We start from the raw sequence: 57,671 nt of genomic DNA on the forward strand, positions 1-57,671 counted from the left end.
CACAAGACAACTTTCAGGCGATTTAATTCTTAATTGGCACAAAAGATACAGCCGCTTAGATGAATTGACTAAAAATACCAATACCACCGTCAAGTGCGGCGTCATACCCATACCACAAACAGCCAAACCTAATTCTTTAATAAAAGACTTTCACTTGAAAGCCGACCTTCAACCAATAAACTCGAGAAAACATCAACAAGAGACCCAGGCCAACCCACAATTCAACCAAACACTAGTGGAGGCTGTCAGCAACTTTCAGCTCCTCAATGAAACCAAGCTTGTAGAACCTCACAAAAAAAACAAAGAGCTAGCAGCCATTTCGCAAGCCTTGACGACTAACAACAAAAATAAAACCACATTCGAAATGCAGCTCGAATCCTACATAGACTCATTTTTTTGGAATTCAAATATAAAATTCTGCGATAAATACGATTTACCTACCGAGTCTTTCGAACCAAAAGAAATCCTCACCCAATCGACCATCCGATACTTGGTAGAAAACGAACAAATAGAGCGCCAACACAATCCCGAAATCCTTATCGAGACTTACCAAGCGATGAATGCCGAGCTCGCTCAAGCATGCATGAAGCTGATTGAGTCGCAGACTTAATTACATGCGGTCCAGGGTGGCGATGCCCAGCAGTCCGAGCCCCAGTCTGAGGGTGTCGGCCGTCAAACGGCAGAGGGCGAGGCGGGATGCCAGCGCTTCAGGATCGGCCTTGAGCACCGGCACCTGGTCGTAGAAACGGTTGAACACCTGGCTGAGCTCGAACAGATAGCTGCACAAGCGGTTGGGCAGCAGCTCCTCCTCCACCTCAGCAATCACGGCATCGAACTTGAGCAGCTCCCGCACCAGGGCCCACTCCTGGGGCTCGCTGAACTGCAGTTGGGCATTGGTGGCCGCAAGGTCGCCCCCCTTGCGGGCGATACCGGCGATGCGCACCACGGCATAGAGGAGATAGGGCGCCGTGTTGCCCTGCAGCGCCAGCATCCGATCGAAGGAGAACTGGTAATTGGTGATCCGGTTCTGGCTGAGGTCGGCGTATTTCACCGCCGCCAAACCCACGGTGCCCGCCACATGCTGGATGAACTCCTCCGACTCGCTGCGCTCCTCCTCCTTCAGGCGTGAACGCAGATCGGTTTCGGCACGCTCGACGGCTTCATCGAGCAGATCCCGCAGACGCACGGTGTCTCCCGCACGGGTTTTGAGCTTCTTGCCGTCTTCCCCCTGCACGAGGCCAAAGGGCACATGCTCGAGGCGCGCACCGTCCGGGATCCAGCCGGCCCGTTTGGCCACCTGGAACACCCCGGCGAAATGGTTCGCCTGGCCGGCATCGGTGACATACACCACCCGGCGGGCACCATCCCCCTCAGGAGCCGCTCCAAAGCGGTAGCGGATCGCCGCCAGATCAGTGGTGGCGTAGTTGAAGCCGCCGTCGCTCTTCTGCACGATCACCGGCAGGGGCTTGCCGTCCTTGCCCTGCACGCCCTCAAGGAACACACACTGGGCACCGTCATCGGTGACCAGCAGCTCAGCGGCCTTCAGGCCATCAATCACCGCTGGCAGGAAGGGGTTGTAGAACGATTCCCCGCGTTCGCTGAGGCGGATGTCGAGCCGGTCGTAGATCTTCTGAAACTCGCGCCGCGACTGGTCGCAGAGGAGGCCCCAGGCCTTGAGCGACACCGGATCGCCCCCCTGCAGCTTCACCACCTCCTCGCGGGAGGTGGACTGGAAGGCTTCATCATCATCGAAGCGCTTCTTGGCCTCGCGGTAGAAAGCCACCAGGTCTCCCAGATCCACCGCATCGGCGGTGTCCAGGGCTTCCGGCGCCACCTGCTTGAGGTGGGTGATGAGCATGCCGAACTGGGTGCCCCAGTCGCCCACATGATTGAGGCGCAGCACCGGATGGCCGCGGAACTCGAGCACCCGCGCCAGGGAGTCGCCAATGATCGTGGAGCGCAGATGCCCCACATGCATCTCCTTAGCGATGTTGGGGCTGGAAAAATCCACCACCACCGGCGCCGGGTTCTCCACCGCCGGCACGCCGAGACGCTCGTCCCCCAGCCGTGCCGACACCTCCGCCGCCAGCCGCTCCGGGCGGATCGTGAGGTTGATGAAGCCCGGCCCGGCGATCTGCGGCTCCAGGCAGAGGTCGGTGAAGGCAGGATCAGCCTGCAGCTGCTCCACGATCGCCGTGGCGATCTGCCGAGGAGCCTGCTTCAAGGGCTTGGCCAGGGGCAGCGCGCCATTGGCCTGGAAGTCGCCGAATTCCGGCTTGCTGGCAGGGGCCAGTTGGGGGTCCAGCCCCGCATCGACCTCCGGGAAGGCCCGTTGCATCGCCGCCCGCAGCTGGGCATCCAGGGACTGGGACAGGCTGAGCATGGGCAGTGCGTGGCCGGGGGAATCCGGCTCTGATCATCCCTCTTCAGGTGAAACGCATGCTCAAGTCGAGCCAGCGGCTGCGGGTGACCGGCGCGCTGGTGGAGATCAGATCAATGCCGGTGGCGGCGTAGGCCTGCAACTGCTCGGGCTGAATGCCGGAGGCCTCCAGCACCACCACCCCGGTGCTGCAGTCCCGCAGGCGCGGTACCAGCTGCATGAGCTGCTCAGGGCTGAATTCATCCAGCAGCACCCCATTGGCACCCGCCTGCACCGCCTCCAATGCCTGGGCCTCCGTCTCCGCTTCCACAATCACGGCCGCGGGCCAGGGGGCCTGCTCACGCACAGCCGTGATGGCCGCTGTGATGCCCCCCGCCCAGGCGATGTGGTTCTCCTTGAGCATGGCCGCGTCGTCCAGCCCCATGCGGTGGTTGATGCCGCCGCCGCAACGCACCGCGTATTTCTCCAGCAGACGAAGCCCAGGGGTGGTCTTGCGGGTGTCGGCCAGACGCACGCCGGTGCCCTCAAGCTGGGCCACCAATCCAGCGGTGGCGGTGGCAATGCCCGAAAGGCGCATGGCCAGGTTCAAGGCGGTGCGTTCCCCCGCCACCAAGGCCGCTGCGGGCCCCTGCAGCTCCAGCAGGCAGTCCCCGGCCTCGACGGCGTCACCGTCCTGCCGCAGCAGGCGAAGGCTCACCCCGGGATCCAGATGCTGAAACAAGCGCTGCACCAACGGCCCACCGCAGAACCGTCCCGGCTGTTTGGCGACCCAATGGGCCTGACCCTGCTGACCCTGCAAGGCAGCCGCCGTCAGATCACCGCGGCCGATGTCTTCCGCCAGCCAGGCCTCCAATGCAGCGGTGAGTGCCGGGGATTGCCAGTCCAAACCGTTTGAGACATCCGCTGAACCTATTTTCCGATGCAGAAGCGCGAAAACACCCGATCCAGCACCGCTTCGGTGAGCTCTTCTCCGGTGATCTCCCCCAGCGCGCGGATCGCCTCCCGCAGATCGATGGTCCAGAAGTCCCATGGGAGCTGCTGGGCCGCCACCTCCTGGCTGCGTGCCAGGGCCTCGGCCGCCCGGGCCGCCAGATCGCGTTGGCGTTGGTTGAGCGCCACCAACATGCCGTCGGTCCCCGCTGCCCCGCAACGCTCCAGCAGGGCCTGCACCAGGTCGGCCTCCCCCGTGCCCTCCAAGGCCGACAAATGAACATCCACCGGCTGGGGGAAGGTCCCCGCTGGAAGGTCCGCCTTGTTGGCCACCAGGATCCTGGGGATCTGCTTGGGGATGCGCGCCAGCAAGGCTGCGTCTTCGGCGGTCCAGCCCGCATGGCCGTCGAGCACCAACAGCACCACATCCGCCGTGGCCAGCGCTTCCTCGCTGCGGGCAATCCCCAGCTGCTCCACCGCGTCATCAGTGCTGCGGATGCCGGCGGTGTCGAGCAGGGTGATCGGCACCCCCTCCAACACGATCTCGCTCTCCAGCAGATCTCTGGTGGTGCCCGGCAGATCGGTCACGATCGCCCGCTCGCGGCGGCTGAGCCGATTGAGCAGGGAACTTTTTCCCACGTTGGGGCGACCCACCAGGGCGACCCGCAGGCCCTGGCGCAGGGCATCGCCCCGCTCGCCATCGCGCACCAGCTGTTGCAGCTCCAGACGCACGGCTTGCAGTTGCTGCAGCAGGGCCTCGCCATCGAGGGGCGGCAGGTCCTCCTCGAAATCCACCCGAGCCTCCAGTTCGGTGAGCTGATCGAGCAGCCGTTCCCGCAGCGCCGTGATCTGGGCCTGAATGCCGCCATCAAGGCCCGCCATCGCCAACTCGGCCGCCCGGCGGCTGCGGGCCGCCACCAGCTCACTCACCGCCTCGGCACGGGTGAGATCGAGCCTGCCGTTGAGCACGGCCCGCTGGCTGAACTCACCCGGCTGGGCCCGCCGCACTCCCGGCTGCCGCAGCACCTGTTCGAGCACCCGCTGCACGGCGATCACCCCGCCATGGCAGTGGATCTCCACCACGTCCTCACCGGTGAAGCTGCGGGGCCCGCGCATCAGCAACAGCAGCACCTCATCGAGACGGCGGCCCTCGCCATCAATCACATGGCCATACACCACCCGGTGCGATCCCCACTCCTGTCGGCCCGGGCAGTGCACCACGCTGCGCCCCGTCGCTTCCGCAGCCGGCCCGGAGAGACGAATCACGGCGATGCCGCCCTGCCCTGGGGCCACGGCGGTGGCCACGGCCGCAATCGTGTCGGTGTTGGGCACAGCAGTCGCCGCTGGTGATCCATACCTAGGATCCGGCCGATTTCTGCTGGGTTCATGCGCCGGTTGCTGCGCCTCAGTCGCATCCGGATGCGCCGCGGGGTCCTCTGGTTGTGGAGACAGGAAGGCACCCCAGGCCAACGGGCCCGTGGACTGGCCGCTGGCGTGTTCTGCGGCTGCTACCCCTTCTTCGGGCTGCAGATCTTCCTCAGTGTGGGTGTGGCCAGCGTGGTGCGTGGCAACCACCTGCTCGCCGCCGCAGGAACCCTGGTGAGCAATCCCCTCACCTATCTGCCCCTTTACTGGTTCAACTATCTGGTGGGCTGCCGGCTGCTGGGCCCAGGCCAAGGCGGGATCAACCTTTCGGAGCTCAATCGCAGCAGCCTGTGGGCCCAGGGGTGGGAGTTCAGCCAGCGCATCCTGCTGGGCTCCACCGTTGTGGGGATGGTGTTGGCCATCGCCAGCGGCTGGATGGCCTACCGCCTGTTTCTGCAGCGTGAAGCCCGTGCCGTCGTGAGCCGAGGCAGCTAGCTCGTGCCCACCCGGGCAATCCCGATCACATCCGCCATTGAGCGGATCTGGTCCATTGTGCGGCTGAGCTGATCGGCACCCTCCAGCTCAACCCTCAGATCAATGCGGGCCGGCTTGCCAGCGGCAGTGGTCACCCGGGCATCACTGACGTTGATGGCCCCATCGGAGAGACGCAGCAGGATGTCTTTGAGGATGCCGACGCGATCGATCACCTCGATCCGCAACTGCACCGGGAAGCGCTGTTTCTCTTGTTCGGCATGGGCGGTGTTCCAGCGCACGGGGAGCCGCCGTTCCCGCGGGATGGCCTCCACGTTGGAGCAGTCCTGCCGGTGAATGGTGATGCCGTGATTGCCGAGGGCCACCGTGCCCACGATCAACTCACCCGGCAGCGGACTGCAGCAGCCACCGAGGCGGTAGTCCAAGCCCTCCAGCCCAAGAATCGCCCCTTCTCCTCCGGAACGATCCGACGCCAAATCCCTCGATGGCAGCAGTGCCGCGGCCACGTCTTCGTTGCTGGGTGGGGCCTGCTGCTGTTCCGCCAGCAGACGCATCTCCTCCCGCAAACGGTTGAGCGCCTGCTGCAGCGTGACGTCTCCAAATCCCAGTGAGGCCAGGAGGTCTTCGGTGGTGGGCACATTGCAGCGCTGGGCCACCCGCTGCATCGCTTCACTGTTGAGCAGGGCATCGAAGCCATCACGGCCCAGCTCCCGCTCCAGCAGATCCTTGCCCCGTTCAATCGTTTCGTCACGGTGGCTGCGCTTGTACCACTGGCGAATGCGGTTGCGTGCCGTCGGCGTGGCGACGAAATTCAGCCAATCGAGGCTGGGATGAGCCGTTTTGCTGGTGAGCACCTGAACGAAATCACCGTTCTGCAGCGGCGTTGCCAACGGACACAGCCGATCGTTGATGCGAACGCCATGGCAGTGGTTGCCCACCTCGGAGTGGATGCGGTAAGCGAAGTCGACTGCGGTTGCCCCCTTGCGCAAACCGAGCACATCACCCTTCGGGGTGAACACAAACACCTCTTCGTCGAAGAGGTCTTCCTTGATCGAGGACAGGTAATCGTTGTGGTCGTCGTTGCCGCCTTCCTGCTGCCAATCCACCAGCTGCCGCAGCCAGTTGAACCGCTCCGCATCACTGCTGCTGCTGGCCGGTGAGCCGCCTTCCTTGTATTTCCAGTGGGCCGCAATCCCGAATTCGGCCACATGGTGCATCTCCAGCGTGCGGATCTGCACTTCGATCGGGCGATGCCGACCGATCACCGCCGTGTGCAGGGATTGATAGCCGTTGGGTTTCGGCAACCCGATGTAGTCCTTGAAGCGGCCGGGAATCGGGCGGAAGGTGTCGTGAACCACCGCGAGGGCCCGGTAGCAGCTCTCGACATTGGGGGTGAGGATCCGCAACGCCGCCACGTCGTAGATCTCGTGGAACTCCTTCTGCTGGCGCTGCATCTTGCTCCAGATGCCAAACAGATGTTTGGGGCGACCACTCACCTCGCAGTGCTCTAGGCCGGCCCGTTCCAGCCGCTCGTTCAGCAGCCCTACCGTGACGCCTAGCCGTTGCTCCCGCTCGCTGCGCTTGGTGGCCACCTCCTCCTGAATCTCCCGGAAGGCCTCCGGTTCCAGCAATTTGAAGGCCAGATCCTCAAGCTCCCACTTGAAGCGGCCGATCCCGAGGCGGTTGGCCAGGGGGGCATAGATCTCGCGGGTTTCGCGGGCGATCCGCTGGCGTTTCTCCTCCTTCAACGCACCCAGGGTGCGCATGTTGTGCAAGCGGTCGGCCAACTTCACCAACACCACTCGGATGTCGCTGGCCATCGCCAGGAACATCCGGCGCAGATTCTCCGCCTGAGCTTCCGTGCGGTCGTTGAAGTGGATGCCGCCGAGCTTGGTGACCCCCTCCACCAGTTCACGCACCTCGCAACCGAAGTGCAGTTCGATCTGATCGGGGGTGACGTCGGTGTCTTCGACCACGTCGTGGAGGAAGCCCGCGGCGATCACCGGAGCGCTGGCGCCGATATCCCGCAACAGATCAGCCACCGCCACCGGATGGACGATGTAGGGGTCTCCACTGGCGCGGAACTGGCCTTCATGGAGCTGAAAGCCGAAATCAAAGGCCGACACCAGCAGGGCCTCGGCATCGGTGGGGCAGCTCTGGCCAATGCCGGGCGGCACATTGTCGATGCACTCCCGCAACCAATCGGGGAGAGCGATGCCGTAATCGTCCGGATGACGAATCGGATGGCGCCGGACTTCGGGCAACGCGCAGCCCACCGAGGCCGAACCCGTGCTGGTTCGGGGCTCTTTGGGTGTGGAGGCAGCGTTGAGCATCCGACCCATCGGGTCAATCCATGGTATTCAGTGCAGGACCCCCTGTCGCTCCCGCAGCACTGTTCATGGGCCGGCCTGTTCTGGAACTCGAACAGCTGCGGTTGCGCTATCCCGGCAGCGACTCCTGGACGCTGGATGGGCTGAATCTGAGCCTCGAGCCGGGAGAGACCCTGGCCTTGGTGGGATCTTCGGGCTGCGGCAAAAGCACCGTGGCACGGGCTGTGATGCAGCTGCTGCCCCAGGGAACGCTCTGTGAAGGACGGCTGGCCTTAACCGGCCAGGATCCACGCCAGCTCAGGCGACAGCAATTGAGGCAGCTGCGTGGTGAAGCCGTGGGACTGGTTTTCCAGGACCCAATGACGCGGATGAATCCACTGATGAGCGTGGGCGGCCATCTGATCGACACCCTCAAAGCCCACCGACCTCAAACCAGTGCCGCGGCCCACCGAGAACGGGCCCGCGAACTGCTGGAGCGGGTGGGCATCGGGGCCAACCGCTTCCGCGCCTACCCCCATGAGCTCAGCGGTGGCATGCGACAGCGCCTGGCCATTGCCTTGGCGATTGCCCTGGAACCACCGCTGCTCATCGCCGACGAACCCACCACCAGCCTCGATGTGGCGATAGCAGGGCAGGTGATGGCGGAGCTCAGCGGCCTCTGCCAGGAACTGGGCAGTGCCTTGTTGCTGATCAGCCACGACATGGCCATGGCCGCCCGCTGGTGCGACCGCATGGCGATGCTCGATGGCGGACGCAAAGTGGAAGACGGCCCCAGCCATCAGCTGCTCACACGGCCGCAGTCGCCGGTGGGGCAACGGCTGGTGACCTCCGCCCAAGCCCGGGAAGGCGGACGGTCGCCGGCCCGGCCCGACAACAGCAGCGTGCTGCGGGTGGAAGAGATGCGCTGCTGGCATGCCCTGGGGGGAATGCCATGGTCTCCCCTTTGGCTGAAGGCGGTGGATGGTGTGAGCTTCGAGCTCCGGGCCGGGGAAAGCCTCGGGGTGGTGGGGGCTTCCGGCTGCGGGAAAAGCACCCTCTGCAGGGCCCTAATGGGGCTCAATTCCATCCGCGGCGGCCGGGTCAACCTGCTGGGTGAAGACCTGCTGAGCCTGCGTGGAGAAGCGCTTCGGACAGCCCGACGGTCCCTCCAAATGGTGTTTCAGGACCCTCTGGCCTGCCTGAATCCGGCCCTGCAGGTGGCTGATGCCATCGCCGATCCCTTGCTGATCCATGGTCTCTGCTCCAAAGCGGCAGCCCGTGAGCAAGCCCGACGGCTGCTGGAACAGGTCGGCCTCACTCCGGCCGAGCAGTTTCAACATCGCCTGCCGAAGCAACTTTCCGGCGGACAGCAGCAGAGGGTGGCGATCGCCCGTGCATTGGCCTTGAAGCCCAAGGTGCTGATCTGCGATGAGAGCGTCAGCATGCTCGATGCGGAAGTGCAGGCCGATGTGCTCGCGCTGCTGCGGAATCTGCAGCAGGAGCTGGGGCTGGCGATCGTGTTCATCACCCACGACCTCTCGGTGGCCAGTGGTTTCTGCCACCGGGTGATGGTGCTGGACCAAGGGAAAGTGGTGGAAGAGGGGCCAGGGGATCGAATCTTCAGCGCACCTCAGGCGCCGATTAGCAAGACCCTCGTGGAGGCTTGTCCAAGGCTGCCCCGTTGAGCTCAGGCGGCTTTCGGCAGATCAACCACGATCAGGTGCCGGCGCAGGGAGGGAGGAAGCACCTCACGGCGCACGGAACGGATTAGCGAAGAAACCCAAGTTCTGCGGCAACACACCCGGATGACCATCGATGGGGCTGTGAATTTTTCGCCATCAAAAGGCGTATTCAGGGCTTGTCCAGTGCGCCCAAAACCCTTGGTCAACATTCACTGAGCCCATAAGTGAATCGGCCCTAGCCCGACCCGGAACGCCGTCGCAACACCCCCAGCAACTTCTCCATCACCGGAGGCAAGGGGGCTTCGAACACCATTCGCTCGCGGGTAATCGGATGGTCGAGCCCCAGCTGAACGGCATGCAAGGCCTGGCCAGGTAGCTCGATCGGCAGCTTGCGACAGCGGCTGTAGGTGGGGTCACCCACCACAGGGTGGTTCATGTGGGCGCAATGGACGCGGATCTGATGGGTCCGTCCGGTGTCGAGCTTGAAACGCAGCAGAGAGTAGTCGCCGAGACGCTCCACCAGGGTCCAGTGGGTGCAGGCGTAACGGCCGTTTTCGCTGCTCACCACCGCGTACTTCTTGCGATCCGCCGGATGACGGCCAATGGCGCCGACGATCGTGCCGGAATCGCCGGCGGGCACGCCATGGACGACGGCGAAATATTCGCGGGACGCGATCCGTTTCTGGATCTGCACCTGCAACCGCACCAGGGCCTCCTGGCTCTTGGCAATCACGATGCAGCCGGTGGTGTCCTTATCAAGACGGTGCACGATCCCGGGCCGCAGCTTGCCGCTGATGCCGGGCAGGTCCGGGCAGTGGTGCAACAGGCCGTTCACCAGGGTGCCGTCCTTGTTGCCCGGCGCCGGATGCACCGTCAGCCCGGCCGGCTTGTTGAGCACGATCAGATGGTCGTCCTCAAACAACACATCCAGATCCATCGGCTCCGGCTTTAGGTATGGCAGCGGTTCCGGTGGCGGCATCCACAGCTGCACCTCATCACCCTGGCGCAGGGGTGTTTTGGCTTTGCCGGTCTTGCCGTTGACGCGCACATAGCCCGCATCGATGAACTTCTGAATCCGGGCGCGGCTCTGCTCCGTTCGCTGGCTCACCAGCCAGCGGTCCAGCCGCATCGGCAACGGCTTGGGATAGGCCAGCGTCAGCAGCTCGCCCTCCCCTTCGCCAAAGCGATCCGTGAAGGTCTCCTCCGGCAGCGGAGGACGTTTCCACTGCGGACTCATGCCGGCAGCTCCAGGGCGATGCTGCCGAGGGCGGATTTGCGGAAATCATCCAGCAACCGCTGGGCCATGCGCGCTGTCTCACCGGAGGTGTGGCGGGCCGCTGCGGCATCCAACCAAAGGGCGGGGTCGGCTGTTTCACCGCTCAAGGGAATGCCATAACGCTCCTTCAGCAGCGGAATCGTCACCCCAGCCGCAGCCTGGGATTCCACATCCAGCAGCAACTGCAAAAAGGCCTGAGCCACCAGCTCACCGTCGTAGGCGGCCTGGCCGATGTCGTCGCAAAGGGCGAGCCGCAGGGCCGCCTGCTGATCATCGAGCCGAGGGGGCAGCACGCCAGGGGCATCCAAAAGATCAAGGTCTTGCCCCAGACGCACCCAGCGCAGGGTTCGCGTCACCCCGGCCCGCCGTGCGCTGGCCACCACCTTCTGCCGCACCAGACGGTTGATCAACGCCGACTTGCCCACGTTGGGGAACCCCAAGGTGAGAGCCCGCACCGGCCTGGGCCGCATGCCCCGGTTGCGGCGGCGTTCATTGAGCTGGTCGCCGGCACGGATCGCGGCCTGCTGCACCTGCTTCACGCCGGTGCCGGCCTTGGCATCACACCAAACCGTCCGCTGCCCCTGGGCCTTGAACCAGGCCTCCCAGGCCTCCTTGGCCGCCGCAGTGACCATGTCGCGACGGTTGATCACCAACAGATGCTGTTTGCCCTTCAACCAGCGGTTGAGGTGGGGGTGGCCCGTGGCCAGAGGAATGCGGGCATCACGCACCTCGATCACCAGATCCACCTTGTCGAGATGGCGTTTGAGCTGCTGCTCCGCCTTGGCGATGTGGCCGGGGTACCACTGGATCGTTGGGGTGCTCACGAACGCAAACGCACAGAACAGACGGCCAGCCGGAACAAATTCACTTTGAACGCGCTGGCGCTATCGCCATTCACACGGGTTAATCTCACCCCGTTTTCTTACCGCACGACACAACCCTATGGCGAAGCGTTCCCTGGCCAGCCTCAACGCCGGCGACCTGAGCGGCAAACGCGTTCTCGTGCGGGTTGACTTCAACGTGCCCCTGAACGATGCCGGTGCGATCACCGACGACACCCGCATCCGCGCCGCCCTGCCCACGATCAACGACCTGATCAGCAAGGGCGCCAAGGTGATCCTTTCCGCTCACTTCGGCCGTCCTAAGGGCCAGGTGAATGACGCCATGCGCCTCACCCCCGTGGCCGCTCGCCTGAGCGAACTGCTGGGCAAGCCCGTGGCCAAGACCGACAGCTGCATCGGCCCCGATGCCGAAGCCAAGGTGGGCGCCATGGCCAATGGCGATGTGGTGCTGCTGGAGAACGTCCGCTTCTTCGCTGAAGAAGAAAAGAACGAAGCCGGTTTTGCTGAGAAGCTCGCAGGCCTGGCTGAGGTTTACGTGAACGACGCCTTCGGCGCCGCCCACCGCGCCCACGCCTCCACCGAAGGCGTGACCAAGTTCCTCAAGCCCTCCGTCGCTGGCTTCCTGATGGAGAAGGAGCTTCAGTACCTGCAGGGTGCTGTGGATGAGCCCAAGCGTCCCCTCGCTGCCATCGTCGGCGGCTCCAAGGTGAGCTCCAAGATCGGCGTGCTCGACACCCTGATCGACAAGTGCGACAAGGTGCTGATCGGCGGCGGCATGATCTTTACCTTCTACAAGGCACGCGGCCTCTCGGTGGGCAAGAGCCTGGTGGAAGAGGACAAGCTGGAACTGGCCAAGGAGCTGGAAGCCAAGGCCAAGGCCAAGGGCGTGCAGCTGCTGCTGCCCACCGACGTGGTACTGGCCGACAACTTCGCCCCCGACGCCAACAGCCAGACGGCTGACATCAACGCCATCCCCGACGGCTGGATGGGCCTCGACATTGGCCCCGACTCGATCAAGGTGTTCCAGCAGGCCCTGGCCGACTGTCAAACCGTGATCTGGAACGGCCCCATGGGCGTGTTCGAGTTCGACAAGTTCGCTGCCGGCACCAACGCCATTGCCACCACCCTGGCCGACCTGAGCGGCAAGGGCTGCTGCACGATCATCGGTGGCGGTGACTCTGTGGCAGCCGTGGAGAAGGCTGGCCTGGCCGAGAAGATGTCGCACATCTCCACCGGCGGCGGTGCCAGCCTCGAACTGCTGGAAGGCAAGGTGCTGCCCGGTGTGGCTGCCCTCGACGCCGCCTGATCAGCGGCTTAGGCCTGGAGCTTCCGGCCTTTGGCATCGTGCTTTTTACCGGTGCGCGCCGGAAGCCCCAACTGATTCCGAACCTTGTTCATGTAAGCCCGGTAGTCCTTTTTGAGGGACTTCCGGGCTTTTTTCATCTCCCGACGGCACGCCTTCAGCGCATCTGCAGATGCTGCCGTGTCGATGCAGCGCTGCTGTCTCTGCAGGAGATCCAAACGACGCTGGTAGTTGTCCTTGGCCCAGGTCTTGCGGGCTTGGAACAAAACCTGACTTTGCTCAGGGGAGAGATCCCCGCCCGCCGCTGCCAAGGGGGCCATGGTGATCACCGGTGCCGCCAATACAGCAGCCAGGGCAAGAGGAGCGGTGGAGGTGCGCATGGATGAAGCCTTCGTGATGGATTCATGGTGGCAACATCCAACGGTCAGGATCTAAGTGGAGTGCCATAAGTCATGACCAGATGTGACTTGAGCCTCGGCTTCGTGGGGCTGGGGGCGCTTGGCTTACCCATGGCGGTCAACCTTCAGCGCGCAGGCGTTTCGCTACGGGTGCACACCCGAAGCCGTGGAGCCGAAACCGACCCACAGCTCGCGGGCGCCAGACCCTGCGACAACCCAGCCACAACAGCGGAGAACGTTGACGTTCTGCTGCTTTGCGTCAGTGATGACAACGCTGTGCACGACGTGCTGTTTGGCCGAGACGGTGCCGCTGAGCAGCTCCAACCCGGCAGCATCGTGATCGACTGCTCCACCATCAGCCCCAAGGGAGCACAACAGGCCGCTGCCCAGCTGAAACAGAACGGAGTGCATTACCTCGATGCCCCCGTCACCGGCGGCACCGAAGGAGCACGCGCGGGCAGCCTCACCGTGTTGGTTGGCGGCGATGCCGCCGTGCTGGAGAAAGTACGCCCACTGCTGGAGGTGATCGGCGGTTCGATTCACCACATCGGTCCGGTTGGGCGAGGCCAGCAAGCCAAAGCGGTGAACCAAGTGCTAGTGGCCGGCAGCTACGCGGCGGTGGCTGAAGCGATCGCGCTGGGGCAACGGCTGGAGCTGCCCATGCCACAGGTGATCGACGCCCTCAAAAGCGGCGCGGCCGGCTCCTGGGCCCTCAACCATCGCAGCGAGGCCATGCTCCAGGGTCACTATCCCCTTGGCTTCAAGCTGAGCCTCCACCACAAGGATCTCTGCATTGCCCTTGAGACAGCGAACAGCGTCGAACTCGACATGCCCATCACCGCTCTGGTGGAACAGCTGGAAACAGACCTCATCCAGCAGGGATATGGCGATGACGACGTCTCAGCGCTGCATCGCTGGAACGCAGCGATGGAAGAGGCCTAAAGGCTGCTCACCACCCGAACCCGCTTGGTTGCCGTCACCACACCATCAGGGTGCACCAACATCAAGGCCCAGGTTTGCGAACCGGGAGTCTGCGGAGCTTGCACGCTCTTGAACAAGCCACCCCCGCCCATCGGTGCCAAGGGCAAGTTGGGCCGCAGCTGATCCTCAACTTGCTGCTGGGTGAGATCAATCAAGCCTGCAGCCACCAAGGCCTGATCCAAGGGCTCGTCGACAATCAAATCAATGTCGTAACGGCTGCCGGTGAGAACGATGTCAGGGATGCCCAGAGTGATCGCCAAGGGGCGCTGACCACTCCGCAGCAACGATTCATGGGAGACCAACTCCTGGTCCACGATGCGGCCATCGCTCAGGCGAATCGCAATCCGTTCCTTTGCTTCCAGCTGGTAGCGCAGCCCCTCCGACTCAGCCTCACCATCGACCTGCAACAACAAGGTTTGGCGTCCATCGTCCTGGGGAGCGGCTGGTTCAACACTCCAGGTGACCCCAGGAAAATCCTTGCGGAAGCGTTGATAACGCTGAACGAGCACAGGCTGCAGCTCGGAGATCGCAACGGCGTCGAACGCTGATGCAGCATCGGCGTTCAAAACGGTTTCCAAACGTTGGCTGAAGGCCTCCAGCTCGGAATGTCTGCGCTCTACTTCTGCCAGAGCGTGGAAAGGTGAACCCAACAAGGCCAGGGCAGACACGAGCGTGACGCCAAGGAGAGAACGCACGGGCCGGACCGCAGTAGTCCAATTAAGTTAAGTCGAGTCATCGGAGACGTCCGCGGCCATGACTCGGCTCCTGATCGCCGCCAGCGGAACCGGTGGTCATCTCTTCCCGGCCCTCGCCGTTGCAGAAGTGGTCGAAGCGAGTGGCCCCGTGCGCTGGTTGGGGGTGCCTGACCGGCTGGAAACGAGCCTGGTGCCTGAACGCTTCGGTTTGATCACGGTGAAGGCGGGTGGCCTTCAGGGCCGTGGACTCAAAAAACTCATGCAGCTGTTCCGACTGGTTTTGGCCAGCATCAGCGTGCGACGGGTGATCCAGCGCGAATCGATCGAAGCGGTGTTCACCACAGGGGGCTACATCGCTGCCCCCGCCATCCTGGCGGCACGCTGGTGCGGCATTCCCGTGGTGCTGCACGAGTCGAATGCCATTCCCGGCCGCGTCACGCGCCTGCTGGGCCGCCTCTGCAGTGCCGTTGCCATTGGCCTACCCGCTGCCGCCCAAAGCATCCCCGGCAGCCAGCCGATCGTCACCGGCACCCCAGTGCGCGCCGCTTTTCTCACACCACAACCGCTCCCGGCATGGGTGCCCCGGGGCGACGGGCCACTCCTGGTGGTGATGGGCGGAAGTCAGGGCGCTGTTGGGCTCAACAAGATGGTGCGCTCGATTTTGCCCAAGCTTCTCAACCAGGGATGCCGGGTGGTGCATCTCACTGGGGGAAATGATCCTGAGATCAACCAGCTGCAGCATCCCAACTTGGCCGAACGCCGCTTCAGCGACGACATCCCTGGGTTGTTGCAACATGCCGACCTGGCCATCAGCCGAGCTGGCGCCGGAAGCCTCAGCGAACTCGCCGTCTGCGGAACTCCCAGCGTGCTCGTGCCTTTCCCCCAGGCCGCCGATCGCCATCAGGATGCCAATGCCGCCTGTGCAGCGTCATTTGGCGCGGCTGTGATCGTGCATCAACACGATCCTGATCAACCCGTCCTCGCCACGACCATCCAACGGCTACTTGGAGCGCGCTTAGGCCAGCCCGACGCCGATCCCCAACTGCTCCCGCAGATGCAACAGGGCATGGCAGAACTGGCTGAACGCGACGCCGATCAGCAGCTAGCCAACTTGATTCAGCAACTCAAGCGCTGAAGCTGCTTAAGCGCCCGAACAATGCGGCGGTTGTTGCGAGGCGATTGCAAGCCAATGCGCAACCACGCCTCGCCAAGCCCGGCAAAGGATCGACAATCCCTAAGCAGGATTCGATGATCCTGCTCCAAAGCTTCCCGCAGCGGCACCAAAGAGCGGCGTCCTGAAATCAGCAGAAAATTGGCCGCCGAGGGCATCGGCGTGATTTCTGGAACACGCGCCAATTCACCTTGCATCCATGCGCCTTCCGTCGCCGTCCAACGTTGGACACGAGCGCACCAACGTTCGTAGCGCCCAGGCCTCCCCAGCCACTGTTCCGTCAGTGCCGCAGCGATGCCATTCACCGGCCAGGGGTCCCGCCACGCCTTCCAACGCTTCAGGCGATCAGGCTGCGCAATGGCATAACCAACGCGCAACCCTGCCACTCCAAACAACTTGGTGAGGCTGCGGATCACAACGAGATTCGAGTATTGAGCCACCAAGGCGATCATCGATTGCTGCTCTGCCTCCGGCACCAAGGGGAGAAAGGCTTCATCGCAGATCACCAAGGCATGGCGATCGAGCATCGCTTCAAGAGAGGCACGGCTCCAGAGCTGCCCGGTGGGGTTGTGGGGATTGCAAATCCACACCACAGAACCCTCAAGCCGAGGGTGGTGGAGCGGGCCAGCGTGCTCCCAAGAGAGCACCAATGGCGTCTCCAGCCAGGACGCATCCCAACACTGCAGGGCCCGCCGGTAATCAGCAAAACCGGGGGCAAGCAATCCACTTACCCCAACAGCGGCGGCATCACGCGCTGCCCAGGTGAACAGCTCGGCAGCACCATTGCCCGGCAGCACCCAATCAGGAGACAGCCCGTGGATTGCAGCGATGGCCTGCCGCAGGGACGCCTGGTCTCGATCGGGGTAATCACGAAGGGAAGCCACCGTCAAACGGGGGCAACGGGGCGTCCAAGGAGCCAGTGAGGCACTGGCATCAAGCAACTGCGATGGCCGACAGCCCAGCACATCCGCGACCGCTTGCCGGTTGCCGCCATGGCGCAGGTCGACGCCCATCCCGACTCCCGTTACAACGCAATGACATCACCAGCGTGACCCACGGCCAATGCCAGTCCCACTGTTGCTGCTGACAGTGCTGCTCGGAGCCCCGGTCTCCGCCCGCGCGGACGATTTGATCATGTTGCTAGAGGCACGGGCATGCCCGAACTGCACGCTGGCCGATGCCGATCTGGTGCATGCGGACCTGCGCGATGCAAACCTCAAAGCAGCTGATCTGCGACGGGCCAATCTCAGCAGAGCCCGCTTGGATGGGGCGGATCTCCGCGATGCAGATCTTCGCTTCAGCAGCCTGAAAGGGGCATCGCTGCGGGGCAGCGACCTCCGGGGCGCACGGCTGGATGGCACGGATCTACGACAGGCAGATCTCAGTAGAGCCTTGATCAAGCCTGGTGCCCTCGACCGCAGCCACTGGCTGGGCGCCATGGGCATCATCCAAGGCCAACGCAGCCCTGCGTCCCTGCACAACGCAGGTGTGGATGAAGCCAACGCCGGTCGCTGGCCGCAGGCCGAACGTCTGTTTGGGAAAGCCATTCAGGCGGACCCAGAGCAAGCCATGAGCTGGATTGCAAGGGGACTCAGCCGCGGCCAGCAAGGCAATGAAGTCAAGGCGGCTCAGGATTTGCTGCATGCAGCGGATCTGCTCGATCGCCAAGGCGCCCCGGAACAGAGCGAACAAATACGCCAAGCCGTCGCCAAGCCAAGCTCAATGCTGTGAGTTGAGGCAGCTCACCAAGAGCAGGCAGTGGCACACAACGCTTCCCACTGTCTTGATGCTATCGACGATGAGCCGCTTGAATCACTCCCTCTCAGAGACATTTAAGGGTGGAACATTGAGCAGGAGAGATGGCTTTAGAGCAACAGATTCAGTCCTGCCAGGGCAAGCCACTTCCTGAAGCCTCAGCGATGTTGCGCAGGCCATGGCGGTCCAACTGCTGCAGCAGTCCGTCCAGAATCCGCGGCACCAGATCCGGGCCCTGAAAGATCCAGCCGGTGTAGAGCTGCACCAGAGAAGCCCCTGCGGTAATGCGCTCCCAGGCGACTTGCGGAGCATCAATCCCGCCGACACCAATCAACGGCAGCGCTGGGCCAGCACTGGCCCGCAAGCGGCGGATCACCTCCTGGGCCCGCTGACGCAAGGGGGCACCACTGAGGCCACCGGCTTCCTCCGCCAGAGTGCGTCCGGTCTGCGGCAACCGCCGTTGCTCCAGGCCCAGCCGATTGAGACTGGTGTTGACCGCGATCACACCGGCCAGACCCTCTTCAAAGGCCAATCGGGCCACCGCATCAATCGATTCATCGTCCAAATCCGGCGCGATCTTGACCAACAAAGGCGGGCAAGCCGGCAGCCGTCGCAGCCGCTCCACCAGCCGCCGCAACTGGGCTGTGTCCTGCAGATCCCGTAGCCCAGGGGTGTTGGGGGAACTCACGTTGATCACCGCATAGTCCGCCAAAGGAGACAACAACTCCAGGGAAGCCGCGTAGTCGTCCGGGGCCTGCTCCAGGGCCGTGATCTTGGATTTGCCCACATTGATCCCCAGCACCGCTGGCCGCCGGCCGGGCGGATCCAGACGTTGACGCTCCAGCGTTTTCAACAGAGCCTTGGCCCCATCGTTGTTGAATCCCATCCGGTTCAATGCGGCCTGCTCCTCCGCCAAACGGAACAGGCGTGGTTTGGGGTTGCCCGGCTGGCCATGCCAGGTGACCGTGCCCACTTCGGCGAAGCCAAAGCCGAAGCGATCCCAGATACCAGCCGCCACACCGTTCTTGTCGAACCCCGCCGCTAAACCCACCGGGTTGGGGAAGCGACAGCCAAACAACACTTGTTCGAGGCGCAGATCACGCCGTTGCAGGTCCGCCGCAACACCATCCAGCACCGTGGAGACCCCGGGCCAACGGCGCCGCAGGCTGGCCTGACCCAGGACCGTGAGGGCAGTGCGCGACAGCTGTTCCGCATCCAGGCCGTCGTCCCGCGACAGCACCGGGCCAAGCCAACGCTGATAAAAGGCACCGCTGCTGAGCGGTCCGGCCGAAGAGGACGGCGACATGCTCTGGCTCAGGACTGTTCTGATCCTGCCTCGCGACGCTCCAGGATCCAGCGCCCCTCCGCCTGGGGCTCGACGGTCCAATCCCTCCAGATCCAACTCTCCCGCTTGGTTTCCAGCTGTTTGAGCGGCTTTTCCACCAATTGCGCCAGCTCCAGCAGCGAGAGGCTGTAGCCACCCTGTGCCAAGCGATCGGCCAGCTCCAAGCGCGACAACAGCTGCAGCAGAGGCTTGGGGGCCACCTCAGATGGGGCTTCTGGTGCGGTCTTGGAGGAGGGCAGCCCCGTCGATCCCTGCTTGAGAGCCAAGTTGGGCTGGGCGTTGTGGGAGAACGCCACGGCGATGCGATCCACCCGTTCGTTGTCTGGATCACCGCTGTGGCCTTTGACATAGCGCAGGGGGACATCGTCCAGCCGGGCGGCATCCAAGGCCTTCCAGAGGTCCTGGTTGAGCACGGGCTTGCCCGCAGCCGTTTTCCAGCCTTTGCGCTTCCAGCCTTTGATCCAGGAGCCCAGGCCATCAATCAGATATTTGCTATCGGTGCGCAGGGTGAGATCCGGATGACGGGGCAGCTGCTCAAGCCGTTGCAACACCTCCAACGCCGCCTGCAGTTCCATGCGGTTGTTGGTGGTGTCGGGCGCATGGCCACCGAATTCCTCGACACTGCCGTCTTCGAAACGCAACAACGCACCCCAACCTCCCGGACCTGGATTACCGCTGCAGGCACCATCCGTCGCTGCAGCCACGACCCTTCCCCGTCCTTCCGCCATTGATCAGTCCCAACACTGTTCGGTACAACACGGTTTCTGGCGTCACCGTGGATGAGCCGAACCTACCTGCAGGCTGCCGGTCTGACTGCCGTGGGGTTCCTGGCCGCCGGTCTGTCGCAGGAGAGCAGAGCACGGACCTTGTTTGACAGCGCTGCTGTACCGCAGAAGCACTTCGCTGTGCTGGCCCAACCCATCGGCAGAACCCAGTGGAAACTGCTGGTGCTGGAACAGATCAAAACCCAACCGCGCTGCTGGAGGGCACGCCAGGACGGACTGGTGGAGCCCAGCCTGAATCGCTTCAACTTCAGCGGCATCTGCAAGCGCTACCTGGACAGCAATGGCTACTCGCTACGCAGCGGTGGCCAAGACCTTGGAACGCGCTTTCGCTTCCGGCTCAAGCCATCCGGCACATCGCTGAGGCTCGAAGCCCTCGACCCCCAGCAACGGGCACCACTTCTGGTGGGTCAGGCCGCGATACCAGCTCGCCGCGATCCCAACGGGTTTGTGGCTCTGCAGCTGGAGCCGGGCTGGGCCTTGGAACGCCGGGTTTATCAGGGTCGGCAGCTGAACCACCTGTACTTCGCGCATCAAGCCCCGGTGAACCGGCTGCTTGCGCTTGCCAGCAGCCGCGGCCAGCGTTCGGGCTTTCAGCGGTTGGGAGCGCAGATGCCGCCGATCGCACCCCCGCCGCTGCCCACGGCACGAGCAACACGGCGGCAAACCACACACCAACGCACCACACGCCTGGCCAGGAATGCCCCGATCCGACTGCAGGTGATTCCCTATCGCCGCTGAGGACCAACCGTCACAGTGCCAGTTGAGAGGGCGACCAGACAGGGGCTGACAATAGATTCCCCACCCTTAATTTGAATTTGTGTGAGGAGTGCTGAACGCCTCTTCAGGGTCGAAACAAGGACAGACTCCTGAACGTGTTCCTCTCAATAAAGGCTCCGCCTTTGGCGGGGCTTTTTTGTTGACCACAGAAATCCACAAAAAAACCGGCCCTCGAAAGGACCGGTTACTGAACAACACAGGGGGAGAGGGGCAAGCCCTCTCCCAAGGCGATCACTTGAGGGTGACCTTGCCGCCTGCTTCTTCGATGGCCTTCTTGGCAGCCTCGGCGTCTTCCTTGGAGACACCTTCCTTGACGGCCTTGGGAGCAGCCTCGACCAGAGCCTTGGCGTCGCCCAGACCCAGACCGGTGGCCTCACGGACGGCCTTGAGGACCTTGATCTTGGCGGAGGCGTCGAAGCCTTCGAGGATCACGTCGAATTCGGTCTTCTCTTCAGCGGCATCGCCACCGCCACCAGCAGCGCCAGGGGCAGCCATCACAACACCAGCAGATGCTGCGGCGGACACACCGAAGGCCTCTTCGATCTGCTTGACCAGCTCGGAAGCTTCAAGCAGGGAGAGGGATTTCAGCGATTCGAGAATTTCGTCGGTTTTTGCAGACATGGTTTTGAAAGGGGAAGCAACAGATCAATGAACAGTGGTCTCGGCAAGTCCGAATCAGCCTTCGCCGCCTTCGGCGTGCTGCTTGAGTGCCCTGGCCATACCAGAGGGAACCTCGTTGATGCCCACAGCGACCTTCGTGGCCACGGCGTTGATGGCACCGGCGATCTGAGCCATGAGCTGCTCCTTGGAGGGGAGATCGGCAATGGCTTTGATCTCGTCCTGAGACAGGAGCTTGCCTTCGAAAAGGCCGCCCTTGGTCTCGGACTTCTTGAGTTCCTTCTGGAAGGTCTGAACGGCCTTCACACCGGCACCAACATCGCCCTTCACCAGGACGAAGGCGTTGGTTCCGGTCAGCAGGGAATCGAGGCTGGCCCAGTTGCTGTCACCATCAATGGCACGGCGCATCAAGGTGTTTTTGGTCACCTTGCAAACGCTGTCGCTGGCCTGCAGGCGATCCCGCAGGTCAGACATTTCTTTGATGGACAGGCCCTTGAAATCAAGGACAAGTGCCAGTTCGGCGTCGGCGAGGAGCTCTTTGAGCTCTCCGACGATCTGCTGCTTGTTCTCCAGCGTGCGGCCCATAGGGATTGGATCGGATCAAAGGAACAAGCTGGGCACGCGGCCGATCGAGTCTTCGAAAGGAAGACGAGGCCGCGTGCCGATCCAATCCCGAATGGGACAAAACCGTGTCGCGTCTGCCTCGGCAGGGATTACATCAACGGGAATGACTGACGTCATGCCCAGGGACATCCTGCTGTCTCTGGCCGGGCGCGTGCCCGATTTGGCTTTCGCCAATCGTTGAGTGTAGAGGAGAGCCGGATCAGCTCCCCTGCTCGATGTCCTGCAGAGCAGAGAAATCGACTTCAACGGAAGGACCCATGGTGGAGGTCACATACAGGGACTTCCAGTAACGGCCCTTAGCACCGCTGGGCTTGTTGCGGTCGATGGTTTCCTGCAGGGTCTTGAGGTTCTGCAGCAGGGCATCGGCACTGAAGCTGGCCTTGCCGAAGCGGACGTGAACGATGCCGGTGCGGTCGGCACGGAATTCCAGTTTGCCGGCCTTGAATTCCTTGATCGCAGCCTCGAGGTCCGTAGTGACGGTGCCGGCCTTGGGGTTGGGCATCAAGCCACGGGGGCCGAGAACCCGACCCAGTTTGGCCACCTTGGGCATCATGTCGGGGGTGGCAATCAACAGGTCGAAATCCATTTCGCCCTTGCTGATGCTTTCCACCAGGTCTTCTTCACCGGCGAGTTCAGCACCGGCGGCTTTGGCTTCAGCCACCTTCTCACCGCGGGTCACCACAGCGATGCGCACGGTCTGACCGGTGCCGTTGGGCAGAGCCACGGTGGTGCGCAGCTGCTGGTCGGTGTACTTCGGATCGATGCCGAGGCGCACATGGGCCTCCATCGTCTCGTCGAATTTCGCGTTGGCGTTGTCCTTGACCAGGGCAATCGCCTCGAGGGGTGCGTAGGCACGGTCCTCGATCTTGCCGGCCAGGCTGGCCAGGCGCTTGGAGATTTTGGGCATGTTCAGAGTTGGGGTTCAGACGACATCAGGGATGCCTCCCCCGAATGGGTTGGAGAAGCGATGCAGCGACGTCAGTCGCTGATGGAAACGCCCATGTTGCGGGCGGTGCCTTCGATGATCCGCATGGCGGACTCAACGCTGGTGCAGTTGAGGTCAGGGAGTTTGGTCTTGGCGATCTCTTCGAGCTGAGCTCGAGTGATCGATCCAACACTTCCCTTGGCGGACTCACCGGATCCCTTTTGGATCTTTGCGGCCTTGGTGATCAGCACCGACGCCGGAGGCGTTTTGGTGATGAAGGTGAAGCTGCGGTCTTCGAAGACCGAGATCTCCACCGGAATCACATAACCGGCTTTGTCCTGCGTCCGAGCGTTGTACTCCTTGCAGAACATCATGATGTTCACACCGTGCTGACCGAGGGCAGGGCCCACCGGCGGCGCGGGGTTGGCTTTGCCGGCGTCTAGGGCCAGCTTGATCACAGCTACGACTTTCTTGGCCATCGGCTGGGGGGTTTGGACAGCTGCGGATCACCAGACCCTCGGGTCGGGTGCGGCGGAATGGTTGCCCACTCCCAAGGCCGCCCTCCGCAGGGAGACGGCCGCCGCCAGGTCAGTTCTGTTTACTGATCTGAGAGAACTCCAGTTCCACCGGGGTCTCGCGACCAAAGATGGAGAGCAGGGCCTTGAGCTTGTTGCGCTCGCCAGACACCTCGATCACCTCGCCCTGGAAGTCCTTGAACGGACCAGCAGTCACCAGGATCTGATCGCCTTCGGTGAGATCCACCTTGACAACGGTCTTCTTCTCGGCAGCGCGCTTGAAGATGCGATCCACCTCAGAACGGCTGAGGGGTCGCGGCTTGATGTGACCGCGGGCCTTACCGGTGGCGCGCCGATCTTCAGCCCCGACGAAATTGATCACGTTCGGGGTGCTCCGCACCGCCATCATCGTGTCCTCATCCAGCACCATCCGAACCAGCACATAACCGGGGAACACCTTCTCCTCGGTGGACTGACGGGTGCCGTCCTTCTTCAGCTTGACGGCAGGGGTCTGGGGGATCTCGATTTCGAGAATTCGGTTGCTCACCCCGAGGGTGACGGCCCGCTGCTCCAGGGTGGCCTTGACCTTCTTCTCGCAGCTGGAGGCCACCTGAACGGCGTACCAACGGGCGATGGCCGTGTTGGCGACAGCCGCCGCAGGCAAGGTGCCGTTTTCCCCCTCATTCGGGGCCGGCAGATCAAGCACCTCAGGGGCGTCCGGTGTGGTCAGGTCGTCTGGCACGGCGAGAAAGGTGATATCGAGTCAGCGGAACACCTGGGACGAAGCCCACCCAAAGAAACGACTGACAGCCGCGATGGTGGCGGCCGAAAGGCTGACCATCAGGATCACAGCGATGGATTCGCTGAACAGTTGCTGGCGGCTGGGCCAGACCACGAGTTTCAGCTCATCAACCGTGTCCGCCAGAAAACCACCGGATTTGGTGGAATCGGCAGCGGCTTTTGAGCCGTCGGAAGTGGTGGTGTCCTCAGAGATGGGGCTGGTCACGGGGATGGGACCGGAAGTTGACAACGGTGCCGGTAGGCACTTCGCCAAACAGACACCCTACCGGATGCCCTCAAACCCCCACCGGATCGAACACCAGGGCATCGGTGCCGGCCTCCCCCAGCCTCACCGTCACGCCACTGGCTCCGACAAAGCGCTCCTCAAGCAGCAGTGTGGAGAGCGGATTTTCCAGCTGGCGGCGCAGCACCCGACGCAGCGGCCGCGCCCCGTACTCCGGTTCATGGCCCTGACGGGCCATGGCCTCAGCGACGGCGTCATCCACGAGCAGGGCCAGGCCCTGCTCAGCCAACAGAGCAGCGAGATCCTTCAGTTGCAACTGCACAATCCGCACCAGATCGGAGACCTCCAACGGCCGGAAACGAATCACCTCATCGATGCGGTTGAGGAATTCAGGCCGGAACTGGCTGGAGAGCGCTGCATCCACCTGCTGTTGCAGGGCTGACTCATCCGTGGATCCCGAGCGGGCATCTTCGAGGATCGCCGGGCTGGCCAGATTGCTGGTCATCACGACCACGGTGTGGCGGAAATCAACGGTGCGGCCCTGGGAATCGGTGAGCCGGCCGTCATCCAGCACCTGCAGCAGCAGGTTGAACACATCGGGATGGGCCTTCTCCACTTCATCGAGAAGCAGCACCGCATAGGGCCGGCGGCGCACGGCCTCCGTGAGTTGCCCCCCTTCCTCGTAACCGACATAACCCGGAGGAGCACCGATTAGCCGAGCCACGGCGTTCCGCTCCATGAACTCACTCATGTCGAGGCGAACCAGCGCCTCCTCTTCGTCGAACAACGACCCCGCCAGCGCCTTCGCCAGCTCGGTCTTACCGACGCCAGTCGGCCCCAGGAACAGGAAAGAACCCACCGGTCGACGGGGATCCTTCATGCCGGCCCTGGCCCGGCGGATGGCAGCAGCAACGGCCGTCACCGCCTCGCCCTGACCAATCACCCGTTCAGCGAGATGGGCGTCGAGATCCAGGAGTTTGCGCCGCTCGCCCGCCAACAGCCGCTGCACGGGGATTCCGGTCCAACGGGCCACCAGATCCGCAATGTCACCGGCCTCCACCTGCTCACGCAGCAGGGCCGTTCCGGCGGACTGGGCCTCCGCCTGGGATGCCTCCAGTTCATCCCGGCGCTGCTGCACCCGATGCAGCTGGTCGTACTGGAGGCGGGCCGCTTCCTCAAGGTCACCATCCCGCTCGGCCTCAGCGATGGCATGGCGCAGGTCTTCGTCCTGCTGGAGCAGCTGGCCGAGTTCCTCGAGCTGACCTCGCTCCTCCTGCCAGCGCCGCCGCAGATCGTCCAGTCGCGTGGACACTTCGAGCCGGTTGCGCTGGAGCTGAATCCGCTCCGCTTCAGGCGCCTGCTCTGCGGCGAGCAGGGCCAGTTCAACGCGGCGTAGATCCGCCTCGGCCTCCTCCACCACCTGCGGCTTGGAGGTCACCTCCATCTTCAGTTGTGCGGCCGCCTCGTCGATCAGATCAATGGCTTTGTCCGGCAGGCAGCGGTCGCTGATGTAGCGGTCGGCGAGACGGTTGGCGGTCTGAATGGCCTCATCGGTGATGCTGACGCCGTGGTGGAGCTCGTAGCGCTCCTTCAAGCCGCGCAGGATTTCGAGGCTGAGTTCCAGATCCGGCTCCCGGATCACCACCTGCTGGAAGCGGCGGTTGAGGGCCGGATCTTTTTCCACCGTGAGCCGGTAATCCTCCGGCGTGGTCGCACCGATGCAGCGCAGGTCTCCTCGGGCCAGGGCTGGTTTCAACAGACTGCCGGCATCGGTGCTGCTGCGATCACTGCCGACAACGGTGTGCAGCTCATCGATGAACAACACCACCCCGGAATCGGAACCACTCACCTCCTCGAGCACTGAGCGCAGGCGTTCCTCGAATTGACCACGGAACTTGGCACCGGCGATCAAGGCCCCTAAATCCAGCGCCACCAGCCGCAGACCCTGCAGCGACTCCGGAACTTCTCCTGCCACGATCCGCTGCGCCAGCAGCTCCGCAATCGCTGTTTTGCCAACACCGGGTTCACCGATGAGCACCGGATTGTTCTTGCTCCGGCGCGAGAGCACCTTGATCAGGTTGCGAATTTCAGAATCACGACCGATCACCGGATCCAGGCTGCCTGCTTCCGCCTCTTCGGTGAGATCCCGCCCATAGGACTCCAAGGCCGTGGGGGACTCCTGCAAGGGGGCCTCAGGGGCAGGCGACTGAGGGGTGACAGGGGCGACAGGCTCCGGGTCGCGCAGCACACGGGAGGAGGAGGGAACGCGCGCCACCCGTTCACGACGGGGCGCTTCCTGCTGCACCTCCGGCTGAGACCGCGGCATAGACCGCTCCTGAGGTGGAACGGAAGCCCCAGTAACCCGTTGGTCCATGCCGCGTTGGATCAGCTGCTCTAGGGCATCGGCCGACAAACCAAAGCCGGCGAACAGATCAGCGCCGATCCGCGGATCGGCACCAATGGCCATCAGCACTTCCGGCAGATCGATGACATCACCATTCCAGCGCCGACGGATGGCATCAGCCGAATCGAGCAGCTGTTCCAGGTCATCACCGATGAAGAGCTCTGCGCCTCGCCCGGAGGGCTGATCAGCCAGCACATCCTCCAAGCGATCCAAGAGCGCATCGATGGGGAGGGGCAAGCGCTCCACCAGGCGGCGGCAGGAGGGATCGGTGAACAGCACCTGGATCAGGTGCTCCACATCCAACTGCTCATGGCGCCAGCGACGGGCAACGTCCTGACCACTGAGCAGCAGATCCCAGGCCGCGTCGCTGAAGCGCTCCGGCTCATGGGTGAGGCTGCCGTTCAACGCTGGCGATGAAGTCATCCGGTTCTTCAGGCGTGGGCTTTGGAGGACATCTCGATCAATTCCACCTTGTAGCCATCCGGATCCTCCACAAAGGCGATGACGGTGGTTCCGTGCTTCATCGGACCAGGTTCCCGCACCACGCGACCACCCTTATCGGCAATGCCGGCGCAGGTGCTGTGGATGTCCTCCACCCCCAGCGCGATGTGGCCGTAGGCATCACCCAGCGTGTAGCTGTCGGTGTCCCAGTTGTGGGTGAGCTCGAGGACCGTGTGGTCGCTCTCCGACCCATAGCCAACAAACGCCAGGGTGAAGCGGCCGCTGGGGTAATCCTTTCGACGCAGAAGCTGCATGCCCAGGACCTCGGTGTAGAAGCCCAGAGACCGCTCCAGATCAGCGACCCGGAGCATGGTGTGAAGCATCCGCATGGGTGAGCGTCGTGCAGCGTGAACCTGCCGTCATTCTGGCCAGGTATGACCCGTCACAACACGAGAGAGAGGGGCGACCCATAAGATCCCCGGGTTAAGCGTCCGTCCCAACGTGATCGATTCCCTCGACCTCGTCATCGACACCATCGTGGCCCGAGAGGTGCTCGATTCCCGCGGCAACCCCACGGTTGAAGCCGAGGTGCTGCTCGAAGGAGGTGCCATGGGACGGGCCATCGTTCCCAGTGGTGCCAGCACCGGTGCCCACGAAGCCCACGAATTGCGTGACGGCGGCGATCGCTACATGGGCAAGGGTGTGGGCCAGGCCGTGAACCACATCGAAGAGCGAATCGCACCGGCCCTCTGCGGCCTTTCCGCCCTGGATCAGGCGGCTGTGGACGCCGCGATGCTGGAGCTGGACGGAAGCGACAACAAATCCAACCTGGGAGCCAACGCGATCCTTGCGGTGAGCATGGCCACCGCCCGCGCTGCTGCCAACGGGCTGGGGATTCCCCTCTACCGCTACCTCGGCGGCCCGATGGCCAACCTGCTACCGGTGCCGTTGATGAACGTGATCAACGGTGGCGCCCATGCCGCGAACAGCCTGGACTTCCAGGAATTCATGCTGGTGCCCCACGGGGCTCCGAGCTTCCGTGAAGCCCTGCGGATGGGCACCGAGGTGTTCCACACCCTCAAGAAACTGCTCAGCGACAAGGGCATGAGCACCGCCGTGGGCGACGAAGGCGGCTTCGCACCAGATCTGGGCAATGTGGAAGCCGGCGAAATCCTGGTGGAAGCGATCAGCAAGGCGGGCTACAAGCCCGGCGAACAGATCTCCCTGGCCCTGGACGTGGCCAGCACCGAATTCTTCGAGAACGGCCGTTATGCCTTCGATGGCGGCAGCTACACCAGCGCCGAGATGGTGGGCCAACTCGAGCAACTGGTGGAGAAATTCCCGATCGTTTCGATCGAAGACGGCCTGGCGGAAGACGATTGGGATGGCTGGAAGCTGCTGACCGAACGGCTCGGTGGCAAGGTGCAGCTGGTGGGTGACGACCTGTTCGTGACCAACACCAAGCGTCTTCAACAGGGCATCGACAGCGCTACGGCCAACTCGATCCTGATCAAGGTGAACCAGATCGGTTCGCTCACCGAAACCCTCCAGGCCATCGACCTGGCAGGCCGCTCCGGCTACACCAGCGTGATCAGCCACCGCAGTGGCGAAACCGAAGACACCACCATCGCCGACCTCTCCGTTGCCACCCGCGCCGGACAGATCAAGACCGGCTCCCTCAGCCGCAGCGAGCGGGTCGCCAAGTACAACCAGCTGCTTCGCATCGAAGACGAGCTGGGCAGCCAGGCCGTCTACGCCGGTGCTGTGGGCCAAGGCCCCCGCGGCAAAGCCTGATCCCAGGCCTCCGACGAACGTTCAACGGTTGGAACCGGGCAACTGCTCCAACCGTTGATCACGACGGATCTTGACCTGCATTCGGAACCAGCCCAAGCCCACCGGCAAGGCAGCAGCAGCCGGAAGAAGTGACCAGAGCGGGCGGGCACTGGCACCCACAACCGCGGTGGCCAAAGCCAGGCATCCGAGCAACACCGATTGGCCGATCGATTGCTGAGCCAGGGCCATCCGACGGAACTGACGATCCGATTCGCCCAGCCGCACCTGGAGCTGAAGATCCCCCTGCTCCAGGCGTTCCAGACTTTCATCCAAGCGCCGCGGGAAGGCCGCAGCGCGGCTGCTGAAGGCCCCGACCTGACGGCCGAGTTCGTTGAACAGATCGTTGCTGCCGGAGCCGCTGGAGGTCATGAGTGGAAGGAGATAAGGCTTGGCGATCGCCACCAAACTAAAAGCGGGATCAAGGCTGCGGCCAACACCCTCGAAGGTGGACAACGCCCGCATCACGAAGATCAGCTCAACCGGCAGACGAAAGGGCTGGCCATAAACCAGGTCGTAGAGATCGCCGGAGAGTTTGTCGATCACGTTGGCCGTGAACGGTGGGGTGAGGGCCTCCTGCAGCATCAGCCGCACGAGACGGCGCACCGGACCCACATCAATGCCGCCAGAGATCACTCCGGCCGCCTGCAACTCCTCCACCAATGCAGCTGAATCCCTCGCAGCAGCGGCGCGAACCATCGCTCCCAGACGTCGACGCAAGCCGTCCGACAACAACCCCATCATCCCGAAGTCGTAGTAGATGAGTGCGCCATCACTGGCGACGGCGAGGTTGCCGGGATGCGGATCGGCATGGAAGAAACCAAACCGCACCAACTGCTTGAGATAACTGGCTGCACCCACCTCAGCCACAGCGGCCGGATCAACACCGGCTTCGATCAACGCCTCACGGTCATTGACCTTGATACCGGGCAGGTAGTCGAGGCACAGCACACGGCGCGTGCTCAACTCCCAGATCACACCAGGGATCCTGATGCGTTCGTCATCCAGAAATTGCTGACGAAAACGAGCGGCGTACTGCGCCTCAACGCGGAAATCGAGCTCACGCAGCAGCACACGTCGACATTCCCGTGCCATCGCCGGCCAATCGCGACCACGCCCCCAGCTGGGATTGCGTTGCAGCACAGCTGCCACCTGCTGCATCACCTCCAGATCAAGGCGAAACAGGCGATCGAGCCCAGGGCGCTGCACCTTGAGCACCACCTGGCGGCCACTGCGCAGGCTGGCGCGATGCACCTGAGCAAGCGAGGCTGCGCCCAGAGGCTCGGGATCGAGGTCGATCACCTCGGCACAGCGCGGACCCAGCTCTCGCTCGAGCACGGTCTGCACCTGATCAAAACTGAAGGCCGGAACGCTGTCCTGCAGTGCTGCCAGTTCAGCCACCCAGCCCGCGGGGAGAATGTCTGGGCGGGCGGAGAGCAGTTGCCCCAGCTTGATGAAAGCGGAACCCAGAGACAGCAACTCAGCCGTCAACCAACGGGCTCGCTGTTGCTGGCGGCGCGCACGACGCTCGGCGGTGACACCACCGCGGTAGGTCCAGGACTGGCCATCCCACCAAAGCAACAGCAGCAGCGTCAGGACAGCGCGCCAGATGCGGAGCGCTCGCAGCAGTCCCAGCATCAGGGACGCGCCTCGATCGCTTGGCTCAGATCAGCCACCGTGGCCCGAAGACGATCGATGACCTCTTGAGGGTTGTGCGACGGTTCCGACGTCGACTCCCCATCTGTGCTCACCGTGGCCTGATCACCCCGTTCAATCCGTTCCGCTTCGGCACGCACCTCGTCTTGAAACAGATCCCATTCCTGGCGCAGCCGTTGCGGGGCGTCTTGCGCCAGCACCGCCAACTCCGCTGCAGCGTCCGCAAAGCCGTGACCAAGGCGCGCACTGATGCGGTTCACCGTGGCACGAATCAAGGCCTCAGACGAGCCCATGGACCGATTGCAGACAGCTTCAACTGTGGCAGATCCAACCGGAGATCAGGGCTGAGGCGGAGTTACGGGCTCAATGACTTCGAAAAAGGCTTCCGCGCCAGGAGGCAGCACAAAAGGTTCTGGCTCAGCCATCAGCACCGGTGAATCACCGTCTGGAACAACCACAGCAGGCATCGCCTCGATGGACTCCTCAGGAAGCGCCAGGGAGTCGGCATTGCTGTCATCAAGCTCCGGTTCACGCTCCTGGGCTGAGGAGGGGGCCGGGCCGTCATCTTCCTCAAGCCCGGGGGCAATGGTTTGAGGGTCCGACCAGGCGGGGGCTGCCCAGACCGGGGGTTCGGGCGTCTGCACCGCCACAGCGGGTTTGGGCGTCTCCTTGACCGCTGGCTGGGCGGGGCGGCTTGCAGCCTCGGCAGCTTCTAGGGCTGTGACATCCACTTGCAGGGATGAATCGTCGTCACTGAACCGAGCCCGCATCTCATGCAGGGAATCCCCTGGAAACGCGAGCGGCGTGAAAGCCTCAGGAACAGGGTCCTCAGCATTGGTCTGCAGCGTCAGCACCCGCTCGGTGATGCCGTAACCAAGGGCGAAACAACAACCAGCCACCAAGGGCCCCACCCAGAAACGTGCCTTGGCCTCAACGGGAGCGTCAGGGGAGCTGGGATGGTCCACGGATGGAGCTGACGAAGACTCGGATTGTGGCAGGGATCCAGAACAGAAGCTTTAAGTGGCACAGTCGCCATGTTGCGCATGTGCCCCAAAAACCACTAACCACAGGCGGATCAGTGTCTAAAAAAGGGAAGCAGGTGGCGTTATTGCTGCGATACTGAGTACTGAGTTAACCGGCACAAAGCCACTAAAGACAAAGATCAGCCACCATTAAGCAGCTCAAAAACGTCCAAAAGATCAGCAGACGATGAGCCAGTCAAAACCACATCAAGCAAATTTCAGGCAGCAATGCTGCTAAAGAAGAATATTCATAATAAAGTAAAATAGATCCTACCAACCAAAAGAAAGCCGATGAGATATATATTTTTGATTAGCCCTCTAAATTCGGGAACTACCGTAGCAAGTCAATACATAGCCGAGAAAATAGATAATTGCTTTTTACCGAGCCATGGAAACAACGAAGGATTAAGAATTCCAGAAGTCTGGTCATCCATCAACCAAAAGGAGAGGTGGAATCCAGACATCCCTATGAATTACAAAGTCGCAAAAGAAATTTGGCCAAGACTAGCAATAGAGCACCAGTGCAATACTTTTCTCGAAGCAAGTCCACCTAATTTATGCCATGTCAAGCAAATTAACAGTGATTTTAAAAATCCATTTTTTATATTTTGGATGAGCAATCCATACCTCCATATCGGTTCGTATGTCAATCGATATGCACTGAAAGAAAAGATTTTTAATTTCAATCATGCTATCAAGCTAGCAACTCGACGATGGATCAAGCTCGCATTAATACAGCAAAAAAATCTATCGCTATTTCCCGAATCACCATATATTTCCTATGAGAGCTTTTGCAACGATCCAGAACAAGCACTAACCCCAATCCAAGAGCGAAAATTGGAGATGAATCAGAATATCCCGAATATTCCCGGCAAATCAAATACGAAAATTACTGAAATCATAAATATGACACCAAAATATATCACTTTTTTGGGCATTAAAGGATTGCAGCTGATCCAAGAAGAACTCACAGATTATTTAGAACTGATGAACTACTTTGACTATGAAATACATACTACCAAAACAGCTAATCTGGCTGTTAGCTCAAATATACTTCTAGCTTCAGAGGGAATCCAAGAAAAAATCAAATGGCTTCAAGCATCCAACAAATTAGCACAAAATGAAACAAAGTAATCTCGTCGTTATACAGACTGACCAGCAGGCTCAATGGACAGTTTCTGCATATCAAGAGCAAAGTCAATTACTCACTCCCCAAATAGACTCAATTTCTCGAAATGGCTTTTTGTGTAGTAATTTTTTCGCGAACTGTAATCCATGTACTCCATCGAGAGGTACATTTTTGACAGGTTTATACCCTCACTCTCACGGAGCAACATGCAATAATCATTCAATAAGCCAAAATAAAAAAACTTTTGCACACGCCTTAAAACAAAATGGATACGAAACACATTACATAGGAAAATATCACCTAGATGGGAACAGGCGACCTGGCTGGGTACATAAGTCAAGGCGCATGGGATTCGCCAATAATTTGCTGATGTTTAATCGCGGACACTTCAAAGAAGTCCATGAGATTACTGACAAGAAGAATCCCTTTACACAGCATGATCAACCAAATATGTTTGAGACCATCGGAGATGAGACAAGCTACATGACAGACTGGCTTACAAATAAAGCAATTGATATATTAAAAAGAAAACGAAATAAACCATTCTGTCTCATGATCAGTTATCCGGATCCACATCCACCGTATAAAACACGAGAGCCATACGAATCAATGTATGCCAAGAAGGAAATGAGACTCCCCGAAACATTCAGAAAAAGACACGACTCCTTAAGAGAGTGGCTGAAAAACGGAGAGGCATATCCAATCAATGACGAAAATGCATACAAACAGAAAAAAGCAAGTTATTTGGGCATGGTAAAACTAATTGACCTCAACGTCGGGAAACTCCTACATCAATTAGATGCTTCAGGAGAACTAGAAAATACATTAATAGTTTTTACCAGTGATCACGGAGACTACATGGGGGAACACGGCTTAATGGGCAAAACTGGTATGCATGAGTGCGCTTATAAGGTACCTCTCTTGATCTCATTCCCAGCAAAAATTAGTGGGACAAAGAACATAGATTTTTTGTGGAGCACAATCGATTTTGCTCCTACAATATTAGACCTGCTTGAGATTGATACGGGAATAAAGTTTGAAGGCAAGAGCTACGCGGAAGAATTATTCTCAGCAACAAAGCTTGACAATTTTGTTTACATCGAAGATTCAAGCACAGATCCTCAAAATCATGGCAGAGTTGGCATTGCGACCGATAGCTACTGGTATGCCATAAATAGTGAAGGGGCAGAGCTTTTATACGACAGAAAAAAAGATACATCGCAGAGCACTGATTTAAGTCAAGACGAACTTCTTAAAAATAAGAAAGCCAAACTACTCGAAGCTTTAATCAATCATCACAAAGAATTAAAATCTCCACACAGAGAATGGCTCGACAAACTTTCAAAAAAATACTGCAGAATCTAGTTTTAATTTAAATGCCTTCATTTAGACTAGGTCGCGTCTTCAGAGAATTCCAATTCTTCTCGAGGAGATATAGTCAGAAGTGCGAGACATAACTATTCGCATATTTTGCAACAGATTAAATAAACTGCTTAAAAACCGCTATTGCAACATTATTAATTTAAGTCGTGTAGTCGGCGTTGATGCGCACGTACTGATCCGACAGGTCACATCCCCAGGCCTGACCACAGCCAGAACCATGCCCCAGGCCGAGGCGAATCGGAACATGCTCCTGCCGCAGAACTTTGCTGGCTGCAGCGCGATCAAAGGCCACGGGTTGACCGGCCGCCATCAACTGATGCGGACCAATCCAAAGAGCAACCGCATCCGGATCGAAAGACACTCCGGAGCGACCTGCTGCCGCCACGATCCGCCCCCAATTGGGATCCCGGCCATGGACAGCAGTCTTCACCAAGGACGAGCCACAGATCGTGCGCGCCACCTGCAAGGCCGCAGCCTCATCAACGGCACCCTCCACCTGCACTTCGATTAAGCAAGTCGCCCCTTCGCCATCTCGGGCAATGGCCTGGGCCAGCTGCTGCATCGCCTGGGTGAGGCCTTGTTCCAAAAGGGCATGGTGTTGTTGGGCCAGCGGTGGGCCTGCCGCAAAGGCCAGCACGGTGTCGTTGGTGCTGGTGTCTCCATCAACGGTGATGGCGTTGAAGGAACGCTGCACCGCACGCTGCACCATCCCCTGCCAAACGCCGGCATCGACCCCGGCATCGCAACTGAAGAAGCCGAGCATCGTGGCCATGTCGGGGTGAATCATTCCCGAGCCTTTGGACATCCCTCCAATGCGCACCCGGCGCCCCTCCAGTTCCAGTTCAAGCGCCACCTGCTTGTCCACCAGATCAGTGGTGAGGATGGCGTTGGCCGCTGCATCACCACCGGCGTCATCCAAGGCCTCCACCAAAGGAGCCAACCCAGCCAGAAGAGTGGACATCGGAATTGGCACGCCGATCACACCGGTGGAGCAGATCAACACCGATTCCGCATCGACGCCGAGCTGATCGGCAAGCACCTGGGTGGCACGCTGGCTGTCGACCAAGCCGCGGTCTCCGGTACAGGCATTGGCCTGACCGGAGTTGATCAACACGGCACGGGCCTGGCCGGCAGTACTGATGAGGCGATCACGGCAGAGATCAACACAGGCCGCCCGCACCACGGAGGTGGTGAAGGTGCCCGTACAAACCGCCGCCTCCGGGGCCAGAACCAATGCCAGATCAGGTTTGCCCGAGGGCTTCAGGCCGGCAACGATGCCGGCCGCCTGGAACCCATTCGGTGCCGTCACACCGCCCTGGATCGGTTGCCAAGAAGAAGCCATCGCCACTACTGATCCGCCGCGAGACACTGGATGCATCCTGCTCCGACACCATGGCGCCTGGCGAGCCGTTCTCGCAACGACGCATCGGACTCACAGGCGGGATTGCCAGCGGCAAGAGCAGCGTGGGTCATTGGTTGGCGCAGCAAGGTCTGCCGGTGTTGGATGCAGATCAATTCGCCCGAGAGGCCCTCGAGCCCGATAGCCAAGCCACAAGAACCGTGCTGCAGCGGTACGGCTCCAGTGTTCAGATCAAGGGAGGAACGGCCATCAATCGAGCTGCCCTGGGCCGCATCGTGTTCCAGGACCCTGATGAGCGGCGGTGGCTCGAGCAACTGATTCACCCGATCGTGCGGGAGCGCTTCGACCAAGAACTCAGCCTCCATGCCAAGACACCAGCCGTGGTGCTGATGATTCCGCTGTTGTTCGAAGCGGGCCTGGAGTCGCTCTGCAGCGAAATCTGGCTGGTCGACTGCGATGAATCCCAGCAACTCAAGCGCTTGATCGCGCGTGACGGGCTAAGCCCTGAAGCTGCACAAGCCCGCATCGCCGCCCAATGGCCCCTGAACCGAAAACGCGGCTTGGCAGATCACGTGCTTGCCAATCGAGGCCAACCTGGTGGATGGAGACCTCAAGCAAGAGCATTTTTGACGAAAGTCCCCGCTGGCTAGCAATATCAAATCTCACCTTACTTAAATGCAGGGATGAGTTCCAGGGACAAAAATCAATTTACATGTATTGACGTAGAATTGAAGGATCTCAACTAAAATAAAAAGGTGACTCGGACAGCAGCAAACCTCCCACGGTTGATTATTGCAGTACGGAAGAACTATAAAACATTATCATTTAACTTGCGGTGCTTTTTGCATTCTTCCACTCAGTCCCGAAAAAATACATATGACTGCAATCAAGACGCCGAGCAACTTAAAAAGGCACTCGATTATATCCATAGAAATCCGAATTTTTTGCCAGCATATACAAGAGCATGTGAACTAATGCTCACTCTAGGACATTACCATCAAGCCTACAAACTCTCTAAAAGAGCCCTAAAAATCAAATTTGTCAAAAAATTAAACAATATTAACAGGGCATCCCAGGAGTGGCTGACCAACAATCATGGAGCAGAAAGCTATGATTTTCTTTGCGAGAAAGCTCTGAAAAAAAATAATTTAAAGCTAGCCTATTGCATTTCTAAAAAAGGTGCCAAGCACTTCCCTGACGACGACAAATTCAAAGCCCATCTCAATAAAATTAGAGAATTTTACGCTAAAAAACGAGACTTAGAAAATGCCCTACAAGTAACATTGACTATTCATCAACATTACCCCAATACTGAAGCAACATTTTGGAACTTATGTAAATACCAAATGGCGTTAGACAGAAAAACAGATGCGTTATCAACAGCCGATCAATTTCTAGCAAAATTCCCTACAAGTCTTAGGGCTCTGAAAACAATTTGCCACATAACATATAAAAACAACGACCCAAGGAACTGCATAAAGCATGCCAAAAAACTAGCTGAAATCCACCCAACTCAACATGTAGGCCATGAGTATTTGTTTAAAATTTTCTGGTCGCTGGGCAAAAGCAAAAAAGCACTTGTTTCACTTTCAAATGGCCTTAAATACACTCAAAAAAATTCGCAACTCCTGCAACTGGCATGCAACATAGACCTTTCATCTAAGCACAAAAGAGAATCCATAGAAATCCTAGAAAGGCTGATTCAAACAGATCCATTTAACGATAAATACCATAACAGAAAACTTAGATTATTACTATCACATGGATCAGTGTCGGCTGCAAAAAATCACGCCGGATGGCTTTTGATCCAGAAAAAACGCAACAGCAACTATATATTCAAGAACAACGGCCAAGGAAAAGAATTGGACATATTCACAAAAAACATACTCTCAGCAAGTAAAAGCCCACTTTATCCTCACTGGATTTTTTCTTATAAAACTTTCCATCACACAAAGAAAAACATGCCGGTATTTACTCACCAAGCATTCCAATACTGGAGCCAAGGAGATCCTCCAAAGCAAATACGTCGATTAACTGACGAGTGGAATTATGAATTGAACAAAATTGGCTTGAATAATATTTTACTTTTTGATCACAATACAGCGCTAGCCTGGATCTCGGAGAATACTCCTGAATTCATAGAGCCATTCAGGTCTGCATTTCACTATGCCGTAGAGGCGGATATATTCAGAATTGCATATGCAACAAAAAATGATTGCATATGGATTGATGCCGATATGGTTATTTCCAAGTCAGTATCGGGGACACTTGCTCAAAGAATTTTATCCGCTGATACTACCCTATATATAAGAGAGAGAGAGCCGGGCCTTTCCAATGGCTTTTTTGCAACAAAAAAATCATCACCTTTTTTCATGGAAATAATGAATAAGATGAAAAATTACTCATTTAGCGGCAAAACTCCGTCAAAAGACCTAGTCCTCGAAACATTTGGGACGTCTCGCTACACAGATACTCTCGCGGCACTTATGGAAAAATACGCAAATCACGAGAAATCCTACAACCCCAAAAATCCTTGCTTGAATTTTAATAATTGGAAAATTAATTTTGTCAACAAGGCGACGTTTGGGCGGTCAAAACCTTCAGAAGGCCTAGATTACTTTAAAACAAGGGAAAACTGGAACAATTTCGTTGGTGAGTTTGAAAAACAGAAAGGTTAGCCATAATTACCTCACTGAGTATATCCGAGTTTCCACAACACTCGAATCAACCCTTCTGATTGCCCCCTCAACATATATTTTGATTCAAGAGCTGAATCAAAACAGCGACACTTCGCGTTCTAGATGCAACTCCGACAGCTTTAATTGATCAGCCATTCCTCCCGAAGTCGGCACGGAACCACTTGGTGATCACCCATTTGTGGCCCACCTCCACCGGCAAGGCCTCATGCAGCGTGAAGGGGTTGGGAGTGCCATCAGCCTGGAGGTTGTTCCAGGCCAACGCCATGCCTGGCACCGGCGAAAAGGAGCGGCCCAGGCGGCGGAACAACGTCTCTCCACCCCGCTCCACAGGGTTGAGATAAACCATGACCGTCCAGGTGCGTTGACCGCCACTGTCGGTGTGGGTGGGGTATTCCTCCGTCCCCGGAGTAAACCAATCCGTGTGTTCCTTGAAGTATTCGCCGGGGTCGTAGCGCTGCCCCTGAATCGGTTCCGAGAGGCGCGGGTCCACGCCGAACAAGGCTGCAAAGCGCTGATCAAGGCTCGCCGCCAGCTGGGGATGGTTTTGGCGCAAATGACAGGTGCGACTGGTGCGGTAGTCGCTGCTGCCGCGGGTCACCGTTGACGGCTGCAATGACGCGTTGATGGCGTCGATCACCTGCTCGCATTCCTCGTGGCTGAGCAGCCCTGGCAGCTCATAGACCTGGGCCAGCGACGTATCCAACCGCCAGGCGCGAGGCCGGTGCTCTGGCCGGGTGAGGGGGGACTCGAACCAGGCGAGCCAATCGGGCGATGGTGGGTTCGTGGTTGTAAGCCCAAGGGACGACGAATCGAGAACTGCCGCAATCGCTTCTTGCGCAAACCCCTGGTCGAGGGCCCGCTGCATCAAGCCTTCAGGATCACAGCCGCGATCCCGGTTCCGCAGCAGCCACTCCTTCCAGGCGTCGGGAATGGCTGCCGCTCCGCTCATCAACCCTTGAGCTTCTTGCTCAGAATCTGGTTGGCGAGCTTGGGATCCGCCTTGCCACCGGTCTTCTTCATCAACTGTCCGACGAAGAAGCCCTGCAGCTTGGTCTTGCCGCCACGGAAGGCCTCCACCTCATCGGGGTGGGCCCCCAACAGCTCATCAACGATGGCTTCGATCGCCGCCGGATCGCTGATCATGCCGAGGCCGCGCTCGTCGACGATTGCCTTGGGGGAGCCGCCTTTCTCAAGCAGCTCAGGAAGGATCTCCTTGGCGATCTTGCCGCTGATCTTGCCGCCATCGATCAGTTGCACCATCTCGGCCAACTGCTCAGGCCGGAAGGGCAGTTCGGTGAAGCTGAGCCGGTTGCTGTTCACATGGGCGGCGATGTCGCCGGTGATCCAGTTCGCCGCAAGCTTGGCGTCAGCGCCAGCACCCACAACGGCCTCGAAATAGTCGGCCATCGGCCGCTCATCGGTGAGCACCCGAGCGTCGTACTGGGAGAGACCCAGCTCATCGGCGTAGCGATGCCGCTTGGCCGCCGGCAGCTCCGGCAATTCAGCGCGCCAGGACTCCCGCTGATCCGCGCTCACCTCAATCGGGCCGAGGTCAGGATCCGGGAAATAGCGGTAATCGCTGGCGCCTTCCTTGCTGCGCATGCTCTTGGTGAGCTGCTTGCCCTCATCCCAGAGGCGGGTCTCCTGAACGATCGGCTCACCGGTCTCGTAGGCCTTGATCTGACGCTTGATCTCGTACTCGCAGGCCTTTTGGATGGCCGAGAACGAGTTCATGTTCTTGATCTCCACCTTCGTTCCGAAGGGCGCATCCGGCCCCCGGCGCACGGAGATGTTGACGTCACAACGCAGGGATCCCTCCTGCATGTTGCCGTCGCTCACCCCCAGATACCGCATGATCCGACGGATCTCCGAGGCGTATTCGGCCGCTTCACGGCCGGTGCGCAGGTCCGGCTTGCTGACGATCTCGGCCAGGGCCACACCGGCCCGGTTGTAGTCCACGAGCGAATGGGTGGAACCCGCCAGGCGGTCGCTGCCGGCATGCACCAGCTTGCCGGCGTCCTCCTCCATGTGCAGACGCTCGATGCCGATGGTCTTCAGGTAAGTGTCCTTGCCTTTTTCAGCGACCTCCACCTCGATCCAGCCCTCCTCGGCGATCGGCTGGTCGTACTGGGAGATCTGATAGTTCTTCGGGAGATCGGGGTAGAAGTACTGCTTGCGGTCGAACTTGCTGTGTTCAGCGATGTTGAGGTTCAGCGCCATCGCTGCCTTCACCGCATACTCGAGCACCTTCTGGTTCAGCACCGGCAGGGTGCCGGGCAGACCGCACACCACCGGGTCGATGTGGGTGTTGGGGTCATCACCAAAGGTGGTGGACGCAGCCGTGAAAATTTTGCTGTCCGTTCCCAGCTGCACGTGGGTCTCGAGACCGATCACGGCCTCCCAGGCCGGTTGGGTTGCTGCGTCGGCCATGCGCCCGTGATGTGAAGCAGATTCGGAGATCCTATGGAATCAGGCTGAGGCTGATCAGGATGAGGGTCGTTGCCTGGCCAGCATGGATCCTGCACTGGGGGAGCAAACACCAATCAACCGCAGGCTGCGGAATTTGCTGCAGACCCATTTGAAGCAGCTCGAACCCGAACTCCTGCACCCTGAAACCAATGCCGTCTTGATTGAACAAGGAGACCTGGCCGACTCGCTTCTGCTGTTGCAACAAGGCCGCCTGACCATCGAAATCCATCAAAGTGGGAATCCTTCCCGAACCATTGCAGTAGTGGGGGAAGGAGCCGTTCTCGGGGAAATGGCCCTGTTTGGAATTGGAGAGACCCGCCACAGCGCGCGTGTTCGGGTGATGGATGCAGGCACAGAACTCCTCAGGTTTTCGCGAGAAGCACTGCAAAGCTCGATTCTTTTTGATGCCGAACTCGCTGCCGAAATGCTGCTCATCAGCAGTGAGCGCTGCCGCAACAGCAACCTGATGATCAATCTATTGCTGGACGGCATTGACGCCACAACCCGAGGAGATGCCTCGGCACTGGCAAGCATTTGCAGCGAACTACGCCAAGGGCCTGACAGCATGGAACAGGCGGCCAATCATCTGGAGCATTTGCTGAAGGTCGCAGCACCACCACGCCTGGAGACTTAAACCAGCCATGACCCCTGCACAAACACCAGCAACACTCGTGCTGGGGGGTGGCTTGATGGGCCTCGCCGTTGCTCACCAACTGGCCCGTCAAAACCAAACGGTTCTGGTGATCAGTCGCCGCCGCAGTGAAGCTGCAGGCTTTGTAGCTGCAGGAATGCTGGCACCGCATGCCGAAGGCCTAAGCGGCAAGTTGTTGAAGCTGGGCCAAGCCAGTCTCGAGCGAATCCCTCGCTGGGTCGCACAAATTGAAGGTGACAGCGGGCTGGGCTGCGGCCTGCGCAACAGCGGCATCGTGGTGCCGTTCCGAACGGCGACCGAGCGGGACGCTTACCCAACCGCAAGCCTTGGGAAAACCTTGGACCGCACCGGGCTGGAGCGGGAAATCCCAGGCTTGGGGCCGGAGTGGAGCACAGGATTGCTGTTCGAGCAGGACGGCCAGATTGACAACCGCAGGCAATTGATGCGGGCCCTGGAGCGCGCCTGTGTATCTCTGGGCGTGAAGTTCATGGAAGGGGCGGAGGTGCTCGACCTGGCACGGGATTCCGCTGGACAGCTCTGCAGCATCCATTTGCGCAGCGCCGAAGGGGAACAGCAGCAACTGAGCTGCCGGCAGGCGGTGCTCTGCAGTGGCGCTTGGAGCCAACAACTGGTCCCGCAACTGCCCGTTTTCCCCGTGAAAGGCCAGATGCTGTCGCTGCAGGGTCCGCGGGAGGCACTCAAACGGGTGATCTTCGGCCCCGGCACCTATCTGGTGCCACGCGAGGACGGATTGATCGTAGTGGGGGCCACCAGCGAACGGGACGCCGGATTTGCTGAAGGCCTCACGCCAGATGGCCAGAAACAATTGCAGACGGGCATCGCCAGCCTGCTGCCAACAGCGGCCAACTGGCCTCCCATGGAGCGTTGGTGGGGGTTTCGCCCCTGCACGCCGGACGAGGGCCCCTTACTCGGCCCTGGTCCGCTGCAGGGCCTGTGGCTGGCCTGCGGCCATCACCGCAATGGCGTTCTCCTTGCCGCCATCACGGCTGAGCTCACGGCCGGAGCTGTTAGGGGGAAAAAGATGAATCGCCAGATGGCCGGCTTACTTCAAGCGTTCAGCTGGAGCAGATTTGGATAGGAGCCATATGGCTGTTACTGGGGAGACCCCATCAATGTGATCCCAGCCCAATAAAAAGGATTTTCAAGACCATTCAAAGCCCGACGTTGCTGCGTTGATGTGAGCTCCGTCAGCAGTGGTTGATCATCAGGGCCGAGCAATTGGTCATCCATCAGTCGAACCTGACCCCGCAGGAAAGCCTGACGGGTCAACTGCATGGCATTGGCCTTGGGGACACCTTGATTGAGATAGCGATACATCAACACGAAGTAGGCCGATGTCGCCACATCATCGACATACCAAAGCGTCCCCATAGCACTGCGGGCACCCGCCTGCAGTGCAAGACCACTAAAACCCAATTCAGCATCAGCATCACCCAGAGCTGTTCGACAGGCACTAAACACAACCAGATCCAATGGAACACCCTTGCGCTTTCGACGCAACTGGGCCAACTCCTTCATCGAAATGGGTCCTGCACCCGAATACAACTTCGACGATTCTGGCCCACCAGGCTTGAATTCAGCATGGGTTGCCACGTGGAGTTGGTTGTAACGGGATTCGCCACCCTTATTCAAAAGGGAGTCCAAGGTGAACTCCTGATTGAGAAATTGATCTTTCTTCTGTGGATCTCCAACTCGGAGAATTTCCTGGGGAACTAAGGGCAATTCAGCCAAGCCTTTGAACTCTGATGCACCAAAGGCAAGCATCCTGTCCTGGCTGCCAGAGAGCGTCTCAAAATCCATCAAGGCAAGAGATGGAGTGATCGCAAAGGCATAACGATCGCCAAAGAAGCGTTGACCATCATTCAATGCCGCAAAGGGAACTGCTTGCAGACCACGGTCGGCAGAAATCAGCAAAGTCGTGATCTTCTCCCTATGAAGGGCCTCAGAAAGACCACCAAACATCAGCTCATAGAGTTGACGGGATGGCGCCAAGGGGTCCTCAACATGAAGGGACTCAAGACGCGACAACTGCTGATACAGCTGAGCAAGCAGCTGTCGAAAGTCCGCAATGGACAACTCAGCACGGACCCCTTCAACCTCGCCCGAAACGGGGATCAAGGTGAGATCGAGAAAGGCATCGGTTTGATCCGACGTCGTGCGGCCTTCGGCGGAGGTGAAGCGAACATGCAACACCGCTGGGTTGTAGCTGTTGGCATCAAAATCAGCCCTCTGAGCCTGGGCGGGTGCCCATCCGCAACTGACGGACATGCAAGCAACCATTAACCAACGTCGCCATGGTCTGGCCTGCGTAAATCCTTGAAGATTGATCGGGCCCATGGAAAAAAAGCAGATGTCAACAAAGAAATCGGTCACCGCATTGGCGGCATGACCAACGTGGACCCTATGGATTGGCCACCTGTTGTCTGAGCCGTTGGAGGAAGCCGGAGATGGATTGCACACTGGGTGTCGAGCGTCCTGACAACTCAGGCAGGTTCAGGCCCTGGACGGCCCGTTGCGTGGAGACGGCATCACCGTTCTGCAGATTGCGCGTGGCTTGCTCAATACTGACCCGGGTGACGACAACAGCAGGGGATCGCGGTTGATCCGAATCAGCAGTGGACGTATCCGACGCATCGTCTCCATCGCCAGAGATATCTGCCTCGCCATCTTCAGCACCGTCGCTGCCGTTGCCGTCAGCCTGGGTCTCCTGAGTGTCAACACCGGTCTCTGTTGATGAATCGGATGATGAATCCGTGGAGGACTCTGTTGTCACAGACTTCGTTTCGATAACAGAAGACGCCTCCCCGCCTCCATCACCAGCAATGGTCGCAGACCTCGTCGCGACAACAGAAGACGCCTCCCCGCCTCCATCACCAGCAGTGGCCGCAGCAGGAACAACCGAAGAAAGGGCGTCATCGCCGGAACTTGTCATCGAGAACGACGTCTCCATGTTCAGTTCAACGGCAACACCGTCGGCAGAAATGCTGGCGGGAATCGAGGACGACGACCCAGAAGCGGTCGTCACTTCGGACTCAGAACTGGCGCCAGAGCCGGTGTCATATGAGGCAGCCGGGGAAGGTGTGGATGCAGCATCAGCATCCGGGGTCGCCACCGTGGTGATGCTCGGATCACCCACGCGCTGAAAAACCGCCTCAGCCGTGTCTTCATCCACGAACGACTCCCCGGGGGTTGCGGGATTGTCTTCATCCACGAACGACTCCCCGGGGGTTGCGGGATTGTCATCGTTCACGGTAAATCTCCCCCCGGGATATTCTTTTCCACCGAACCGCAGCCCAACTCCACCTCTTGGAGAAATCTGATCTCCAAGAATTTCAATAAAACCTGTACCTGAATCAATCTCTAGTTCGTGCTGAGTAGCAAAACCATCGGCTTTATTTTCAGGAACACCAGAGCGACCTCTCATAACAATATCTCCTCCACCAGAATCAATCAAAATCAAGTCACCCTCTTGATCCCACACGCTTCCAATACTAATCCCAGACTGCAAAAACGTTCCACCCGAAACACCATGGGGGGGGCATAACTGCCGTTCCTACATAGGCATAACCATCAGGAAAACCATCACGATCTAAATCACCCCCACCAGCCAAAACAATTTTTCCGCCTGAAGATGTAAGACGCAAGCCCTCACCCAAGTGAATGTAGTGTTCTCCATCGCCCGAATCAACATCACCTGTGTTTGACCACAAAACAATATCGCCGCCAGCAGAATTAAGCTCCACATCGCTAGAAACTATAATCGAGCCTTTCGATTTAGCAGCAATACCCAGCGAACCAGAGGTCGAAATAATATCATCTTGGATGTAGATGTCACCTCCGGCCTCCAACGTAAGAGTTACATCACTTGACCCCACTTTTTTTTCAAAGGGAAATACCAGGAAAATATCGTTAGGTGCTTCTTGAGTAACTAAATTACCAGCACTACTTCTATAAACGCCAGTAGAAATTGTAACATTACTACCAAGCTCCAAAGCCTTTAAGAGCGGTAGAGCACCTTCACGGGTAATCCAGTACTCATAAGGATCTTGCAACCACAAACCAGGTTTTCCATCCAACGCATGAGCCCGCACATCTAAATCACTTGACAGGGATAACAGCAATCCAGATGTTTCAATCCGACCACCATTTCCACCCTTAACACCACCAATAGACAACAATGAACCCGATACATCAGTCAAGGATTCGGCGTGATCAATGTCACTCCACACAACAATTTCACCACCATCACCAATCCTTGTGGATGAGGCGTCTATTACCACGTCGGCGCCCACAGTAGTCGTCGTGGCCTGGCGAACAGACGCATCACCGTTCTGCCAACTTCCACCTACCTGAATCGCACCACCGCCATTTGCTCCGGTGGCGCTCAACCGGGTGGTGCCGCCCAAATCAACGGATTCCCCCGTCAAGGTGAGCGAGCCGCCGACGGTGTCAGAAGAGTCCAGCGACACGGTGCTGGAGCGAACGGTCAAGGCGTCATCGATCGCATCGACGTACAGCGATTCATCGATGAACACATCGATACCATCGAGGTAGATTCCCGCTCGACTTACACCACCGGCAGCATCCGACTCCGGGTCGACAACCAAGCCAAGCGAGCCTTGCAGTGGCTGCCCAGTCAAGCCAGAGAGTTCGGAGGCATTGCTACGAAATACATCAAAACCTCTATTACCGAAACGCAATGTGTTCGCCGTACTCAGAGTCAAATTGGGAACATTAACGAAGCTGGCACCCTGTCCAAGATGAATTCCGCCTGGAGACAACCAGTACAAATTGGCCGAGGAATTCAGCTCAATTGATTTATCGATAAATGAGCCTTGAGCGGATGTGACACCAACAATGAGATTTTTCTTTCCAATTACATCAAACTCGACGCTCTTGATTTCTCCTCGGGTATCAAATCGCCTGAAACGTTGAAAAAGATTTTTTCCGGCCGCGGTTCCACCACTGATTTTGCAAATTCCAGAACGACATGATCCACTCGTTTTGCCATTTACTTTGGTAAACAGACCTTTCTTTCCAGCCGCCTTGATCTCCGCACTGGCCTCGGGAACAGACCCAGTCAGCAGACCCAAACCTAGTACAAGACCTGCGACTAGGCGAACCACAGCCGTCGAAGAATTCATGACCTTATCTGTGCCGATACTACTATTTACTATCTAACCGTAGCGCATTATTCTGTATAGACCAGAAATTTGTATCCCAGCTCACAAAACGCATAAGAAGTTATGGATTTTGGCTCTAGCGCGATGCTTTTATTGGCACAATTAATTGCCCCACCTCTACAACCCGGGCCAGTACGTCTGCCCAACAGTACTGTTGAACAACGAAAACCACCCGGAGATGATCCTGTCTTCGAGCAACCAAACAACGATAACAGCGGCTTAGACTCAAATGGAAGCGAATCCAATCTGAAGCTAAAGAAAACGGCTTGGACACCCAATGTTGTCGGAGATGCTTTCTTCACTGACGAGCAACTTTCGACCATCCTCAAAACTTGCCGCCAAGAAACAGAAGCCGAAACCCTTAACAACTGTGCAGCAAAGCTGACAGCGCAATTGTTAAGCGAGGGGTATATTAATAGCCGAGTTTATGTTCTACAAGAGCCTCAGCCCGGCGCTCTTGAGGTGGTGCTGGGACGGATCAGTGAAGTCAAAGTCACCAGCACAGACCCAGCCCTGAAGGACAAAGCTGAACAGGAACTGAGTGGACTGATTGGTGAGGTTCTCCACCTGCCTTCCCTGGAGAGCGCCCTTGTGGGGCTGCGCAAGCTCGGATTTGGTCAGATCAGTGGTGGCATGCAACGCCTGGGCAGTGACCCGTCCCGTGCCGCGATCCAACTCACGGTGGAGCCGGCGCCACCATCTGCGCTACAAGGGGACATCGCCTTGGGCAACAACGGCAACATCGGCAGTGGTGAGTGGAGAAGCAGCGCCACCCTGCTCAAACAGGATCTGATGAAACAGGGCGATCTTGCCCTGGTCTATTTCGAACTGGATGCCGATGGCCAGCTGGAACTGGGCACCGGGATCGCCTCCCTGACCTATCGCTATCCCCTCAACGACACCCTCTCATTAACAGGATCGATCGGCTACAGCTACCGACGCTTCGTTGAATTCAAGCGGCCGGCCTTTGACTTCAACTTCCGCACCACCCAGGGGCTTCTGCAGCTGGAGCAGGAGATCACGAACAACGATGCCTGGCGCTGGACGGCAGCGGCCGCCATCAGCGTCAACCGGACCTCAAGTTTCGAAGGCGACGACAGCATCCCGCTGGTGCTAGGTGGCGGACCGGATGGCTACCTCAAGAGCGGAAATCTCAAACTCAGCACCAACATCGGTCACCAACGGGAGCGTTCCAGTTGGAACGCCAACCTCTATTTCCTGCAGGGCCTGGCCGGGGTGACGAAGGGAAGCCATCGCCACAACCTCAATCTCCAGGGCACCGACATCGGCGAAGCCCGCGCCATCGGTGGGCTGCTGGATGTGTCCTGGCTGATCACACCGAAGCTTGTCTGGACCGGACGGGCCGCAGGACAACACGCCTTTGCTCCGTTGCCCAGCAGCATGACCTTCAGCCTGGGCAGTGACGTCGGCCTGCGTGGTCTACCGGGAAGTCTGGTGAGCGGAGACAGCGGCTGGCTGGCCAGCACCGAACTGGTCTGGACCGCCTGGGAAAAGGACAAGCAAGCGCTGCAACTGGTGCCCTTCATCGGGATGGGCGGCATCCACACCGAAGTGCTCGGCGTCACGCTCGACGACAGCATCGGCTCCGGAGGCCTGCTCGGCCGTTACGTCAACGGCCGCTGGCAATTTGAACTCGGCTGGGTTGACACCTTCAACAGCGATGACAACCCAGGGCTCTGGAACAACTGGACCCTCGGGCACGGTTTGCACACCAAGGTCCGTTACACCTTCTGATCAACCGAGGAGGATCAGTCCTCGACGCGCCAGGTCTGATCCGACGGCGTCCAGTCGTTGAGCTCCTCGGGGCTGAACCACAGACCGATCTCAAAGGCTGCGGTTTCAGGGGCATCCGATCCGTGGATGACGTTGCGGCCGATGTTCACGGCCAGGTCGCCGCGAATGGTGCCGGGCTCTGCCTCGAGCGGCTTGGTCGCGCCGATCAGCTTTCGGGCACTGGCAATCACGCCGTCGCCTTCCCAGACCATCGCCACCACAGGACCGGAGGTGATGAAATCAACAAGACCAGCGAAGAAGGGGCGCTCCTTGTGCACGCCGTAGTGCTGCTCAGCCAGGGCACGGCTAGGGGTGATCTGCTTTAGGCCGACCAACTTGAACCCCTTGCGCTCAAAGCGGCCCAGGATCTCGCCCACGAGTCCCCGCTGCACGCCATCGGGCTTGATCGCAACGAAAGAACGTTCAGCAGCCATGAAAAAAGCATCAATGTGCGGCCATCGTCTGCGGCCAACCCGCCGCTTGGCAAGCACGACCGGAATCACTGCCCCTACATTTCAACCAATTCAAAACGATGGGGTCATGGTTCTGGCCGAAACCGATCGGTCCTGGTCCATGGCCCGCAGTGCCGAGCTGTACGGCCTGGACCGTTGGGGCGACCCCTACTTCTCGATCAATTCACGGGGCCATGTGGTGGTGCAGCCCCGCGGCGATCGGGGTGGATCGCTCGATCTCGTGGAGCTGGTGAAAGGCCTGGCTGCACGGGACCTGAACCCACCGCTGCTGATCCGCTTCGACGACATTCTCGAAGACCGTCTCGAGCGACTGCATGCCGCCTTTGACCGAGCCATCGCTCTCTACGACTACGACGGTCGCTACCAGGGGGTGTTTCCGATCAAGTGCAACCAGCAACGCCATGTGGTGGAGCAGCTGGTGGACAGTGGACAGCGCTGGAGTTTCGGCCTGGAGGCCGGCAGCAAGGCGGAACTGCTGATTGCCCTGTCGCTGATGCAGGACCAGCAGGCGCTGCTGATCTGCAATGGCTACAAGGACCGTCGCTACATCGAGACGGCCATCCTGGCCAGGCGTCTCGGCCACCAACCTGTGGTGGTGATTGAGCAGGCCGACGAGATCCAGCGGATCATCGATGCCAGCCAGGCCCTGGGCGCATCCCCGTTCATCGGCATTCGCGCCAAGCTCTCGAGCCGCAGCACCGGCCGCTGGGGCAGTTCCGTGGGCAGCCGCGCCAAGTTCGGCCTGGACCTAACCGAGATGCTGCAGACCATTGAGGCCCTCAAGCAGGCCGGTCTGCTGCAGGACCTGCGCCTGTTGCATTTCCACATCGGCAGTCAGATCAATGACATCGCCGTGCTGAAGGACGCCCTTCAGGAAGCCGGTCAGATCTACGTGGAACTCACCCGCCTGGGAGCCCCGATGGGATTCCTCGACGTGGGTGGAGGCCTGGGCATCGATTACGACGGCAGCCGCACCGCCAGCGCCGCGTCCACCAACTACTCGCTGCAGAACTACGCCAACGACGTCGTCGCCACCATTCGCGAATGCTGCGTCCCACTGGGCGTCCCCGTCCCCACCTTGGTGAGTGAAAGCGGCCGGGCCCTGGCCAGCCACTTTTCCGTGTTGGTGTTCAACGTGCTCGGCTGCGGTCGCGCTCCCGAGGGAGAACCCGCCCAGGAGTCCGATGAACCGCTGCCGGTGGCCAATCTGCGCGAAACCCTGCAACGCATCCGAGGACTGGACGCGCCGGACCCCTCCTTGCTGCAGGAGGCCTGGAATGACGCGATCAAATTCCGGGAGGATGCCCTGTCGGCATTCCGGCTGGGGTACATCCGGCTGAACCAGCGTGCAATGGCGGAACAGCTGAGCTGGACCTGCGCCAAGGAAATCAGTGCTCGCCTGCCCAACAACGAACCGATCCACGAGGATCTGCGCGGCCTGCAGCGTGCGCTGGCCTGGACCTATTACGCCAACCTCTCGATCTTCCGTTCCGCACCCGACACCTGGGCGATCGATCAGCTGTTTCCCGTGATGCCGATCCATCGCCTCGATGAATGCCCCAGCGAGCTTGGGCAGTTCGCCGACCTCACCTGTGACTCCGACGGCAAGTTGTCCCGGTTCATCGACGGTGGAACCGAGAAAGCCCTGCTCGAATTGCATGCCCTCAACGATGGAGAGCCCTACTGGATCGGCATGTTCCTGGGGGGTGCTTACCAGGAGGTGATGGGCAATCTCCACAACCTCTTCGGCAGCACCAACGCGGTGCATGTGCGTCTCAACCCCCGCGGCAACGGCTACCTGCTCGATCACGTGGTGCGGGGTCACACCAACGCCGATGTGCTCGAAGAGATGCAGCACAACCCCGACCTGATGCTGGAACGGCTGCGGCAGGCCTCGGAAACGGCGATCCAACGCGGAACGTTGCAGATCGAAGACGCCAGGCTGCTAATGAACCATCTCAAGGCCAGTCTGGATCAGACCACCTATCTCGAGGGATGAAGCGCATTCGCCAGCTGGTCCAGACCGCTGGGCCCTATCTGGCCGCCGTGGTGGTATTGGTTCTGCTGCGCAGCACCGGCCTGGCCCAGACCATTGATCTGGTGCTGTACGACCTGATCACCAGCCAGAGGGCTGAAGGGTCCGGACAGGACACGCCAATCACCTTGGTGGGGATCGAAGAAAGTGACATTCAACGCTTCGGATGGCCGATCGACGACGGTCTGTTCTGCGACGCCTTCGATGCTCTGAATGCCGCTGGCGTCGCCGCCATCGGGTTTGACATCTACCGAGACAAGGGGGTCGGCCCCAATCAGCAATGCCTGCGGGATCGCTTCCACGATGAACCCACCCTGGTCTCGATCTTCAACGTGGCGTCGGATATCGGACCCGTACCTGGGACTCCGAGCGAGCGCCAGTCGTACAACGACATGAGCCTCGATGGAGACGGGGTGGTGCGCCGCGATCTGGTGCACGTCACCGGACAGGATGACGCCACAGTCTCCTTTCCACTCCGGGTGCTGGAGGTGGCCACAGGCGACAGCTCCTTGCGTACGGCGATGAATGAGGGACGTCACCAGGACGCCTGGCTGAGTGCCGATGGTGGTGGTTACCACAACGAAATTGAGGCGGGCCTGGGTCTGCAGCGCCTGCTGCGCTTTCGCGAGCCTGGGAGTTATTCGAGCTATTCACTCGCTGATGTCTTGGATGGCACGGTGCCGGAGACCATGCTCCAGGACCGAATCGTCCTGATCGGCAGCACCGCTCCATCGCTGAGGGATCTGTTCGAAGTGCCCCACACCCGCTTCGAACGCGGCGAGACCCTGTTCACCATTTCCGGGGTGGAGGTCCATGCCAACCGGCTGGCCGCCCTGATCGATATGCGCAACGGAACGCTTTACAAGGGCGGGATCATGCCGGGATGGGGCAACCTGCTGCTGGTGATCGGATTCGCCACCAGCGGCCTGCTGCTCGGCGAACGAATCCCGAAGCAACGGGTCAGCATCCTCGTGGTGGTGCTCCTAGCCGGAGGGGCCGCTGGGGGGCTGGCCCTACTGCTTTGGAACCACATCTGGGTGGGCATAGCCATGCCCCTGTCGGGTCTGCTGACCGTCAGTGGGGCGGCCTGGCTGCGCCGGGGTGTGGAAAGTCAGCAACATTCCCAGCAGATCCGCCAACTGCTCGGCCAGACAACCTCACCCGCTGTAGCCCAGCAACTCTGGGAACAGCGCGATGCCCTGCTGAGCGAGGGACGCTTCATGGGTCAGCAGCTGCCGATCACCTCACTATTCACCGACACGGCATCCTTCACCAGCGTGTCGGAGGGACTGAGCCCACGGGAGTTGATGGAATGGCTCAACCGGGGGATGGAGGTCTGTGTGCCAGCCGTGACCAACCGGGCCGGGATGGTGAACAAGTTCACGGGCGACGGCATGCTCGCCGTGTTCGGCATCCCCCTTCCCAGTGATCCCTCAACCGAAGCGCAGGCCGCCGTCGAAGCGGCCTGCGAGATCAAAGACGGCCTGGAACGACTGAACAAAGCATTGATTGCCGAGGGGGCTCCCACCATGCGAGTACGCATGGGCATCCACTCCGGCGAGGCTCTGGTGGGCTCGATGGGCAGTGCCGAGCGGATCGAATACGCGGTCATCGGCGATGCCGTGAACTGCGCGTCGCGCCTGGAGAGCTATGACAAGAATCGCCATGAGGGTGTGCTTCGCGTCCTCCTCTCCAGCGCCACACTTGAGCTGCTACCCCACGAGTTCCGCGACACCCTTGTCCTCGAGCACTGGGGTCCAATTCAGGTCAAAGGACGTAATGAACCCCTGGATGTAAGTGAATTGAAATTCGAGCGAATGAACGCGTCTGCATAACCGAATTCATAATGAAGGGTTCAGAACGGGCAACGCACTGGTAGCTGCTCAGGCCATTCCTCAGTGACCAGATCACCCAATCCAAATTGTGCCAGGGTTTGAGTGGCGGGGACATTGCCACCGCACTTGGCACGCAGCGACGTCAGAGCTTTTTGAACTGGATGATCTACGGGCTCAACGTCTGGCAGAAGCAAGCTGAGTACAGGAGGAAAGGCTGGCTGAGTGAAAGCGAGAGGGTCTTGCACGCTGTCAACGCCATTACCGGTTTCACAGTTGAAAGTTGATTCCCAGATGGTGGGAACGGCGATGGCAGCTCCGCTGATGAGGGTCAGATTGGCTGAGGCCGCCCGCAAAGTACGGGTGGTTGCGGATCCAACACCTTCTGGCAGAAAACTCAGCTCTAGGCTGACAGGATTAGCAGTAGGGCCTTGAACAAGCCCAAGGATGCCTGTCGCTCCAGGGGCAAACACACTGTTCTCCGGAACCAGGTGAACCAAAATTCGCGCATTGCACTCACCGCGAGTTCCTCCTCCAACCCGGCGGCCAGGGAAGGTACTGCGATTGCTGGAATAGACCTCTTTGCAGAGCACATCACCAAAGATGAGTGCCAACAAGATCATCATGGTTCCAGCTACGCCGGAGAAGACACGGGGAACCATCGCCATACCAAGATTCCAGAGAAACCCGCAATAGCAGGAAAAAATCAAGCATTACTCTACTCAAGCAGGCTGTAGATATTTGCGAAATCTAAGGACCTTCCCATCAACTCACCAACCCATGCATGGATGAGAAAGCAACTCCTGAATCAGCTGTGCCGAATCAAGCTTGTTGAGATCACCATCCGACGATAAGTACAACTTCATCCATCGCGCAATCTCTCAGAATTCTCGAGACTGTCAACTTACCAAGTTTTGCGACCAAAACAGCCTCGTTAATTGGCAATACAAGATGCCAGACACCTGTATTGTCGGGAGGAGAGCTCAAGCGATAGTGCAATAGCATGCAACGCAAAGCGGGCCCCTTGCAATCAAATTGATTTTCCCCGACGAGTGTACCGCCACTTCAATCCCACCAGAGCATTAGAGCCGAAGTTGGTTTAGGCCGAAGGGAAGTAAAAACGGAGACCAAAGCGCACTTCCACATCACAATCGCCTAATCCACGTGAAGACTCGCCACCCAATCGCTATCCAGGCCTGAAAAGCCAGGACTTGTGTGTGAATAGCACAGCCCAAAAACCAAAAAGCCTTTAGGGTTTGTTATCGCTAGTTAGCCCCATGGATCACAACGCCCTGGTCAACGCCCTGCAAAGCAAGGGCAATCTCCAGCACTCCTTCAAGACTGCTGAAATTGAGCAAATGGCTGCCCACATGTCGATCGAAACGATCGAGAAGGAGGCCATCATCATGCAGAAGGGAGAGCCCGCCGATTCGATGATTTTCATCATCGATGGATTAGTTCAGATCCTTGATAGTGATCGCCAGCTGGCCTTGCTAAGTACAGGCGATTTCCTGGGAGAAAGCCTTTTCTCAGAAGAGGCGACCCGTACGGCCAATGTGCAGGCGGTGGAACCGGCGACCGTCGGCCGGCTCACGATTCACGACTTTCACCACTTCCTTCAAGACAGCCAAGCTCTTGCCATCCGGTTTCGTCAGTACTTTCAAGCCATAGGGAGCGCCAGAGCGCAACAAGTGGCCGCAGAAAACTATGTCGACAGCAAGAAATATCTAGCCCTGATCGCTCACAACAACATGAAGGAGGGTTTGATGGAATTCTGCGATATGCATTCAGACAAACTCGAAAAATTCCCACTGATCGCAACGGGCACGACTGGCAGCATGCTGTACAAGAAAACAGGTCTTTGTCTGAGTCGGAAGGTCGCCTCAGGCCCCCTTGGCGGTGATCAAGCCGTCGGCACGCTCATCTCGACCAAGAACATCTGTGGCGTGATCTTCTTCCGAGATCCTCTGTCGTCTCACCCACACCATGCCGACATCGAAGCCCTTGGCCGCCTATGCGATGTCTACCAGATTCCCTTCGCCACAAATCCTCAAAGCGGAGAAGCGATTCTCGACTACCTGCTCTCGGGCAAAGCCGAGCGAGAGCTCATCCCCAATCATGTTCTGAAGGCGTATGTCCAGGGGCAGAAGAAAGTCGTCGAAGCAGGCTGATCAACTAGCGGCCTGAAAACACCGGTCAATTGGGATGGAGCCCAACCAAGCCATACACGGCAACGGGCTGGGGCCATCCCTTGACAGCATGCAATCCCAGTTCGTCAACAACCACAAGATCCGCAATGAGATCACGAACCTCTCCGCTGATCAGGATTGGGTAGTCGGGAAACTGTCGCGTCAGGGACTCCAGGCGGCTGGCCAGATTCACAGCGGCGCCGATCACTGTGTATTCCAAACGATCTTTTGAGCCGAGATTGCCGGCGATCACCTCGCCGCAGTGAATGCCCATGCCCTGCCGCAACGGCTCAAGGCCTTCCTCTTGCAGCTGGCGATTCAGGTCATCAAGGTTGGCCTGCATGGCGAGAGCAGCTCGCACGGCCGCCAGGGCCTCCAGGCGGTCCCCTCGATGCACAGGAACGCCAAATTCAGCCATCAGCGCATCACCGATGAATTTGTCCAGCAGCCCCTGCTCGGCCAGGACCGGAGCTGCAATCGCCTCGAAGTAACGATTCAACAGGCCAAACAGAGCCTCGGCTTCCATCACATTGCTGCGAGCCGTGAAGCCAACCAGGTCCGTGAACAAGACCACACAACGCTCACGACGTCCCCCCAGGCGTGTCCAGCTGTCGGAGCTGGAGCGCAACATGTCGCGCATGAGGTTCGGCGACACCCGCCGGGACAGAACCGAATGCAGAAATCGTCGCTGGACGCTTTCCCGCTGGAACTGAGCGGCGGTGCGCAAGGCTCCCGCCAGCATTGGCATCAGCATCAAGGCTGCTCCAGGCAACCAAAGGCCGGCGCACCAGGCGAGCACCGTTGAACCCATCGCAAGCAGGGTGGACGCGGCAGTGGTCATCGCCGTTCCCAGAGCTGTTGAGGGCAATGAGAGGCGCCAGCAACACAGCAGCGCCCAGCCAGCCAACACAGCCAGCAGCACCGAATGATCCAGCCCGCGGAATCCACGGTCGTTCTGCAATCCGGCAATGGCAGAGAGCAGCACCTCCGAACCGCTCTGCTGGCCGAAGGGCGTCTCCAGCTGATCACCGAGGGAGGGAGCCGTTGAGCCGATCACAACGACCTTGTCCCGCCAGGTGTTCTCCGCCTGACTCCCCACCGCCCAAGCGGGGATCACCGGCAACTGGCCACTGGGCCCCAAGAAATTGATCCCATCGTCCCCAGATCGGGTCGACACAGCGGCCGCCAAATGCGCCATCGGACGAGGGTGAGGCCGGGTGAACGGCGCCAGCATCTGCGCAAGCCGTTCCGCACCTGGAACGGACTGAACCATGCCAAAGGCATCGAGGGAAAAAGCGGACAAGCCCACGGGGAAGCTCTGATCCCATGGCCGTCGCAATTGCACCTGCTCAAACCCTTCCCATTGCTGGCGAACCAGAGACGCACTGAGCAGAACCCTGTCCTGCCATGGCTTCAACGCATCATGAAAGCCCCGGTCATCAGCGGGGCCGAAACTGCTGGGCCCCGCGTGAACGATGTTGAACACAACGCGGCGGGCCCCCTTGCGCAGCACCTCCCGAGCCAATGCAGCCTGTTCTGCCCGCGGCCAGGGCCAGGGCCCGAACGCGGAGAGTTGCGGATCCAGCGACGCCTCGTCGATCCCGAGCAGCACAACATCATCCGGAGCTGGAATCGGACCGCGCCACTGAAAAAGCAACTGCCGGGCTGTTGCATCGGCGCGCCCCAGAACCGGCGCCAACACAACAGGCAACAACAGAGAACAACGCCAGACAACGGCGAACAGAAAGCGGCGCCGCGAGCTGCTCAAGGGTTGGGAGCTGTCAGTCCCAGTTCACGCTCGATCACGGGCAGGGTCTCCAGAGTCCTGGAAAAGCCATTGATCAAAGGACTCGTCTCCAGCCGGCGTTGGGCATCATCCATCGGAATGGACTGCGGCGGATCCCAGATCAGCAACCTGGACGAAGCCGTGTCCAAGGCAGACAGCCCGTCCTGCAGCCCATCCAAACGGTCGCTGAGACGAGCCATCTGACCCTGCAGCGCGAGCACAAGCTGCTGACCGCTGGTCAGGGTGAAACGTTGCCCACTGCGGGTTTCGACGGTGACGGTGCCCTCCCAGCTGAAGACCTTGAAGTGTTCATCGGTGTATTCGATGAACACCGTTGTTCCCTGAATCGAAGCGGTCGCCAGTCGCGTCTTGATCCGGAAGGGGTTCAGCGGTGAAGCCCCTGGCTGGATCCAGCCAATGATGGATCCTTTGAGCAGTTCAACGCCGGACGAGCCCAAGCGCAGCTGCGCATCACCGCCCATACGGAATTGACGGCCATTGCCCAGCAGCACCTGCATGCGACCCGGCTGATTGGTCCGCAGCAATGTGTTGTTCGTCAGGGCTTGGCCGGCGCGGGCATTGACCTCCGACGCACCAGGCAACTGAACAAATGCAGGGCCTGCGGGGACGTCTTCAATACGCGGTTGAACGGCATGGGAGGGCTGAAGCCACACTGCGCTGCACAGCAGCAACATCCCGCCCGCCTGAAGCAAACCCGCCTGTCTGATCACGTGAGGCAACTGTTTCGCCAAGGCTGGCAGCACGAACGTCGGGCGACCACCAGGCAACGAAAAGCACACCAACCGCTCTACATCACGTTGCCGAAGCAGGAGGCCATTGCCAGATTGAGTCGGATCCGTGGAAGTACCGGGCGTGGCATACGAGAGCGTTCTTCAGAATCCGAAAAATTTTGACTTCCAGGTTCAACAACTTGGACCAGGAGAACACGCCAACCCAAGCACCCATGAGGTCTTCGTCGACGACGGCGAAAGAATTGCTTTTTCCAGCCAGATCAAGAACCTCCAGCAGCAATTTGCAGACAAACTACCGCCGCCAGCCTTTGAAAAAGCTGGAGCCAGAAAAACAATCTTTCACAATCCAGCATCAACACGGGCAGCGAT

At 59.5% G+C, this 57,671-nt stretch carries 52 protein-coding genes (2 of these 52 only partly in view); 20 read left to right on the forward strand and 32 right to left on the reverse strand.

Annotation, left to right across the window (positions count from 1 at the left end; genetic code table 11):
• On the forward strand, positions 1-610 hold the 3' portion of the coding sequence (locus SynRS9902_RS12395; RefSeq protein ID WP_186509341.1) for a hypothetical protein. The gene continues 488 nt to the left of window position 1, outside the view; only the last 610 of its 1,098 coding nucleotides appear in the window; the start codon falls outside the window, past its left edge; its stop codon occupies positions 608-610.
• On the opposite strand, the gene argS is transcribed toward SynRS9902_RS12395, so the two are convergent.
• Genes argS through mnmE form a run of 3 tightly spaced genes read right to left on the reverse strand, consistent with a single transcriptional unit; the run spans position 611 to position 4,642 of the window.
• The gene (gene argS, locus SynRS9902_RS12400; RefSeq protein WP_186509342.1) at positions 611-2,383 is read right to left on the reverse strand and encodes an arginine--tRNA ligase; all 1,773 of its coding nucleotides are present in this window, start codon (positions 2,381-2,383) and stop codon (positions 611-613) included.
• A gap of 43 nt (positions 2,384-2,426) precedes the next feature.
• Positions 2,427-3,266, reverse strand: a complete 840-nt coding sequence (gene nadC, locus SynRS9902_RS12405; RefSeq protein WP_186509343.1) for a carboxylating nicotinate-nucleotide diphosphorylase — start codon at positions 3,264-3,266, stop codon at positions 2,427-2,429.
• Between the two features lie 23 nt (positions 3,267-3,289).
• A complete protein-coding gene (mnmE, locus tag SynRS9902_RS12410; protein WP_186509344.1) occupies positions 3,290-4,642 on the reverse strand; it encodes a tRNA uridine-5-carboxymethylaminomethyl(34) synthesis GTPase MnmE in 1,353 nt (450 codons plus the stop codon).
• Positions 4,643-4,696: 54 nt separating this feature from the next.
• Between mnmE and SynRS9902_RS12415 the strand changes: the two genes are divergently transcribed.
• Positions 4,697-5,170, forward strand: a complete 474-nt coding sequence (locus tag SynRS9902_RS12415; RefSeq protein WP_186509345.1) for a DUF2062 domain-containing protein — start codon at positions 4,697-4,699, stop codon at positions 5,168-5,170.
• Here the strand turns inward: SynRS9902_RS12415 and SynRS9902_RS12420 are convergent.
• Entirely contained in the window at positions 5,167-7,500 is a 2,334-nt protein-coding gene (locus tag SynRS9902_RS12420; protein ID WP_186509346.1) for a bifunctional (p)ppGpp synthetase/guanosine-3',5'-bis(diphosphate) 3'-pyrophosphohydrolase, read from the reverse strand. The two genes, SynRS9902_RS12415 and SynRS9902_RS12420, sit on opposite strands and share 4 nt — an antisense overlap.
• 20 nt (positions 7,501-7,520) lie before the next feature.
• Between SynRS9902_RS12420 and SynRS9902_RS12425 the strand changes: the two genes are divergently transcribed.
• Entirely contained in the window at positions 7,521-9,161 is a 1,641-nt protein-coding gene (locus tag SynRS9902_RS12425; protein WP_186509347.1) for an ABC transporter ATP-binding protein, read from the forward strand.
• Between the two features lie 232 nt (positions 9,162-9,393).
• On the opposite strand, the gene SynRS9902_RS12430 is transcribed toward SynRS9902_RS12425, so the two are convergent.
• Positions 9,394-10,395, reverse strand: coding sequence for an RluA family pseudouridine synthase (locus SynRS9902_RS12430; protein ID WP_186509348.1), 1,002 nt, complete (start codon positions 10,393-10,395; stop codon positions 9,394-9,396).
• On the reverse strand, positions 10,392-11,258 hold the full coding sequence (gene ylqF, locus SynRS9902_RS12435; protein WP_186509349.1) for a ribosome biogenesis GTPase YlqF: 867 nt from the start codon (positions 11,256-11,258) through the stop codon (positions 10,392-10,394). Before ylqF ends, SynRS9902_RS12430 begins: the two co-directional genes overlap by 4 nt.
• 118 nt (positions 11,259-11,376) lie before the next feature.
• On the opposite strand from ylqF, the gene pgk reads away from it, so the two are divergent.
• The gene (gene pgk, locus SynRS9902_RS12440) at positions 11,377-12,582 is read left to right on the forward strand and encodes a phosphoglycerate kinase (RefSeq protein ID WP_186509350.1); all 1,206 of its coding nucleotides are present in this window, start codon (positions 11,377-11,379) and stop codon (positions 12,580-12,582) included.
• Positions 12,583-12,590: 8 nt separating this feature from the next.
• On the opposite strand, the gene SynRS9902_RS12445 is transcribed toward pgk, so the two are convergent.
• Positions 12,591-12,959, reverse strand: coding sequence for a hypothetical protein (locus SynRS9902_RS12445; RefSeq protein WP_186509351.1), 369 nt, complete (start codon positions 12,957-12,959; stop codon positions 12,591-12,593).
• Between the two features lie 72 nt (positions 12,960-13,031).
• Here SynRS9902_RS12445 and SynRS9902_RS12450 point away from each other — a divergent pair, with 72 nt between their 5' ends.
• Positions 13,032-13,919: an NAD(P)-dependent oxidoreductase gene (locus SynRS9902_RS12450; protein WP_186509352.1), complete on the forward strand. Its 888-nt coding sequence runs from the start codon at positions 13,032-13,034 to the stop codon at positions 13,917-13,919.
• Here the strand turns inward: SynRS9902_RS12450 and SynRS9902_RS12455 are convergent.
• On the reverse strand, positions 13,916-14,653 hold the full coding sequence (locus SynRS9902_RS12455) for a hypothetical protein (RefSeq protein WP_255446140.1): 738 nt from the start codon (positions 14,651-14,653) through the stop codon (positions 13,916-13,918). The two genes, SynRS9902_RS12450 and SynRS9902_RS12455, sit on opposite strands and share 4 nt — an antisense overlap.
• 58 nt (positions 14,654-14,711) lie before the next feature.
• On the opposite strand from SynRS9902_RS12455, the gene murG reads away from it, so the two are divergent.
• A complete protein-coding gene (gene murG / locus SynRS9902_RS12460; protein ID WP_186509353.1) occupies positions 14,712-15,788 on the forward strand; it encodes an undecaprenyldiphospho-muramoylpentapeptide beta-N-acetylglucosaminyltransferase in 1,077 nt (358 codons plus the stop codon).
• Here murG and SynRS9902_RS12465 read toward each other — a convergent pair.
• Positions 15,770-16,837, reverse strand: a complete 1,068-nt coding sequence (locus SynRS9902_RS12465) for an aminotransferase class I/II-fold pyridoxal phosphate-dependent enzyme (protein WP_186509354.1) — start codon at positions 16,835-16,837, stop codon at positions 15,770-15,772. The two genes, murG and SynRS9902_RS12465, sit on opposite strands and share 19 nt — an antisense overlap.
• Before the next feature lie 49 nt (positions 16,838-16,886).
• On the opposite strand from SynRS9902_RS12465, the gene SynRS9902_RS12470 reads away from it, so the two are divergent.
• Positions 16,887-17,555, forward strand: a complete 669-nt coding sequence (locus SynRS9902_RS12470) for a pentapeptide repeat-containing protein (protein WP_186509355.1) — start codon at positions 16,887-16,889, stop codon at positions 17,553-17,555.
• 148 nt (positions 17,556-17,703) lie between these two features.
• Here SynRS9902_RS12470 and SynRS9902_RS12475 read toward each other — a convergent pair whose 3' ends face one another.
• Both SynRS9902_RS12475 and rnhA read right to left on the reverse strand, forming a co-directional pair.
• Positions 17,704-18,885, reverse strand: coding sequence for a quinone-dependent dihydroorotate dehydrogenase (locus SynRS9902_RS12475; protein ID WP_186509356.1), 1,182 nt, complete (start codon positions 18,883-18,885; stop codon positions 17,704-17,706).
• An 8-nt stretch (positions 18,886-18,893) separates the two neighbouring features.
• Positions 18,894-19,652 carry a ribonuclease HI gene (gene rnhA, locus SynRS9902_RS12480; protein WP_186509357.1) on the reverse strand — a complete coding sequence of 253 codons (759 nt, stop codon included), beginning with the start codon at positions 19,650-19,652 and terminating at the stop codon, positions 18,894-18,896.
• A 51-nt stretch (positions 19,653-19,703) separates the two neighbouring features.
• Here rnhA and SynRS9902_RS12485 point away from each other — a divergent pair, with 51 nt between their 5' ends.
• A complete protein-coding gene (locus tag SynRS9902_RS12485; protein ID WP_186509358.1) occupies positions 19,704-20,447 on the forward strand; it encodes a DUF3747 domain-containing protein in 744 nt (247 codons plus the stop codon).
• Between the two features lie 270 nt (positions 20,448-20,717).
• On the opposite strand, the gene rplL is transcribed toward SynRS9902_RS12485, so the two are convergent.
• From rplL to gloA, 8 genes are all read right to left on the reverse strand, one after another.
• A complete protein-coding gene (gene rplL, locus SynRS9902_RS12490; protein WP_114987674.1) occupies positions 20,718-21,107 on the reverse strand; it encodes a 50S ribosomal protein L7/L12 in 390 nt (129 codons plus the stop codon).
• Positions 21,108-21,161: 54 nt separating this feature from the next.
• Positions 21,162-21,689 (reverse strand): 50S ribosomal protein L10, encoded by a 528-nt coding sequence (gene rplJ, locus SynRS9902_RS12495; protein ID WP_186509359.1) that lies wholly within the window; start codon positions 21,687-21,689, stop codon positions 21,162-21,164.
• 238 nt (positions 21,690-21,927) lie between these two features.
• The gene (gene rplA / locus SynRS9902_RS12500; protein ID WP_038552494.1) at positions 21,928-22,635 is read right to left on the reverse strand and encodes a 50S ribosomal protein L1; all 708 of its coding nucleotides are present in this window, start codon (positions 22,633-22,635) and stop codon (positions 21,928-21,930) included.
• A gap of 71 nt (positions 22,636-22,706) precedes the next feature.
• On the reverse strand, positions 22,707-23,132 hold the full coding sequence (gene rplK / locus SynRS9902_RS12505; protein WP_115081253.1) for a 50S ribosomal protein L11: 426 nt from the start codon (positions 23,130-23,132) through the stop codon (positions 22,707-22,709).
• Positions 23,133-23,241: 109 nt separating this feature from the next.
• Positions 23,242-23,910 (reverse strand): transcription termination/antitermination protein NusG, encoded by a 669-nt coding sequence (gene nusG / locus SynRS9902_RS12510; RefSeq protein WP_186509360.1) that lies wholly within the window; start codon positions 23,908-23,910, stop codon positions 23,242-23,244.
• A gap of 21 nt (positions 23,911-23,931) precedes the next feature.
• A complete protein-coding gene (secE, locus tag SynRS9902_RS12515; protein WP_006850159.1) occupies positions 23,932-24,174 on the reverse strand; it encodes a preprotein translocase subunit SecE in 243 nt (80 codons plus the stop codon).
• A gap of 70 nt (positions 24,175-24,244) precedes the next feature.
• Positions 24,245-27,019, reverse strand: a complete 2,775-nt coding sequence (locus SynRS9902_RS12520; RefSeq protein ID WP_186509361.1) for an ATP-dependent Clp protease ATP-binding subunit — start codon at positions 27,017-27,019, stop codon at positions 24,245-24,247.
• 8 nt (positions 27,020-27,027) lie between these two features.
• Positions 27,028-27,426 (reverse strand): lactoylglutathione lyase, encoded by a 399-nt coding sequence (gloA, locus tag SynRS9902_RS12525; protein WP_115081257.1) that lies wholly within the window; start codon positions 27,424-27,426, stop codon positions 27,028-27,030.
• 112 nt (positions 27,427-27,538) lie between these two features.
• Here gloA and eno point away from each other — a divergent pair, with 112 nt between their 5' ends.
• Positions 27,539-28,831, forward strand: a complete 1,293-nt coding sequence (gene eno / locus SynRS9902_RS12530) for a phosphopyruvate hydratase (RefSeq protein WP_038552476.1) — start codon at positions 27,539-27,541, stop codon at positions 28,829-28,831.
• A gap of 21 nt (positions 28,832-28,852) precedes the next feature.
• On the opposite strand, the gene SynRS9902_RS12535 is transcribed toward eno, so the two are convergent.
• From SynRS9902_RS12535 to SynRS9902_RS12545, 3 genes are read right to left on the reverse strand one after another with little or no spacing between them, the layout of a single operon-like run.
• On the reverse strand, positions 28,853-30,505 hold the full coding sequence (locus SynRS9902_RS12535) for an AarF/ABC1/UbiB kinase family protein (protein WP_186509362.1): 1,653 nt from the start codon (positions 30,503-30,505) through the stop codon (positions 28,853-28,855).
• A complete protein-coding gene (locus tag SynRS9902_RS12540) occupies positions 30,505-30,816 on the reverse strand; it encodes a hypothetical protein (protein ID WP_186509363.1) in 312 nt (103 codons plus the stop codon). Before SynRS9902_RS12540 ends, SynRS9902_RS12535 begins: the two co-directional genes overlap by 1 nt.
• 45 nt (positions 30,817-30,861) lie before the next feature.
• Positions 30,862-31,488 carry a hypothetical protein gene (locus SynRS9902_RS12545; protein ID WP_186509364.1) on the reverse strand — a complete coding sequence of 209 codons (627 nt, stop codon included), beginning with the start codon at positions 31,486-31,488 and terminating at the stop codon, positions 30,862-30,864.
• Positions 31,489-32,013: 525 nt separating this feature from the next.
• On the opposite strand from SynRS9902_RS12545, the gene SynRS9902_RS12550 reads away from it, so the two are divergent.
• A complete protein-coding gene (locus tag SynRS9902_RS12550; RefSeq protein ID WP_186509365.1) occupies positions 32,014-32,679 on the forward strand; it encodes a hypothetical protein in 666 nt (221 codons plus the stop codon).
• Positions 32,666-34,039: a sulfatase-like hydrolase/transferase gene (locus SynRS9902_RS12555; protein WP_186509366.1), complete on the forward strand. Its 1,374-nt coding sequence runs from the start codon at positions 32,666-32,668 to the stop codon at positions 34,037-34,039. Before SynRS9902_RS12550 ends, SynRS9902_RS12555 begins: the two co-directional genes overlap by 14 nt.
• A gap of 157 nt (positions 34,040-34,196) precedes the next feature.
• Here SynRS9902_RS12555 and argJ read toward each other — a convergent pair whose 3' ends face one another.
• Entirely contained in the window at positions 34,197-35,399 is a 1,203-nt protein-coding gene (gene argJ, locus SynRS9902_RS12560; RefSeq protein ID WP_186509367.1) for a bifunctional glutamate N-acetyltransferase/amino-acid acetyltransferase ArgJ, read from the reverse strand.
• 50 nt (positions 35,400-35,449) lie between these two features.
• Here argJ and coaE point away from each other — a divergent pair, with 50 nt between their 5' ends.
• Both coaE and SynRS9902_RS12570 read left to right on the forward strand, forming a co-directional pair.
• Positions 35,450-36,067 (forward strand): dephospho-CoA kinase, encoded by a 618-nt coding sequence (gene coaE / locus SynRS9902_RS12565; RefSeq protein ID WP_186509368.1) that lies wholly within the window; start codon positions 35,450-35,452, stop codon positions 36,065-36,067.
• 105 nt (positions 36,068-36,172) lie between these two features.
• On the forward strand, positions 36,173-38,095 hold the full coding sequence (locus tag SynRS9902_RS12570; RefSeq protein ID WP_186509369.1) for a lipopolysaccharide assembly protein LapB: 1,923 nt from the start codon (positions 36,173-36,175) through the stop codon (positions 38,093-38,095).
• Between the two features lie 148 nt (positions 38,096-38,243).
• Here the strand turns inward: SynRS9902_RS12570 and SynRS9902_RS12575 are convergent, their stop codons facing one another.
• A complete protein-coding gene (locus SynRS9902_RS12575) occupies positions 38,244-39,065 on the reverse strand; it encodes a 2OG-Fe(II) oxygenase (RefSeq protein ID WP_186509370.1) in 822 nt (273 codons plus the stop codon).
• The gene (gene gatB / locus SynRS9902_RS12580; protein WP_186509371.1) at positions 39,065-40,546 is read right to left on the reverse strand and encodes an Asp-tRNA(Asn)/Glu-tRNA(Gln) amidotransferase subunit GatB; all 1,482 of its coding nucleotides are present in this window, start codon (positions 40,544-40,546) and stop codon (positions 39,065-39,067) included. Before gatB ends, SynRS9902_RS12575 begins: the two co-directional genes overlap by 1 nt.
• 82 nt (positions 40,547-40,628) lie before the next feature.
• Here gatB and SynRS9902_RS12585 point away from each other — a divergent pair, with 82 nt between their 5' ends.
• Positions 40,629-41,219: a cyclic nucleotide-binding domain-containing protein gene (locus tag SynRS9902_RS12585; RefSeq protein WP_186509372.1), complete on the forward strand. Its 591-nt coding sequence runs from the start codon at positions 40,629-40,631 to the stop codon at positions 41,217-41,219.
• Positions 41,220-41,226: 7 nt separating this feature from the next.
• Positions 41,227-42,336, forward strand: a complete 1,110-nt coding sequence (locus tag SynRS9902_RS12590) for an FAD-dependent oxidoreductase (protein WP_186509373.1) — start codon at positions 41,227-41,229, stop codon at positions 42,334-42,336.
• 14 nt (positions 42,337-42,350) lie between these two features.
• Here the strand turns inward: SynRS9902_RS12590 and SynRS9902_RS12595 are convergent, their stop codons facing one another.
• Genes SynRS9902_RS12595 through SynRS9902_RS12605 form a run of 3 tightly spaced genes read right to left on the reverse strand, consistent with a single transcriptional unit; the run spans position 42,351 to position 46,402 of the window.
• Positions 42,351-43,631 (reverse strand): CHAT domain-containing protein, encoded by a 1,281-nt coding sequence (locus tag SynRS9902_RS12595; protein WP_186509374.1) that lies wholly within the window; start codon positions 43,629-43,631, stop codon positions 42,351-42,353.
• A 28-nt stretch (positions 43,632-43,659) separates the two neighbouring features.
• On the reverse strand, positions 43,660-44,739 hold the full coding sequence (locus SynRS9902_RS12600) for a hypothetical protein (RefSeq protein ID WP_186509375.1): 1,080 nt from the start codon (positions 44,737-44,739) through the stop codon (positions 43,660-43,662).
• Positions 44,740-44,749: 10 nt separating this feature from the next.
• On the reverse strand, positions 44,750-46,402 hold the full coding sequence (locus SynRS9902_RS12605) for a hypothetical protein (protein ID WP_222929466.1): 1,653 nt from the start codon (positions 46,400-46,402) through the stop codon (positions 44,750-44,752).
• Between the two features lie 504 nt (positions 46,403-46,906).
• Between SynRS9902_RS12605 and SynRS9902_RS12610 the strand changes: the two genes are divergently transcribed.
• Positions 46,907-48,196 carry a ShlB/FhaC/HecB family hemolysin secretion/activation protein gene (locus SynRS9902_RS12610; RefSeq protein WP_186509377.1) on the forward strand — a complete coding sequence of 430 codons (1,290 nt, stop codon included), beginning with the start codon at positions 46,907-46,909 and terminating at the stop codon, positions 48,194-48,196.
• A 14-nt stretch (positions 48,197-48,210) separates the two neighbouring features.
• On the opposite strand, the gene ndk is transcribed toward SynRS9902_RS12610, so the two are convergent.
• The gene (ndk, locus tag SynRS9902_RS12615; protein WP_186509378.1) at positions 48,211-48,669 is read right to left on the reverse strand and encodes a nucleoside-diphosphate kinase; all 459 of its coding nucleotides are present in this window, start codon (positions 48,667-48,669) and stop codon (positions 48,211-48,213) included.
• A gap of 106 nt (positions 48,670-48,775) precedes the next feature.
• Between ndk and speA the strand changes: the two genes are divergently transcribed.
• Together speA and SynRS9902_RS12625 are read left to right on the forward strand one after the other, a co-directional pair.
• Positions 48,776-50,707 carry a biosynthetic arginine decarboxylase gene (gene speA / locus SynRS9902_RS12620; protein WP_186509379.1) on the forward strand — a complete coding sequence of 644 codons (1,932 nt, stop codon included), beginning with the start codon at positions 48,776-48,778 and terminating at the stop codon, positions 50,705-50,707.
• The gene (locus SynRS9902_RS12625) at positions 50,704-52,578 is read left to right on the forward strand and encodes a CHASE2 domain-containing protein (RefSeq protein WP_186509380.1); all 1,875 of its coding nucleotides are present in this window, start codon (positions 50,704-50,706) and stop codon (positions 52,576-52,578) included. Before speA ends, SynRS9902_RS12625 begins: the two co-directional genes overlap by 4 nt.
• Positions 52,579-52,598: 20 nt before the next feature.
• Here the strand turns inward: SynRS9902_RS12625 and SynRS9902_RS12630 are convergent, their stop codons facing one another.
• Complete coding sequence (locus SynRS9902_RS12630; protein WP_222929467.1) at positions 52,599-53,243, reverse strand: hypothetical protein; 645 nt, start codon at positions 53,241-53,243, stop codon at positions 52,599-52,601.
• Positions 53,244-53,852: 609 nt separating this feature from the next.
• On the opposite strand from SynRS9902_RS12630, the gene SynRS9902_RS12635 reads away from it, so the two are divergent.
• Complete coding sequence (locus SynRS9902_RS12635) at positions 53,853-54,746, forward strand: methylglyoxal synthase (protein WP_186509382.1); 894 nt, start codon at positions 53,853-53,855, stop codon at positions 54,744-54,746.
• Positions 54,747-54,771: 25 nt separating this feature from the next.
• On the opposite strand, the gene SynRS9902_RS12640 is transcribed toward SynRS9902_RS12635, so the two are convergent.
• Together SynRS9902_RS12640 and SynRS9902_RS12645 are read right to left on the reverse strand one after the other, a co-directional pair.
• The gene (locus SynRS9902_RS12640) at positions 54,772-56,532 is read right to left on the reverse strand and encodes an adenylate/guanylate cyclase domain-containing protein (protein WP_255446141.1); all 1,761 of its coding nucleotides are present in this window, start codon (positions 56,530-56,532) and stop codon (positions 54,772-54,774) included.
• Entirely contained in the window at positions 56,529-57,314 is a 786-nt protein-coding gene (locus SynRS9902_RS12645) for a FecR family protein (protein WP_186509383.1), read from the reverse strand. Before SynRS9902_RS12645 ends, SynRS9902_RS12640 begins: the two co-directional genes overlap by 4 nt.
• 94 nt (positions 57,315-57,408) lie before the next feature.
• On the opposite strand from SynRS9902_RS12645, the gene SynRS9902_RS12650 reads away from it, so the two are divergent.
• Positions 57,409-57,671: the 5' end (the start) of an ATP-dependent 6-phosphofructokinase gene (locus tag SynRS9902_RS12650; protein WP_222929468.1), read on the forward strand. It continues 1,105 nt past the right edge of the window; the window shows 263 of its 1,368 coding nt (coding positions 1-263); it begins with the start codon at positions 57,409-57,411; its stop codon lies beyond the right edge, outside the window.

This window comes from Synechococcus sp. RS9902 (assembly GCF_014279635.1).
Lineage (GTDB): Bacteria > Cyanobacteriota > Cyanobacteriia > PCC-6307 > Cyanobiaceae > Parasynechococcus.

Coding starts and splice junctions, on each gene's coding strand:
- argJ (WP_186509367.1), bottom strand. CDS start 35,399: ATGGCTTCTTCTTGGCAACCGATCCAGGGCGGTGTGACGGCACCGAAT.
- SynRS9902_RS12555 (WP_186509366.1), top strand. CDS start 32,666: ATGAAACAAAGTAATCTCGTCGTTATACAGACTGACCAGCAGGCTCAA.
- argS (WP_186509342.1), bottom strand. CDS start 2,383: ATGCTCAGCCTGTCCCAGTCCCTGGATGCCCAGCTGCGGGCGGCGATG.
- rplK (WP_115081253.1), bottom strand. CDS start 23,132: ATGGCCAAGAAAGTCGTAGCTGTGATCAAGCTGGCCCTAGACGCCGGC.
- SynRS9902_RS12445 (WP_186509351.1), bottom strand. CDS start 12,959: ATGCGCACCTCCACCGCTCCTCTTGCCCTGGCTGCTGTATTGGCGGCA.
- SynRS9902_RS12590 (WP_186509373.1), top strand. CDS start 41,227: ATGACCCCTGCACAAACACCAGCAACACTCGTGCTGGGGGGTGGCTTG.
- SynRS9902_RS12415 (WP_186509345.1), top strand. CDS start 4,697: ATGCGCCGGTTGCTGCGCCTCAGTCGCATCCGGATGCGCCGCGGGGTC.
- ndk (WP_186509378.1), bottom strand. CDS start 48,669: ATGGCTGCTGAACGTTCTTTCGTTGCGATCAAGCCCGATGGCGTGCAG.
- SynRS9902_RS12475 (WP_186509356.1), bottom strand. CDS start 18,885: ATGTCGCCGTCCTCTTCGGCCGGACCGCTCAGCAGCGGTGCCTTTTAT.
- speA (WP_186509379.1), top strand. CDS start 48,776: ATGGTTCTGGCCGAAACCGATCGGTCCTGGTCCATGGCCCGCAGTGCC.
- SynRS9902_RS12630 (WP_222929467.1), bottom strand. CDS start 53,243: ATGGCGATGGTTCCCCGTGTCTTCTCCGGCGTAGCTGGAACCATGATG.
- SynRS9902_RS12430 (WP_186509348.1), bottom strand. CDS start 10,395: ATGAGTCCGCAGTGGAAACGTCCTCCGCTGCCGGAGGAGACCTTCACG.
- coaE (WP_186509368.1), top strand. CDS start 35,450: ATGGCGCCTGGCGAGCCGTTCTCGCAACGACGCATCGGACTCACAGGC.
- SynRS9902_RS12425 (WP_186509347.1), top strand. CDS start 7,521: ATGGTATTCAGTGCAGGACCCCCTGTCGCTCCCGCAGCACTGTTCATG.
- SynRS9902_RS12420 (WP_186509346.1), bottom strand. CDS start 7,500: ATGCTCAACGCTGCCTCCACACCCAAAGAGCCCCGAACCAGCACGGGT.
- SynRS9902_RS12635 (WP_186509382.1), top strand. CDS start 53,853: ATGGATCACAACGCCCTGGTCAACGCCCTGCAAAGCAAGGGCAATCTC.
- gatB (WP_186509371.1), bottom strand. CDS start 40,546: ATGGCCGACGCAGCAACCCAACCGGCCTGGGAGGCCGTGATCGGTCTC.
- SynRS9902_RS12625 (WP_186509380.1), top strand. CDS start 50,704: ATGAAGCGCATTCGCCAGCTGGTCCAGACCGCTGGGCCCTATCTGGCC.
- SynRS9902_RS12470 (WP_186509355.1), top strand. CDS start 16,887: ATGCCAGTCCCACTGTTGCTGCTGACAGTGCTGCTCGGAGCCCCGGTC.
- SynRS9902_RS12585 (WP_186509372.1), top strand. CDS start 40,629: ATGGATCCTGCACTGGGGGAGCAAACACCAATCAACCGCAGGCTGCGG.
- SynRS9902_RS12575 (WP_186509370.1), bottom strand. CDS start 39,065: ATGAGCGGAGCGGCAGCCATTCCCGACGCCTGGAAGGAGTGGCTGCTG.
- pgk (WP_186509350.1), top strand. CDS start 11,377: ATGGCGAAGCGTTCCCTGGCCAGCCTCAACGCCGGCGACCTGAGCGGC.
- rplA (WP_038552494.1), bottom strand. CDS start 22,635: ATGCCCAAAATCTCCAAGCGCCTGGCCAGCCTGGCCGGCAAGATCGAG.
- SynRS9902_RS12550 (WP_186509365.1), top strand. CDS start 32,014: ATGAATTACAAAGTCGCAAAAGAAATTTGGCCAAGACTAGCAATAGAG.
- SynRS9902_RS12465 (WP_186509354.1), bottom strand. CDS start 16,837: ATGGGCGTCGACCTGCGCCATGGCGGCAACCGGCAAGCGGTCGCGGAT.
- SynRS9902_RS12520 (WP_186509361.1), bottom strand. CDS start 27,019: ATGACTTCATCGCCAGCGTTGAACGGCAGCCTCACCCATGAGCCGGAG.
- rplJ (WP_186509359.1), bottom strand. CDS start 21,689: ATGGGCCGCACGCTGGAGAACAAGCAGCAGATCGTCGGAGAGCTCAAA.
- murG (WP_186509353.1), top strand. CDS start 14,712: ATGACTCGGCTCCTGATCGCCGCCAGCGGAACCGGTGGTCATCTCTTC.
- rplL (WP_114987674.1), bottom strand. CDS start 21,107: ATGTCTGCAAAAACCGACGAAATTCTCGAATCGCTGAAATCCCTCTCC.
- SynRS9902_RS12540 (WP_186509363.1), bottom strand. CDS start 30,816: ATGGGCTCGTCTGAGGCCTTGATTCGTGCCACGGTGAACCGCATCAGT.
- SynRS9902_RS12535 (WP_186509362.1), bottom strand. CDS start 30,505: ATGCTGGGACTGCTGCGAGCGCTCCGCATCTGGCGCGCTGTCCTGACG.
- SynRS9902_RS12605 (WP_222929466.1), bottom strand. CDS start 46,402: ATGAATTCTTCGACGGCTGTGGTTCGCCTAGTCGCAGGTCTTGTACTA.
- SynRS9902_RS12450 (WP_186509352.1), top strand. CDS start 13,032: ATGACCAGATGTGACTTGAGCCTCGGCTTCGTGGGGCTGGGGGCGCTT.
- gloA (WP_115081257.1), bottom strand. CDS start 27,426: ATGCGGATGCTTCACACCATGCTCCGGGTCGCTGATCTGGAGCGGTCT.
- SynRS9902_RS12485 (WP_186509358.1), top strand. CDS start 19,704: ATGAGCCGAACCTACCTGCAGGCTGCCGGTCTGACTGCCGTGGGGTTC.
- rnhA (WP_186509357.1), bottom strand. CDS start 19,652: ATGGCGGAAGGACGGGGAAGGGTCGTGGCTGCAGCGACGGATGGTGCC.